At 51.7% G+C, this 57671-nt stretch carries 53 protein-coding genes, 1 tRNA gene and 1 pseudogene (2 of these 55 cut by a window edge); 23 read left to right on the forward strand and 32 right to left on the reverse strand.

All coding sequences use genetic code 11. The annotated features are described in order from the left end of the window. A protein-coding gene (gene lysP / locus K0778_RS04150) for a lysine-specific permease (protein WP_000253273.1) crosses the window boundary here: on the reverse strand, window positions 1-1359 show its 5' portion. Its footprint begins 111 nt before the window's first position; only the first 1359 of its 1470 coding nucleotides appear in the window; the start codon lies at window positions 1357-1359; its stop codon lies beyond the left edge, outside the window. A 204-nt stretch (window positions 1360-1563) separates the two neighbouring features. Further along, on the reverse strand, window positions 1564-2445 hold the full coding sequence (yieE, locus tag K0778_RS04155) for a DNA-binding transcriptional regulator YeiE (protein WP_000548294.1): 882 nt from the start codon (window positions 2443-2445) through the stop codon (window positions 1564-1566). A 98-nt stretch (window positions 2446-2543) separates the two neighbouring features. Between yieE and K0778_RS04160 the strand changes: the two genes are divergently transcribed. The 3 genes from K0778_RS04160 to K0778_RS04170 all read left to right on the forward strand — a co-directional run bounded on the left by K0778_RS04160 (window position 2544) and on the right by K0778_RS04170 (window position 5615). Then, the gene (locus tag K0778_RS04160; protein WP_000182053.1) at window positions 2544-3593 is read left to right on the forward strand and encodes a YeiH family protein; all 1050 of its coding nucleotides are present in this window, start codon (window positions 2544-2546) and stop codon (window positions 3591-3593) included. 73 nt (window positions 3594-3666) lie between these two features. Further along, entirely contained in the window at window positions 3667-4524 is an 858-nt protein-coding gene (nfo, locus tag K0778_RS04165; protein WP_000873890.1) for a deoxyribonuclease IV, read from the forward strand. Between the two features lie 2 nt (window positions 4525-4526). Beyond that, window positions 4527-5615 carry a sugar kinase gene (locus K0778_RS04170; protein ID WP_001064980.1) on the forward strand — a complete coding sequence of 363 codons (1089 nt, stop codon included), beginning with the start codon at window positions 4527-4529 and terminating at the stop codon, window positions 5613-5615. A 55-nt stretch (window positions 5616-5670) separates the two neighbouring features. On the opposite strand, the pseudogene K0778_RS04175 reads toward K0778_RS04170, so the two are convergent. Then, window positions 5671-6920: pseudogene (locus K0778_RS04175) on the reverse strand (NupC/NupG family nucleoside CNT transporter). Between the two features lie 99 nt (window positions 6921-7019). Next, window positions 7020-7961: a ribosylpyrimidine nucleosidase gene (gene rihB, locus K0778_RS04180; RefSeq protein ID WP_000415446.1), complete on the reverse strand. Its 942-nt coding sequence runs from the start codon at window positions 7959-7961 to the stop codon at window positions 7020-7022. A 129-nt stretch (window positions 7962-8090) separates the two neighbouring features. Between rihB and K0778_RS04185 the strand changes: the two genes are divergently transcribed. Then, window positions 8091-8789, forward strand: a complete 699-nt coding sequence (locus K0778_RS04185; protein ID WP_000658583.1) for a transcriptional regulator YeiL — start codon at window positions 8091-8093, stop codon at window positions 8787-8789. 70 nt (window positions 8790-8859) lie between these two features. Here K0778_RS04185 and K0778_RS04190 read toward each other — a convergent pair whose 3' ends face one another. From K0778_RS04190 to fruB, 6 genes are all read right to left on the reverse strand, one after another. Next, entirely contained in the window at window positions 8860-10110 is a 1251-nt protein-coding gene (locus K0778_RS04190) for a NupC/NupG family nucleoside CNT transporter (RefSeq protein WP_000353878.1), read from the reverse strand. 93 nt (window positions 10111-10203) lie between these two features. Continuing rightward, window positions 10204-11142: a pseudouridine-5'-phosphate glycosidase gene (gene psuG / locus K0778_RS04195; RefSeq protein ID WP_000040208.1), complete on the reverse strand. Its 939-nt coding sequence runs from the start codon at window positions 11140-11142 to the stop codon at window positions 10204-10206. Next, complete coding sequence (locus tag K0778_RS04200) at window positions 11130-12071, reverse strand: pseudouridine kinase (protein WP_001208147.1); 942 nt, start codon at window positions 12069-12071, stop codon at window positions 11130-11132. The genes psuG and K0778_RS04200 overlap by 13 nt, the downstream gene beginning before the upstream one ends. Before the next feature lie 423 nt (window positions 12072-12494). Next, complete coding sequence (gene fruA, locus K0778_RS04205; protein ID WP_000854467.1) at window positions 12495-14186, reverse strand: PTS fructose transporter subunit IIBC; 1692 nt, start codon at window positions 14184-14186, stop codon at window positions 12495-12497. Window positions 14187-14202: 16 nt separating this feature from the next. Continuing rightward, window positions 14203-15141 (reverse strand): 1-phosphofructokinase, encoded by a 939-nt coding sequence (fruK, locus tag K0778_RS04210; RefSeq protein ID WP_000091263.1) that lies wholly within the window; start codon window positions 15139-15141, stop codon window positions 14203-14205. Next, window positions 15141-16271 carry a fused PTS fructose transporter subunit IIA/HPr protein gene (fruB, locus tag K0778_RS04215; RefSeq protein ID WP_000487232.1) on the reverse strand — a complete coding sequence of 377 codons (1131 nt, stop codon included), beginning with the start codon at window positions 16269-16271 and terminating at the stop codon, window positions 15141-15143. The genes fruK and fruB overlap by 1 nt, the downstream gene beginning before the upstream one ends. A 367-nt stretch (window positions 16272-16638) precedes the next feature. On the opposite strand from fruB, the gene setB reads away from it, so the two are divergent. After that, the gene (gene setB / locus K0778_RS04220) at window positions 16639-17820 is read left to right on the forward strand and encodes a sugar efflux transporter SetB (protein WP_000551969.1); all 1182 of its coding nucleotides are present in this window, start codon (window positions 16639-16641) and stop codon (window positions 17818-17820) included. Here the strand turns inward: setB and K0778_RS04225 are convergent. Further along, on the reverse strand, window positions 17817-18071 hold the full coding sequence (locus K0778_RS04225; RefSeq protein ID WP_001446648.1) for a YkgJ family cysteine cluster protein: 255 nt from the start codon (window positions 18069-18071) through the stop codon (window positions 17817-17819). The two genes, setB and K0778_RS04225, sit on opposite strands and share 4 nt — an antisense overlap. Before the next feature lie 154 nt (window positions 18072-18225). Here K0778_RS04225 and yeiP point away from each other — a divergent pair, with 154 nt between their 5' ends. The 10 genes from yeiP to yejF all read left to right on the forward strand — a co-directional run bounded on the left by yeiP (window position 18226) and on the right by yejF (window position 30665). Next, window positions 18226-18798 (forward strand): elongation factor P-like protein YeiP, encoded by a 573-nt coding sequence (yeiP, locus tag K0778_RS04230; protein ID WP_001136827.1) that lies wholly within the window; start codon window positions 18226-18228, stop codon window positions 18796-18798. Between the two features lie 222 nt (window positions 18799-19020). Next, on the forward strand, window positions 19021-20487 hold the full coding sequence (locus K0778_RS04235) for a mannitol dehydrogenase family protein (RefSeq protein ID WP_000848223.1): 1467 nt from the start codon (window positions 19021-19023) through the stop codon (window positions 20485-20487). 117 nt (window positions 20488-20604) lie between these two features. Further along, window positions 20605-21591, forward strand: coding sequence for a zinc-binding GTPase YeiR (gene yeiR / locus K0778_RS04240; protein WP_000198822.1), 987 nt, complete (start codon window positions 20605-20607; stop codon window positions 21589-21591). A gap of 38 nt (window positions 21592-21629) precedes the next feature. Next, complete coding sequence (gene lpxT / locus K0778_RS04245) at window positions 21630-22343, forward strand: Kdo(2)-lipid A phosphotransferase (protein WP_001300998.1); 714 nt, start codon at window positions 21630-21632, stop codon at window positions 22341-22343. Between the two features lie 411 nt (window positions 22344-22754). Continuing rightward, the gene (gene mepS / locus K0778_RS04250) at window positions 22755-23321 is read left to right on the forward strand and encodes a bifunctional murein DD-endopeptidase/murein LD-carboxypeptidase (protein ID WP_000241011.1); all 567 of its coding nucleotides are present in this window, start codon (window positions 22755-22757) and stop codon (window positions 23319-23321) included. A 180-nt stretch (window positions 23322-23501) separates the two neighbouring features. Beyond that, window positions 23502-25058 carry a cyclic di-GMP phosphodiesterase gene (locus tag K0778_RS04255; protein ID WP_089541317.1) on the forward strand — a complete coding sequence of 519 codons (1557 nt, stop codon included), beginning with the start codon at window positions 23502-23504 and terminating at the stop codon, window positions 25056-25058. A gap of 81 nt (window positions 25059-25139) precedes the next feature. Further along, window positions 25140-26954 carry an extracellular solute-binding protein gene (locus K0778_RS04260; RefSeq protein ID WP_000637046.1) on the forward strand — a complete coding sequence of 605 codons (1815 nt, stop codon included), beginning with the start codon at window positions 25140-25142 and terminating at the stop codon, window positions 26952-26954. After that, the gene (locus K0778_RS04265) at window positions 26955-28049 is read left to right on the forward strand and encodes a microcin C ABC transporter permease YejB (protein ID WP_000501604.1); all 1095 of its coding nucleotides are present in this window, start codon (window positions 26955-26957) and stop codon (window positions 28047-28049) included. Then, window positions 28049-29074, forward strand: coding sequence for an ABC transporter permease (locus K0778_RS04270; RefSeq protein WP_000088916.1), 1026 nt, complete (start codon window positions 28049-28051; stop codon window positions 29072-29074). The genes K0778_RS04265 and K0778_RS04270 overlap by 1 nt, the downstream gene beginning before the upstream one ends. Before the next feature lies 1 nt (window position 29075). After that, the gene (yejF, locus tag K0778_RS04275; RefSeq protein WP_000194927.1) at window positions 29076-30665 is read left to right on the forward strand and encodes a microcin C ABC transporter ATP-binding protein YejF; all 1590 of its coding nucleotides are present in this window, start codon (window positions 29076-29078) and stop codon (window positions 30663-30665) included. Between the two features lie 3 nt (window positions 30666-30668). On the opposite strand, the gene K0778_RS04280 is transcribed toward yejF, so the two are convergent. The 3 genes from K0778_RS04280 to rsuA all read right to left on the reverse strand — a co-directional run bounded on the left by K0778_RS04280 (window position 30669) and on the right by rsuA (window position 33259). Further along, on the reverse strand, window positions 30669-31013 hold the full coding sequence (locus tag K0778_RS04280) for a YejG family protein (protein ID WP_000202798.1): 345 nt from the start codon (window positions 31011-31013) through the stop codon (window positions 30669-30671). 332 nt (window positions 31014-31345) lie between these two features. After that, complete coding sequence (gene bcr / locus K0778_RS04285) at window positions 31346-32536, reverse strand: multidrug efflux MFS transporter Bcr (protein WP_000213361.1); 1191 nt, start codon at window positions 32534-32536, stop codon at window positions 31346-31348. Between the two features lie 27 nt (window positions 32537-32563). Continuing rightward, a complete protein-coding gene (gene rsuA, locus K0778_RS04290; protein ID WP_001234850.1) occupies window positions 32564-33259 on the reverse strand; it encodes a 16S rRNA pseudouridine(516) synthase RsuA in 696 nt (231 codons plus the stop codon). Between the two features lie 148 nt (window positions 33260-33407). Here rsuA and K0778_RS04295 point away from each other — a divergent pair, with 148 nt between their 5' ends. Continuing rightward, window positions 33408-35168, forward strand: coding sequence for a DEAD/DEAH box helicase (locus tag K0778_RS04295; protein WP_153449056.1), 1761 nt, complete (start codon window positions 33408-33410; stop codon window positions 35166-35168). Window positions 35169-35292: 124 nt separating this feature from the next. Continuing rightward, window positions 35293-35577 carry a 50S ribosomal protein L25 gene (rplY, locus tag K0778_RS04300; protein ID WP_000494183.1) on the forward strand — a complete coding sequence of 95 codons (285 nt, stop codon included), beginning with the start codon at window positions 35293-35295 and terminating at the stop codon, window positions 35575-35577. A 138-nt stretch (window positions 35578-35715) separates the two neighbouring features. Here the strand turns inward: rplY and yejK are convergent, their stop codons facing one another. Continuing rightward, window positions 35716-36723 (reverse strand): nucleoid-associated protein YejK, encoded by a 1008-nt coding sequence (yejK, locus tag K0778_RS04305; RefSeq protein WP_000050793.1) that lies wholly within the window; start codon window positions 36721-36723, stop codon window positions 35716-35718. A 181-nt stretch (window positions 36724-36904) separates the two neighbouring features. On the opposite strand from yejK, the gene K0778_RS04310 reads away from it, so the two are divergent. From K0778_RS04310 to K0778_RS04320, 3 genes are all read left to right on the forward strand, one after another. Further along, window positions 36905-37132 (forward strand): YejL family protein, encoded by a 228-nt coding sequence (locus K0778_RS04310; protein WP_001135667.1) that lies wholly within the window; start codon window positions 36905-36907, stop codon window positions 37130-37132. 19 nt (window positions 37133-37151) lie between these two features. After that, window positions 37152-38912, forward strand: a complete 1761-nt coding sequence (yejM, locus tag K0778_RS04315; protein ID WP_000256203.1) for an LPS biosynthesis-modulating metalloenzyme YejM — start codon at window positions 37152-37154, stop codon at window positions 38910-38912. Window positions 38913-38986: 74 nt separating this feature from the next. Next, window positions 38987-39063 (forward strand) — tRNA-Pro (locus K0778_RS04320). 102 nt (window positions 39064-39165) lie between these two features. Here K0778_RS04320 and yejO read toward each other — a convergent pair. Continuing rightward, window positions 39166-41757 carry an autotransporter YejO gene (yejO, locus tag K0778_RS04325; RefSeq protein ID WP_153449057.1) on the reverse strand — a complete coding sequence of 864 codons (2592 nt, stop codon included), beginning with the start codon at window positions 41755-41757 and terminating at the stop codon, window positions 39166-39168. A 319-nt stretch (window positions 41758-42076) separates the two neighbouring features. Here yejO and narP point away from each other — a divergent pair, with 319 nt between their 5' ends. Then, complete coding sequence (gene narP, locus K0778_RS04330) at window positions 42077-42724, forward strand: nitrate/nitrite response regulator protein NarP (protein ID WP_001113637.1); 648 nt, start codon at window positions 42077-42079, stop codon at window positions 42722-42724. A 210-nt stretch (window positions 42725-42934) separates the two neighbouring features. Here narP and ccmH read toward each other — a convergent pair whose 3' ends face one another. The 15 genes from ccmH to napF are packed head-to-tail and all read right to left on the reverse strand — an operon-like array spanning window position 42935 to window position 55074. Then, complete coding sequence (ccmH, locus tag K0778_RS04335) at window positions 42935-43987, reverse strand: cytochrome c-type biogenesis thiol:disulfide oxidoreductase CcmH (RefSeq protein ID WP_001211575.1); 1053 nt, start codon at window positions 43985-43987, stop codon at window positions 42935-42937. Next, complete coding sequence (dsbE, locus tag K0778_RS04340; RefSeq protein ID WP_000824439.1) at window positions 43984-44541, reverse strand: thiol:disulfide interchange protein DsbE; 558 nt, start codon at window positions 44539-44541, stop codon at window positions 43984-43986. The genes ccmH and dsbE overlap by 4 nt, the downstream gene beginning before the upstream one ends. Continuing rightward, on the reverse strand, window positions 44538-46481 hold the full coding sequence (ccmF, locus tag K0778_RS04345) for a cytochrome c-type biogenesis heme lyase CcmF (RefSeq protein ID WP_000982447.1): 1944 nt from the start codon (window positions 46479-46481) through the stop codon (window positions 44538-44540). Before ccmF ends, dsbE begins: the two co-directional genes overlap by 4 nt. After that, window positions 46478-46957, reverse strand: a complete 480-nt coding sequence (gene ccmE / locus K0778_RS04350) for a cytochrome c maturation protein CcmE (RefSeq protein ID WP_001026418.1) — start codon at window positions 46955-46957, stop codon at window positions 46478-46480. The genes ccmF and ccmE overlap by 4 nt, the downstream gene beginning before the upstream one ends. Further along, on the reverse strand, window positions 46954-47163 hold the full coding sequence (gene ccmD, locus K0778_RS04355) for a heme exporter protein CcmD (RefSeq protein WP_000186540.1): 210 nt from the start codon (window positions 47161-47163) through the stop codon (window positions 46954-46956). Before ccmD ends, ccmE begins: the two co-directional genes overlap by 4 nt. Continuing rightward, window positions 47160-47897 (reverse strand): heme exporter protein CcmC, encoded by a 738-nt coding sequence (gene ccmC / locus K0778_RS04360; protein ID WP_001295447.1) that lies wholly within the window; start codon window positions 47895-47897, stop codon window positions 47160-47162. The genes ccmD and ccmC overlap by 4 nt, the downstream gene beginning before the upstream one ends. Window positions 47898-47938: 41 nt before the next feature. Then, window positions 47939-48601 (reverse strand): heme exporter protein CcmB, encoded by a 663-nt coding sequence (gene ccmB / locus K0778_RS04365; RefSeq protein ID WP_000971730.1) that lies wholly within the window; start codon window positions 48599-48601, stop codon window positions 47939-47941. Then, window positions 48598-49221 carry a cytochrome c biogenesis heme-transporting ATPase CcmA gene (ccmA, locus tag K0778_RS04370; protein ID WP_000525587.1) on the reverse strand — a complete coding sequence of 208 codons (624 nt, stop codon included), beginning with the start codon at window positions 49219-49221 and terminating at the stop codon, window positions 48598-48600. The genes ccmB and ccmA overlap by 4 nt, the downstream gene beginning before the upstream one ends. Before the next feature lie 12 nt (window positions 49222-49233). After that, window positions 49234-49836: a cytochrome c-type protein NapC gene (gene napC / locus K0778_RS04375; protein WP_000528376.1), complete on the reverse strand. Its 603-nt coding sequence runs from the start codon at window positions 49834-49836 to the stop codon at window positions 49234-49236. Between the two features lie 9 nt (window positions 49837-49845). Continuing rightward, window positions 49846-50295 carry a nitrate reductase cytochrome c-type subunit gene (napB, locus tag K0778_RS04380; protein WP_000835174.1) on the reverse strand — a complete coding sequence of 150 codons (450 nt, stop codon included), beginning with the start codon at window positions 50293-50295 and terminating at the stop codon, window positions 49846-49848. Beyond that, complete coding sequence (gene napH / locus K0778_RS04385; RefSeq protein ID WP_000013515.1) at window positions 50292-51155, reverse strand: quinol dehydrogenase ferredoxin subunit NapH; 864 nt, start codon at window positions 51153-51155, stop codon at window positions 50292-50294. The genes napB and napH overlap by 4 nt, the downstream gene beginning before the upstream one ends. Continuing rightward, window positions 51142-51837, reverse strand: a complete 696-nt coding sequence (napG, locus tag K0778_RS04390; protein ID WP_000091291.1) for a ferredoxin-type protein NapG — start codon at window positions 51835-51837, stop codon at window positions 51142-51144. Before napG ends, napH begins: the two co-directional genes overlap by 14 nt. A gap of 6 nt (window positions 51838-51843) precedes the next feature. Further along, a complete protein-coding gene (napA, locus tag K0778_RS04395; RefSeq protein ID WP_000778061.1) occupies window positions 51844-54330 on the reverse strand; it encodes a periplasmic nitrate reductase subunit alpha in 2487 nt (828 codons plus the stop codon). Then, entirely contained in the window at window positions 54327-54590 is a 264-nt protein-coding gene (gene napD, locus K0778_RS04400) for a chaperone NapD (RefSeq protein WP_000557378.1), read from the reverse strand. The genes napA and napD overlap by 4 nt, the downstream gene beginning before the upstream one ends. Next, entirely contained in the window at window positions 54580-55074 is a 495-nt protein-coding gene (napF, locus tag K0778_RS04405; RefSeq protein ID WP_000686735.1) for a ferredoxin-type protein NapF, read from the reverse strand. Before napF ends, napD begins: the two co-directional genes overlap by 11 nt. A 108-nt stretch (window positions 55075-55182) precedes the next feature. On the opposite strand from napF, the gene yojO reads away from it, so the two are divergent. Together yojO and eco are read left to right on the forward strand one after the other, a co-directional pair. Beyond that, window positions 55183-55347 (forward strand): protein YojO, encoded by a 165-nt coding sequence (yojO, locus tag K0778_RS04410; RefSeq protein WP_001298786.1) that lies wholly within the window; start codon window positions 55183-55185, stop codon window positions 55345-55347. A gap of 113 nt (window positions 55348-55460) precedes the next feature. Beyond that, window positions 55461-55970: a serine protease inhibitor ecotin gene (gene eco, locus K0778_RS04415; protein WP_000712249.1), complete on the forward strand. Its 510-nt coding sequence runs from the start codon at window positions 55461-55463 to the stop codon at window positions 55968-55970. Between the two features lie 603 nt (window positions 55971-56573). Here the strand turns inward: eco and mqo are convergent. Next, window positions 56574-57671, reverse strand: the 3' portion of a protein-coding gene (mqo, locus tag K0778_RS04420) for a malate dehydrogenase (quinone) (protein ID WP_000758073.1). It continues 549 nt past the right edge of the window; only the last 1098 of its 1647 coding nucleotides appear in the window; its start codon lies beyond the right edge, outside the window; the stop codon is at window positions 56574-56576.

The following is a 57671-nucleotide window of genomic DNA, read 5'->3' on the forward strand; positions in this document are numbered from 1 at the left end:
CGTTGCCGCTACGCCGCCCCAGTCAATAGTATCTTTCAGGAACGCTTCGTAGTTCTGGCCCAAAGTGATAATCAGACACAGAATGAATGCGAAGATCGGCCCCAGTGGGAAGAAACCTGAACGGTACGGCAGATCGTTAATGTCGTGTCCCTGCAATACGTAACCGCGACGGAAGCGATAGTGGCTAATGGCAATCCCCAGCCAGGCGATAAAACCCGTCATCCCGGAGGTGTTCAGCAGCCACAGGTATACCGTCTGGTTGCCAAACATGGAGGTCAGGAAGCACAGACCGGCAATCACCGTCGTCGCATACAGCGCATTACGCGGCACGCCACCACGCGACAGTTTAGCGAAAATGCGCGGCGCTTTACCGTCACACGCCAGGGTGTACAGCATACGAGTAGACGCATACATACCGGAGTTACCCGCTGACAGCACCGCCGTCAGAATAACTGCGTTCATCACCGCCGCCGCAGAGAGCAGACCCGCGTGCTGGAACACCAGGGTGAACGGACTAACGCTGATGTCTTTAACATCGTTACGCAGCAGGCTCGGATCGGTGTACGGAATAATCAGGCTGATAATCAGGATCGCGAACACATAGAACAACAGGATTCGCCAGAACACCTGACGTACCGCGCGTGGAATGTTTTTCGCCGGATCTTCGGACTCGCCTGCAGCAATACCGATCAGCTCGGTTCCCTGGAAAGAGAAGCCGACAATCATAGCTACGCCGATCATCGCCGCAAAACCACCAGCAAACGGCGCTTCGCCGATTGTCCAGTTGCTCCAGCCCGCAGGCTGCGCGCCTTTGAAGATACCGATAATCATCAGCACGCCAACGATGATAAAGACAATAACTGTCGTGACTTTGATCAGTGAGAACCAGTATTCCGCTTCACCAAAGCCACGAACTGAGATGTAGTTCAGCAGGAAGATAACGCCGAGGAACAACGCACTCCAGATCCAGCCCGGTGTATCCGGGAACCACCAGCTCATGACCAGCTGAGCTGCAACCAGGTCAACGGCGATAGTCACCGCCCAGTTGTACCAGTAGTTCCAGCCCAGCGCGAAGCCAAAGCCTTCTTCAACATAGTTCTGACCGTAAGTGGCAAACGAACCGGAAACCGGCATATATGCAGCCAGTTCACCGAGACTGGTCATCAGGAAGTAAACCATCAGGCCAATCAGCATATACGAGAGCAATGCCCCGCCCGGACCTGCCTGAGAAATCGTTGCGCCAGAGGCAACAAAAAGACCTGTACCGATGGAACCGCCAATGGCAATCATCGTCAGGTGACGCGCCTTTAATTCACGGCGTAAGCCCGGCGCTTCTGTGGTTTTAGTTTCGGAAACCATACAAAAATGCTATCCATCTTAAAAATGAGGCGCGATTGTAGCAGACGATTGGCAATCCTTCCGGCAGAAATACACGGTTATAAGACACCTTCATGATCGCCCAGGGATTATAAGTAAAGCAGCCAATCTCTTTTCTGGCGAATGCATGCTGAAGGCGCTGCGTCACGAAATCGACACAGCACCAGCATGTTCTTGTACAGCAACTTAACGCGGCACATTTGCGGGATCGCAATAGTCCAGAAAGCGCCGTAGCGCGTTGGAAAGGTGTTTTTGCCGATGATGTATACGCCACAACGTACGCATCAGGCGCGGCAGAGGGACCGCAACTTCACTTAATGTGCCTGCCTGCAATTGATCTTCAATCACACGTCGCGACAGGCAACTAATTCCCAACCCATGACGCACCGCATGTTTGATTGCCTCGGAGTTACCTAATTCCATCGCCATCTCAAACTTCGGTAAATGTGACAGCAACAGATAATCGACAATCTCCCGCGTGCCGGAACCGCGTTCACGCAGGATCCACGGCGCAGCGGCCAGCTGTTCTAAGGTGACCGGACCACGGGCCAACGGCGAAGTCGGCGCGGCGAAAACCACCAGCTCGTCTTCCAGCCACGGTTCAGAAATGATTTCAGTGCTGTGGCACGGTCCTTCAATAAAGCCAATATCAACGCGGAAATCCAGCACCGCTTGCATCACGTCCTGGCTATTCCCAACGCTAAGTTCAATCGGCAACTGCGGATAATCATGGCGATAACGGGCGATAACTGCAGGCAGAATGTAGTTACCGATGGTACTACTGGCATAGATACGAATCGCGCCGTTGTCTTCGCGAAACAGTTGTTCGATTTCAACCGCCTGTTCAAGCAATGCCAACGCACGCGGATAGAGCAGCCGCCCGTGTTCATTAACAACCAGTCTTTTCCCCACGCGATCAAACAGTTGCACGCCAAGCTGCCCTTCCAGGTCGGTCAAGGCTGCGCTCACTGCTGATTGCGACAACGCCAGCATCACCGACGCCTGGGTGGTTGATCCACTTTTCAATACTTCTGCAAAAACTTCCAACTGCCGGAGGGTGATGTGCATAGTCGCTTACCACTTATAAAGATTAATTATAAATATATAATCAATTTTATTTTTAAACCAGTTAGTCGTAACCTTATGCCCGGTTAAAGGAGAGGGTTATGACGAATATCACCTTACAGAAACAACATCGTACACTGTGGCATTTTATTCCGGGGTTAGCCCTGAGTGCAGTTATCACCGGGGTCGCCCTGTGGGGTGGTTCCATTCCCGCGGTTGCGGGTGCCGGGTTTAGTGCCCTCACCCTCGCAATCTTGTTGGGGATGGTTTTAGGCAACACCATCTATCCGCACATCTGGAAAAGCTGTGACGGTGGTGTGCTGTTTGCCAAGCAATATTTATTACGTCTGGGTATCATTCTTTATGGCTTCCGTCTGACGTTCTCGCAAATTGCCGATGTCGGTATCAGTGGGATCATCATTGACGTGTTGACGCTGTCCAGTACCTTCCTGCTGGCTTGCTTCCTGGGGCAGAAAGTGTTTGGTCTGGATAAGCACACCAGCTGGTTGATCGGTGCCGGTAGCAGTATCTGTGGTGCTGCCGCGGTACTGGCGACTGAGCCGGTAGTGAAAGCGGAAGCCAGTAAAGTAACCGTGGCTGTTGCAACCGTTGTTATCTTCGGGACCGTCGCGATTTTCCTCTACCCGGCGATATATCCGCTGATGTCTCAATGGTTTAGTCCGGAAACTTTCGGTATCTACATTGGTTCTACTGTGCACGAAGTGGCGCAGGTGGTGGCGGCAGGTCATGCTATCAGCCCGGATGCGGAAAACGCAGCAGTTATTTCCAAAATGCTGCGCGTGATGATGCTGGCTCCGTTCCTCATCCTGCTGGCGGCGCGTGTTAAACAGCTGTCTGGGGCGAACAGCGGCGAGAAAAGCAAAATCACTATTCCGTGGTTTGCCATCTTGTTCATCGTCGTTGCCATCTTTAACTCGTTCCACCTGTTACCGCAGAGCGTGGTGAACATGCTGGTAACGCTGGATACCTTCCTGCTGGCAATGGCGATGGCGGCGCTGGGTCTGACCACTCACGTCAGCGCGCTGAAAAAAGCCGGGGCGAAACCTCTGCTGATGGCACTGGTACTGTTTGCCTGGCTGATTGTTGGTGGTGGTGCGATTAACTATGTGATTCAAAGCGTCATCGCATAAACCACTACATCTTGCTCCTGTTAACCCGCTATCATTACCGTTTTCCTCCAGCGGGTTTAACAGGAGTCCTCGCATGAAATACATTGGAGCGCACGTTAGTGCTGCTGGCGGTCTGGCAAATGCCGCAATTCGCGCCGCCGAAATCGACGCAACCGCGTTTGCCTTGTTCACCAAAAACCAACGTCAGTGGCGTGCCGCACCGCTCACGACGCAAACCATCGATGAATTCAAAGCGGCCTGTGAAAAATATCACTACACATCGGCGCAAATTCTTCCCCACGACAGCTATCTGATTAACCTCGGACATCCGGTCACTGAAGCTCTGGAAAAATCGCGCGATGCCTTTATAGATGAAATGCAGCGTTGCGAACAACTGGGGCTTTCTTTGCTCAACTTCCACCCTGGCAGCCATCTGATGCAGATTTCAGAAGAGGATTGCCTTGCGCGTATTGCCGAATCCATCAACATTGCGCTGGATAAAACTCAAGGTGTAACAGCGGTGATTGAAAACACCGCCGGTCAGGGCAGTAACTTAGGGTTTAAATTCGAACATCTCGCGGCGATTATCGACGGCGTGGAAGATAAATCCCGTGTCGGCGTCTGCATTGATACCTGCCATGCTTTCGCTGCCGGGTATGATTTGCGTACTCCAGCCGAATGCGAGAAAACGTTCGCGGATTTTGCCCGTATTGTTGGCTTTAAGTATCTGCGCGGGATGCACCTTAACGATGCGAAAAGCACCTTTGGCAGCCGCGTTGACCGCCATCATAGCCTCGGTGAAGGCAATATCGGTCATGATGCGTTCCGCTGGATCATGCAGGACGACCGTTTCGACGGCATTCCGCTGATCCTTGAAACCATCAACCCGGATATCTGGGCAGAAGAGATCGCCTGGCTGAAAGCGCAACAAACTGAAAAAGCGGTAGCCTGAAGATGAATAACCGGGAAAAGGAGATCCTTGCAATTTTACGGCGTAACCCGCTGATTCAGCAGAACGAAATTGCGGACATGCTGCAAATCAGTCGTTCGCGCGTTGCGGCGCATATTATGGATTTAATGCGCAAAGGGCGGATTAAAGGCAAAGGTTACATTCTCACCGAGCAGGAATACTGCGTAGTGGTGGGGACAATCAATATGGATATTCGCGGGATGGCGGATATCCGTTACCCGCAAGCGGCTTCTCATCCCGGTACAATTCATTGCTCGGCGGGCGGCGTGGGACGCAACATCGCCCACAATCTGGCGCTGTTAGGCCGTGACGTCCATTTGCTTTCAGTGATTGGCGATGACTTTTATGGCGAAATGATCCTGGAAGAAACGCGCCGTGCCGGCGTGAATGTCTCCGGCTGCGTTCGTTTGCATGGTCAAAGCACATCGACGTATCTGGCAATTGCCAATCGAGACGATCAAACCGTGCTGGCGATTAACGATACCCATCTGCTGGAACAGTTGACACCGCAACTACTGAACGGGTCGCGCGATTTACTTCGTCATGCGGGCGTGGTACTGGCTGATTGCAACCTGACAGCCGAGGCGCTGGAATGGGTCTTTACCCTCGCTGATGAAATCCCGGTGTTTGTCGATACCGTTTCAGAATTCAAAGCGGGCAAAATCAAACACTGGCTGGCGCATATTCACACCCTGAAACCCACTTTACCGGAGCTGGAAATTTTATGGGGACAGGCGATCACCAGCGATGCTGACCGTAATGCCGCAGTGAATGCATTGCATCAGCAAGGTGTTCAGCAACTGTTTGTTTATTTGCCCGATGAGTCAGTTTATTGCAGCGAAAAGGATGGAGAACAATTTTTGCTGACCGCGCCAGCGCATACGACAGTAGACAGTTTTGGTGCTGACGATGGTTTTATGGCGGGCCTGGTATATAGCTTTCTTGAAGGATACAGTTTCCGCGACAGCGCCCGTTTTGCGGTAGCCTGCGCGGCAATTTCGCGCGCCAGCGGCAGCTTAAACAACCCTACCCTGTCTGCCGATAACGCGCTTTCATTAGTGCCAATGGTGTAACAATGTTGCCGGATTCGACGCTTGACCGCATCTTATCCGGCTCATAAATTGCGCACTACGCTAAACCAATAAAGAATCCTGCAATAGTAGCACTCATCAGGTTAGAAAGTGTCGCCGCCGCCAGCGCGCGTAAACCAAGTTGGGCGATTTCCGGCGCACGGTGTGGCGCAACCGCAGAAAACGCCCCCACCACCACCCGATAGAACCAAAGTTAGCGAAACCGCACAACGCGAAAGAAATAATCGCCACGGTTTTAGCATCCAGAGTGCCACCCGTTTGCAGATATGGCGAGAAATTGAGATAAGCGACAAATTCATTGATCGCCAGCTTCTGCCCAATCAAACTCCCGGCAAGATTTGCATCACTCCAGTCAACCCCCATCACCCACGCCAATGGGGCCAACAGGTAACCTAAAATGGACTCCAGCGAGGCATGTGCAAAACCAAACCAGCCGCCAACGCCGCCGATAATACCATTAATTAACGCAATGATGGCGACAAATGCCATAACAACTGTCGCTACACCGGCGGCGATTTTCAGCCCGGTCATTGCCCCTGTCGCAGCGGCTTCAATAATGCTTTTTGGCGGTGTTTCGGTGAAAGAGAGGTTATTAAAGGAAACCTGCGAAGATTCCGTAGCCGGGCTTAACAGGCGGGCAAACAAGATCCCGCCTGGGATCGCCATTAACGATGCCGCCAGCAAATATTCCACAGGTACGCCCAGGGCGGCGTAACCAATCATTGTCGAACCAGCAATCGAGGCCATGCCACTACAAATCGCTGTAAATAATTCATTGCGATTCAGACGATCGATAAAGGGTTTGACGATCGCCGGAATTTCGTTTTGCCCGAGGAAAATGGTGGTGACCGCGACGAATGACTCAATCTTGCTGATATTTAATGCTTTCTGGAATATACCGCCGAGAATGCGAATTAAAATCCCCATCACACCGATGTAGTAGAGAATACTCACCAGTGCAGTGACGAAGATAATTGCCGGTAATACCCTGAAACCAAAGATAAATCCTGCGCCATCAAACAGCGTGTCCATTTTCGGCCCGACCAGCGAACCGAAGATAAATGCGCTACCCGCGTCGCTGTACGCCATCACTTTATGCACGCCAAAAGCGACTTTTTCAGCGACCCAACGCCCTGGCGGTAACCAAAGCATAATCCCGCCAATCACGACCTGTAACACTAACGCCGCGCCAACGGTACGCAGGCTGATCTTCTTCTTGTTTACTGACAGCAAAAACGCAATCGTCAGCAATACCACCATTCCCAGAACACTTCTCATGACATCCATAGTTATTATCTCTTCATGTCATATTGGGCGACGGCTTTCTGCCCATCAGAAATAGCCGGGCTTGGATCTTGCGATACTGACCCGGCTTGTTATCAACACTTAATGGGTTTTGATGTAGCCGCGCACGCACTCTTCGACTAAGCCCCAGAACCAGTCGGTATCAATAGTGATGCCGACTTTGGTATTAGCGGGCTTGCCAAGAACGCCCAGCTCGTCGCAGACGGTACGCCCATAGCAAGGGCCACTGTTGACGTCCACTTCGACGTACATCTCCTGGGTTTTAATGCCATCAGGGTTAATCAGATAACCGATGCAGGTGGCGTCGTGCACCGGGCCGCCAGCCAGGCCGTAGTTTTCGAACTGCGTTTTGAGAGTGAAGTTCATGATGTCGCTGAACAGCTCTCCGGCAGGGCCGCCTGCCCTTTCCATCCGTGCAATCACGTCCGGGGTGCAAACGGTCTGGTTGGTGAGATCGAGGCCCATCATCACTAATGGAACGCCGGAGGTGAACACCACGCGGGCTGCTTCCGGATCAGCAAAGATGTTGAACTCGGCAGATGGCGTGAAGTTGCCTGTACCGTAAGCGCCGCCCATTAGCACAATTTCACGGATTTTGGGCAGGATCGCGGGTTGCATACGCATTGCCACCGCGATATTTGAAAGCGGACCAACCGGCACCAGAGTGATATCGCCATCGCTTGCCATCAGGGTATCAATGATGTATTTCACCGCGTGGGTACTTTCTGCCTGGCGGGTCAGCGGCTCGAATACCGGGCCATCCAGTCCGGTTTCACCGTGAATATTATCGGCAACGATTTGTTTACGCATAATGGGTTGCGGCATCCCCGCATAAACCGGAACATTAATCTCCAGTTTCTGGCAAACATTCAGGCCATTAATTAATGTTTTATCAAGCGTCTGATTACCCGCTACAATAGTGATGCCTAATAAATCTATTGCCGGATGTTTCGCTGCCATCATCATTGCAATAGCATCATCATGACCCGGATCACAATCCAGAATAATTTTTCTCTTTTCCATTGTTTATTTCCTCTGTTTCCAGTTGCGTTATTTTTTCTACAGCAAAGAAAATTCGACCGGGCCGATGATTGAATCTTACCAACCGCGTACGTATGCTAAATATGAGAAATCTCATAGCGGATAAACATCGTGAAAGAAATCCACAATAATGATCTTAAGCAGCAATTGATGAGTGAATCCGCGTTTAAGGATTGCTTTTTAACGGATGTTTCAGCCGATACGCGGCTGTTTCATTTTTTAGCGCGTGACTACATTGTGCAGGAAGGGCAACAGCCGTCCTGGCTGTTTTATCTGACGCGAGGCCGCGCCAGGCTTTACGCCACGCTTGCTAATGGTCGCGTGTCGCTGATCGATTTCTTTGCCGCCCCCTGTTTTATTGGTGAGATTGAGTTAATCGACAAAGACCATGAACCGCGTGCGGTGCAGGCTATTGAAGAGTGTTGGTGCCTTGCGCTCTCTATGAAACATTACCGCCCGCTGTTATTAAACGACACGCTATTTTTACGAAAACTCTGCGTCACCTTAAGTCATAAAAATTATCGTAATATTGTTTCTTTAACTCAGAATCAATCATTTCCGTTAGTTAATCGCCTGGCAGCTTTTATATTACTCTCGCAGGAAGGTGATCTTTATCACGAAAAGCATACGCAAGCGGCAGAGTATTTAGGCGTTTCTTATCGACATCTTTTATATGTTCTCGCGCAATTCATTCACGACGGTTTATTAACTAAAAGCAAGAAAGGGTATCTCATTAAAAACAGAAAGCAGTTGTCAGGACTGGCGCTGGAGATGGACCCGGAGAATAAATTCTCCGGGATGATGCAGTAAAAATTATTTGCAATAGCGCGATTGCCGGATGCAACGCTTAATACGTTTTATCCGGTCTACAAATCGAGCATTACGCCAGACCAATAAAGAACCCGGCAATAGTCGCACTCATCAGGTTGGAAAGCGTTGCTGCTGCCAGCGCCCGTAAACCAAGCTGGGCGATTTCTGGAGCACGTTTTGGCGAAATAGCCGAAAATGCGCCAACGACAACACCGATAGAACCAAAGTTAGCAAAACCACAAAGCGCAAAGGAGATAATCGCAATGGTTTTCACTTCCAGCGTGCCGCCCGTTTGCAGGTATGGGGAGAAACTCAGGTAAGCGACGAATTCGTTAATCGCCAGTTTCTGCCCAATCAGGCTACCCGCAAGATTGGCATCACTCCAGTCCACACCCATGATCCACGCCAGCGGTGCCAGCACATAGCCAAAAATACTTTCCAGAGAGGCATTGGCGAAACCAAACCAGCCACCAATTCCGCCGATAATGCCGTTGATCAGCGCAATAATTGCGACAAACGCCATTACCACCGTCGCTACACCAGCGGCGATTTTCAGCCCAGTCATCGCACCGCTCGCCGCCGCTTCGATAAAGCTTTTTGGCGGCGTTTCGCTGAACGACAGATTTTCAAATGTGACCTGCGAAGGCTCGGTGGCCGGGCTAAGAATACGTGCAAACAAAATACCACCTGGGATCGCCATCAGCGATGCCGCTAACAGGTAGTCAATTGGTACGCCCATTCCGGCATAACCAATCATCATCGAACCAGCAATGGACGCCATCCCGCTACAAATTGCGGTAAACAACTCGTTGCGATTCATGCGATCGATAAACGGTTTAACGATCGCCGGGATCTCATTTTGCCCGAGGAAAATAGTTGTGACTGCGACAAAAGATTCGATTTTGCTGATGTTAAGAGCTTTCTGGAAAATGCTGCCAAGGATGCGAATCAGCAGCCCCATCACGCCAATGTAGTACAGCAGACTGATGAGCGCAGTAACGAAAATAATCGCCGGAAGTACGCGAAAGGCGAAGATAAAACCCGCACCGTCAAACAGGACATCCATTTTCGGCCCAACCAGCGAACCAAAAATGAAGGCGCTACCGGCATCACTGTAAGACATCACTTTATGAACGCCTAATGCCGCCTGTTCTACTGCCCATTTTCCCGGTGGGAAGTAGAGCATGATGCCACCAATAGCGATTTGCAGCAGCAGTGCGGCTCCAACCGTACGCAAACTGATGCTCTTTTTATTCACTGACAACAGAAATGCTATTGCCAGTAACACCACCATCCCCACAACACTTCTCATTATGTCCATAATGATTTTCCCTTCATGCCAGTAAACCCGGCGTCAGCGCCAGGTTTTGGTATGTTTGATGAGTACGGGCGACGGCTTTCTGCCCGTCAGAAATTAACCCGCGAGACGCTGGTATTCTTTGGCAATTTCACTCGCCAGAATGGCGTTGTTGAACACCAGCTGGATATTGGATTTCAGGCTGTCACCGCCGGTCAGTTCAGCAACGCGCGCCAGCAGGAACGGTGTACTTTCTTTACCAATAACGCCCTGCTCTTCGGCTTCGGCGACGGCTTGATCTATGGCTGCATTGATAGATTCCTCCGGCATCGCAAACTGTTCCGGGATCGGGTTCGCTACCACGAGGCCACCGTTCAGCCCGCTTTGCCATTTCACCGCCATTGCACGGGCAATTTCACTGGCGCTGTCGAGACGAATGCTGACGTCAAACGAGCTGGTACGGCAGAAAAACGCAGGCAGCGCTTTAGTCTGATAGCCAATTAACGGCACACCGAAGGTTTCTAAATACTCAGTGGTTAATCCTAAATCGAGAATAGATTTCGCCCCGGCACAAACAACGGTGACATTAGTATTTGCCAGTTCTTGCAAATCGGCAGAAATATCGAAGGTATGTTCCGCCCCGCGATGCACACCACCAATTCCCCCGGTGGCAAATACTTTAATTCCGGCAAGCGCCGCAATAATCATCGTTGAAGCCACAGTGGTTGCGCCATTTTTTCCGGCGGCAACAACAAAAGGTAAATCGCGACGACTAACTTTGGTCACGTTATGCCCTTCACGACCCAGTAATTCAATTTCTTCTTTACTTAAACCCACTTTCATCACGCCGCCAATAATGGCGATAGTGGCAGGTACTGCGCCCTGTTTACGAATAGTTTCTTCTACTTCAATTGCGGTCTGGGCATTTTGTGGGAACGGCATCCCGTGAGAAATAATGGTCGATTCCAGCGCCACAACCGGTTTTTTGTTTTTTAAAGCTTCCTGCACTTCCGGGGAAATTTGTAATAATTCAGGGGAAATTTTTAATTTAGACATTCTGCGTTCTCCACTAACGATATAACGTTGGCAATCGATAAATCGGGGTTATTGGTGTATTCACAGGAGAGCGCCATTGACGAACATCCCTGTGCGAAACGAACAGATTCGGCAAACGGCATTCCGTCTACCCAACACGAAGCAAGTCCCGCCATCATGGCATCGCCCGCTCCGGTAACATTAATAACATTGGTTTTGATCGGCGCAGACCAGCCATTTTCACCTCTGATATCGCTGTAATAAACGCCGTCGCCGCCCATGCTCAATACCAGTCGGTTCAGGCCATGTTGATGGAACCAGGCAGCAACTTTTGCCACATCGTCACGCCCTGACAGCGCAATCCCACTCAGGGTTTCCGCTTCAAGGCGGTTTGGCTTCAGAGTGTGGATCTGATTTAGACGGTCGCGCACTTTGACACATTTCCATGCGGAAACCGGATCGACAAATACGGGTACGTTGGCGACATTATCCAGAATCCATGCCAGTGCCTCTTCACTGATATTACAGTCCGCAACAATGACCTTTGCCCTCTGAATAAATTCACGGTGCTGTGCGAGATATTCAGCTGTAATAGCGTTGCTAATATTCATGTCATTTATAGCAACCAGCATTTCACCGGTATTATCGAGTAATGATAAATAACTAGACGTATTTTCTCCCGGCACAATCAGGCATTTATCGACATAAACGCCAGATTGATTGGTTTGCGTTAGCAGCGATTGACCATAAAAATCACTGCCTACTGCGCTCAGTAGCCAGGCTTTGTTACCCAGCAACGCCAGGTTTTGTGCAATATTGCGCCCTACTCCACCAGGCGTAAATTTTATTTTACCTGGATTTGAATCCGCATAATTTAATGATTCATGTGAATATCCGGCGACATCAATATTCGCCGAACCTATAATTACGACATAATCCTTTTCGCGCATAGCACGTCCTCTGGTAAAAAATTACCAACCCTGTCAATCCACAAGAATATAGATACTGCAAAGACGGTTTAAACATGTGTTCATATTTAAACATGTGCTCATAGTATGCATGTTTTACGTAAAGTAAATTACCGCCAGAGAGGCTAAATGGGCAGATTTGAGCAGGCTCACAAAATGCGATTAAATGCCTGAATTACAAAAGCGAGGAATTTGTGACGGGATGCACAGAACAGGAACAATAAAAAAGGGCAGAAAATAATCTGCCCTTGAGGAAATAACCTTAGTGTTTGATGAACGTTTCAAGTTTCTACTGAAAGATAAAACCATTTAAATTCATAAAATTACATTCACAAGCTGGTCATTCCCTTTGCGCTCATCCAATGATACAGGGCAGGAAATTTCTGCCCTGTAACACACCTTTTATTACGCTGCTTTCGCTACTGCGTCCACTTCCGGACGTTTCAGGAAGGCATAGGCCAAACCCGCCACCAGCGTACCGGCAATAATTGCTACCAGGTAACCCAGTACCGGCGTAATAGCGCCAGGGATCAGCAGAACAAACAGACCACCGTGTGGTGCCATCAGTTTCGCACCAATCGCCATTGAGATTGCGCCAGTCAGCGCACCACCCACGATACAGCACGGCAGCACACGCATCGGATCACGAGCAGCAAACGGAATTGCACCTTCCGAAATGAAGCACAGTCCCAATACCAGAGCGGCTTTGCCACCTTCCTGCTGCGCTTTGTCGAATTTGCGACGCGCCACCATTGTTGCCAGACCCATTGCCAGCGGTGGCACCATACCTGCCGCCATAATCGCCGCCATCGGGCCATAGGTTTGAGTACTCAGCAGACCCACACCGAATGCGTACGCTGCTTTGTTTACCGGACCGCCCATGTCAGTACACATCATGCCACCGAGGATCGCCCCCAGCAGAACCGCATTCGCAGTCCCCATGGTCTGCAGCCAGTGAGTCAGCCCTTCGAGAATGCCAGCAACCGGTTTACCGATCAGGTAGATCATCGCCAGACCGACCACCAGACTGGAAATTAGCGGAATGATCAGGATTGGTTTCAGCGCCTCCATACTCTGTGGCAGTTTCAGTTGCGTACTGATTAACTTCGCAATGTAACCAGCCAGGAAGCCCGCAATAATACCGCCAATGAAGCCAGAACCGGTGCTGACCGCCAGCATACCGCCAATCAGACCCGGCGTGAGGCCCGGACGATCGGCAATGGAAAAGGCAATATAACCTGCCAGTACCGGCACCATCAGCGCAAAGGCTGAACCACCACCAATCTGCATCAGCGCCGCTGCCAACGTACCCGGCTCTTTAAACGCTTCGATACCAAAAGCAAAAGAAAGCGCGATACACAGACCACCAGCAACGACCATCGGCAGCATGTAAGAGACGCCCGTTAGCAAGTGACGATAAGCGCCTGCACTCTCTTTCTTACCTTCAGTGGTCGCCGTTTGAGCTTTGCCCGCCGGTTCATACGGCGTTGCTTCAGCAACCGCTTTATCCAGTTCCTGAGCGGTTTTCTTCAGCGCCAGACCGGTAGAGGTACGATACATCGGTTTACCAGCAAATTTCGCCAGATCCACTTCGATATCTGCCGCCACAATCACCAGATCCGCTGCGGCTACTTCCTCGGGAGTGATTGCATTACCCGCGCCAACAGAACCACGGGTTTCAACTTTCACCCACCAGCCACGTTTTTTCGCTTCGGTTTCAATGGCTTCAGCCGCCATAAAGGTGTGTGCTACGCCAGTCGGGCAAGCAGTCACCGCAACTACGCGTTTCGGACCGCTGGCGGCAACCGGTGCTGTCGCAGTGACCGGCGCAGTGTAAGGTTTCGCATGGCCTTTGGCTTCACTCAGGAACAGCTCAGGGTGCGCAACTGCCCGGGAAATATCACCCAGCCAGACATTTTTACCGTTCAGCGCGCTGTCATTCGGGATGGAATCACCGAGAACAATCGCCATTTCAGCGTCGTTCGGATTGTCGATGATTTCCAGTTTTGCTTTTCGCGCCGCCGCGCCCAGCAGGGTCTTCGCCATATAGGCGCGTGCCTGACCGAGATTAGCGTCAATAATCAGCAGCGTTTTCATTATGCCTCTCCTGCTGTCAGTTAAAAGGTTGTAAGTCGACGCGCGCCATCATTGCGGCCAACTGCGGACGATCGGTAATACCCACATTGCTTTGACTTACCGCCAGGGCTGCAACAGCTGTCGCCAGACGCAGTGTGTGTTCACTGGATTCACGCATCAGCAAGCCATAAATCAGGCCACCAACCATAGAATCCCCTGCGCCAACGGTGCTTACGACATCGACTGACGGTGGTTTGGCGATCCATTCGCCGGAGGCATTAACCCAAAGCGCGCCTTCGGCACCCAGTGAAATAACAACATGCGCGATACCTTGTTCACGCAGCGCATGCGCAGCTTCAATCACATCTTTCATTTCAGGCAGTTTACGGCCTGCCCAGATTTCCAGCTCGCGGCGGTTAGGTTTCACCAGCCACGGTGCCGCTTTCAAACCTGCTACTAACGCTTCACGGCTACTATCAAAGATAATGCAAGGACACTGACTACGCAGGCGAGTCATCCAGTCGGTGAACGCTTCCGGGCTGACGCCTGACGGTAAGCTTCCGCTGACACAGACCATATCGAACTGACCGAGCCAGCTCAGAGAATCAGTCACAAAGCGTTCCCAGTCGGCGGGGGTGACTTCAAAACCCGAGAAGTTGAAGTCGGTCACTTCGCCGTCTTTTTCCGTCAGCTTAACGTTAATTCGAGTGCGCCCCTGTACAACCTGGAAACGGTTGGCAATGCCCAGCTCGCTGAACAGTTGCTGAAAACCATCCTGATTGTCTTTACCGAGGAAGCCGCCAACGGTGACATCAATTCCCAGGTCTTTTAATACTTTGGCCACGTTGATGCCTTTACCCGCCGCATGCAGACCGGTGGTTTTCACCAGGTTCACTTCGCCGCGTTCAATTTCCGGGCAGAAACCAACAAGGTCATAAGCCGGATTAAGGGTGATAGTAGCAACACGTCTGCTCATTATGCGCCCTCCCCAAGACCAGCAGCGATAGCGTCGCCGATTGCTTTCAGCGCCTGTTCAGCATCTGCACCCTGGGCGGTAAAGCGTAGGCGATGACCTTTCTTAACGCCAAGTGCCACAACTTTCATCAGACTACGTCCGTTTGCCGGTTTGCCGGTGCCATCAAGGTTTGTCACGGTAATATCACTGTTAAATTGTTTAATGGTATTGACCAGCATGGTACCTGGACGAGCATGCAGGCCGTGTTCATTGCGCACCACAAACTCCGCGCTTAACACGTCGTCGGTCGGCGCATCATCGCTGGTCAGCAGCGCCAGCAACGTTGCCGCATCCGCTTTCAGCAAGCGGTCAGCTTTATTGTCGAGCAACAAATCAGCGAGACGCTTAAGAACCGCGAGGGGCTGATCGTCATTCATCGCCACACTCACCAGCATGGCTGCCGTTTCGCCGTCCACATCAAAAGCATTTGCCGCACGGCTTACCGCAATCGCGCTACGCAGATTGCCTTCGGCGCTATCGCTCAGCCAGATACCCTGTCCGAGGTTCAGCGGTTGTTCATTGATGGCTTTGGTGACGAAAGTGGCGTCAACTGCCCCCGCCTCTTTCAGACGCGCAGCGTTCAGCGCCTGAAGAGTCAGCAGATCGCTGGCGACGATATCCAGCGTCAGCATTTCGTTGTCGAGCTTCAGCTGCTCACTCTGCTTTTCGCCCATCAGCAATGCGCGAAGTTCTTCTGCTGTTGTTGCTGACTTCAGTTGTTCAGCAACGGAATCATCGCTCAGTACGTGGGTCAGCTGGCGTAGCAGGCCCAGATGTTCATCCGAGCTGGCAGCAATACCGATCGCCACGTACGCTACCTGACCGTCACCCCAGGTGACGCCTTCCGGGAACTGAAATACCTGAACGCCCGTTTTCAGCACCTGATCGCGGGTGTCGGTGGTGCCGTGTGGAATAGCAATACCATTGCCGAGGAACGTTGAGGTTTGCTGCTCGCGCGCCAGCATGCCATTGACGTAGCCTTCTGCTACATTACCGGCATGCACCAGCGCCGCAGCGACCTGGCGAATCGCCTCTTCTTTGTCTCCGGCCTTTTCGCCCGGATGGATGTCCTGTACGGATAACTGGAACATAGTTCTCCTCTCTTGCTGAATTGAAACGATTCAGCCTCTATGAGAAAAAAAGCGCCAACCTGGCTTAGGGTTAAAGACAAGATCGCGCTGAAACGTTTCAAGAAAGCATAATACTTCTGTTTCAGCACGCAAGGAAAGCCGTAAAGTTATGAGCAAAAGTTTGATGTGCTGCACAATTTTTTGCCATTTTTCCTAATTGCTGATGGAAAAATCCCTTATCAGCAATTTCATTTCAGCAGCGTCAGCAGCCAATCAGCAACAGTGAAATGGCATTTTGATTATTCGTGGCGCTTTTGATTTCGCTGTCTGTTTATTTTCTGACAAGCAGCGTAAACTCCGCGTCTTCCTCTTCCAGTGATCGACCAGCATGCATAACTCCCCCGCAGTCTCCAGCGCGAAATCGTTTGACCTGACCTCGACGGCGTTTTTAATCGTTGCCTTTCTCACCGGTATTGCGGGCGCTCTGCAAACCCCGACACTCAGTATTTTTCTTACCGATGAAGTACATGCCCGTCCGGCGATGGTGGGATTCTTCTTTACCGGCAGCGCTGTCATTGGGATTCTGGTAAGTCAGTTTCTCGCCGGGCGCTCTGATAAGCGCGGCGATCGCAAATCGCTGATTGTCTTTTGCTGCCTGTTAGGCGTGCTGGCCTGCACCCTTTTTGCCTGGAATCGCAACTACTTTGTTTTGCTATTCGTTGGCGTCTTTCTTAGCAGCTTTGGCTCGACCGCTAACCCGCAAATGTTTGCCCTTGCCCGTGAACATGCCGACAAAACCGGACGTGAGGCGGTGATGTTCAGTTCTTTTTTACGCGCTCAGGTTTCACTGGCATGGGTCATTGGCCCACCGCTGGCTTATGCCTTAGCGATGGGTTTCAGCTTTACGGTAATGTATCTGAGCGCAGCGGTAGCGTTTATTGTTTGCGGCGTGATGGTGTGGCTGTTTTTACCGTCGATGCAAAAAGAGCTTCCGCTGGCGACCGGCACGATTGAAGCGCCGCGCCGTAACCGTCGCGATACGCTGCTGCTGTTTGTCATTTGTACATTGATGTGGGGCTCGAACAGCCTGTACATCATCAACATGCCGCTATTTATTATCAACGAACTGCATCTTCCCGAGAAACTGGCCGGTGTGATGATGGGGACCGCCGCCGGGCTGGAAATCCCGACCATGTTGATTGCCGGATATTTCGCCAAACGTCTGGGTAAGCGTTTCTTAATGCGCGTTGCTGCCGTGGGTGGCGTCTGTTTTTACGCAGGAATGCTGATGGCGCATTCACCTGTCATTCTGTTGGGCTTGCAGCTGCTAAATGCTATTTTTATTGGCATTCTGGGTGGCATCGGGATGCTCTATTTTCAGGATTTGATGCCCGGTCAGGCAGGTTCAGCCACCACGCTCTATACCAACACGTCGCGCGTGGGCTGGATCATCGCAGGATCAGTGGCGGGCATCGTCGCCGAGATCTGGAATTATCACGCTGTGTTCTGGTTTGCGATGGTGATGATTATCGCCACTCTGTTTTGCTTACTGCGGATTAAAGATGTTTAAGGCGCGGTCAGGATTTCCAGATCGATAAGCCAGGTCATGGCCTGCTGACGCGAGTTACCGCACATTTCAGCACTGGCTTGTAAGCCTGCACAGACTTTCGGTCGCAGTGGCGAGGTGAAAATTTTACAGCGTTGCTGTTCATCAAGCTGAATGCAGGGCGTATTGGCGGGCTTGCCATCTGGCATACCGGGAATAGGGCTGGAAATTGAAGGGGCAGTGCAACACGCCCCGCAACCCGGACGGCATTCCATACGTTGTTCTCTTAAGGTTAACCACCGGATTGATGAGCGCGCACAGTACCACCTTTTTTGCACCAGCAAAAGTGCGAATACCACTTGCCCGAAAGGCCCGTCGCGAGTACTTTGTCGCGATATTTTTGACATTTTCGACTACAGGAATTTTTCGATGCCAAGAGCGAACGAAATTAAAAAAGGTATGGTACTGAATTACAACGGCAAACTGCTGCTGGTTAAGGATATTGATATTCAGTCGCCCACTGCCCGCGGTGCCGCTACGCTGTACAAAATGCGTTTTTCTGATGTCCGTACCGGGCTGAAAGTAGAAGAGCGTTTCAAAGGTGATGATATCGTTGACACCGTGACGCTGACCCGCCGTTACGTTGACTTCTCCTATGTCGATGGCAACGAATATGTCTTTATGGATAAAGAAGACTATACCCCGTATACCTTCACCAAAGATCAGATTGAAGAAGAGTTGCTGTTTATGCCAGAGGGCGGCATGCCGGACATGCAGGTGCTGACCTGGGACGGTCAACTGCTGGCGCTTGAGCTGCCGCAGACCGTTGATCTGGAAATCGTTGAAACCGCACCAGGCATCAAAGGGGCATCTGCCAGCGCCCGTAACAAACCGGCGACATTGAGCACTGGTCTGGTGATTCAGGTACCAGAATACTTAAGCCCGGGCGAAAAAATTCGTATCCATATCGAAGAACGCCGTTATATGGGGCGTGCTGACTAACTTCAGCCGCATGCAGAAAAGGGATAGCTCAGGCTGTCCCTTTTTTAATTTATTATACCAATCTTCTATTTTGCGCTTCCTGAACACCTTACGCCCTCAATTTTCACTCGTTGATTGATCGCCCTCACACTTCATCGCATTAACAATCCAGACCAATTTCAATTGCTGTCATATAACTTTACACTGTCATTGTTAATTTATCGTTACTAAGACGTGACTCCTATGAAGACAATTGCCTCCGTTACGCTCCCGCATCATGTACACGCTCCACGCTACGATCGCCAGCAGTTGCAATCACGTATCGTTCATTTTGGCTTTGGCGCCTTTCACCGCGCTCATCAGGCGTTACTGACCGATCGTGTGCTGAATGCCCAGGGCGGCGACTGGGGGATCTGTGAAATCAGCTTGTTCAGCGGTGATCAACTGATGAGCCAGCTCCGCGCACAGAACCATTTATATACCGTGCTGGAGAAAGGTGCGGACGGCAATCAGGTGATAATTGTCGGTGCCGTTCACGAATGCCTTAATGCAAAACTGGATTCCTTAGCGGCAATTATTGAGAAATTTTGCGAGCCACAGGTGGCAATTGTTTCCCTGACGATTACCGAAAAAGGCTATTGTATTGACCCGGCCACCGGTGCACTCGACACCAGTAATCCGCGGATTATTCACGATCTACAAACCCCTGAAGAACCTCACTCCGCACCGGGTATTCTCGTCGAAGCACTGAAACGCCGCCGTGAGCGCGGCCTTACACCGTTTACCGTGCTCTCCTGCGACAATATTCCCGACAATGGTCATGTGGTGAAAAACGCGGTGCTGGGAATGGCAGAAAAACGTTCGCCAGAACTCGCCGGGTGGATAAAAGAGCACGTCAGTTTTCCGGGAACCATGGTCGACCGCATTGTTCCGGCTGCAACCGACGAATCACTGGTGGAAATCAGCCAGCATCTGGGGGTGAATGATCCCTGCGCGATTAGCTGCGAACCGTTTATCCAGTGGGTGGTGGAAGATAACTTCGTCGCTGGGCGTCCTGCCTGGGAAGTCGCAGGTGTACAAATGGTGAATGATGTCCTGCCATGGGAAGAGATGAAACTGCGGATGCTTAATGGCAGCCACTCTTTTCTCGCTTATCTGGGTTACCTCTCAGGATTCGCCCATATCAGTGATTGCATGCAGGATCGCGCATTTCGCCATGCCGCCAGAACATTAATGCTGGATGAGCAAGCGCCGACACTGCAAATTAAAGATGTCGATTTAACACAATATGCGGATAAGTTAATTGCACGTTTTGCTAATCCGGCGCTGAAACATAAGACCTGGCAAATCGCGATGGATGGCAGCCAGAAATTACCGCAACGCATGCTGGCAGGTATTCGCATACATCAGGGGCGCGAAACGGACTGGTCGTTGCTGGCATTAGGCGTTGCAGGCTGGATGCGTTACGTCAGCGGCGTTGATGATGCCGGAAATGCCATTGATGTTCGCGATCCGCTTAGCGATAAAATTCGCGAACTTGTTGCGGGCAGCAGCAGTGAACAACGCGTAACCGCCCTGCTTTCCCTGCGTGAAGTTTTCGGTGATGATCTGCCAGATAACCCGCATTTTGTGCAGGCCATCGAACAAGCCTGGCAACAAATCGTACAATTCGGCGCACATCAGGCGCTATTAAACACCCTCAAAATTTAACGATTTCTGCGGTTAAAGCGGATGAAGCTCACCTTCGTCCGCTCTCCCCTTCTCTTTTCTGCCTTTTTTAGCCAGGATTAACGCTCAGTTAACTTACCAGAGTATTGCGGAGCCGTTGTGACCAGGACCAACCTCATCACCGGTTTTCTCGGCAGCGGGAAAACCACGTCGATTCTTCATCTGTTAGCCCATAAAGATCCCAACGAAAAATGGGCGGTACTGGTTAATGAATTTGGGGAAGTCGGAATTGATGGTGCTTTGCTCGCCGATAGCGGCGCATTGCTGAAAGAGATCCCCGGCGGCTGCATGTGCTGCGTTAATGGTTTACCCATGCAGGTAGGGTTGAATACCTTACTGCGTCAGGGAAAACCAGACCGCTTGTTGATAGAGCCGACCGGGCTGGGCCATCCGAAACAGATCCTCGATCTGTTAACCGCACCAGTCTATGAACCGTGGATAGATCTGCGCGCCACCTTGTGCATTCTCGATCCACGCCTGCTGCTGGACGAAAAAAGCGCCAGCAATGAAAACTTCCGTGACCAGCTGGCTGCCGCAGACATCATTGTCGCCAATAAATCCGACCGTGCGACGCCCGAAAGTGAGCAAGCGCTACAGCGTTGGTGGCAGCAAAATGGTGGCGATCGACAATTAATTCACAGTGAGCATGGGAAAGTTGACGGTCATCTTCTGGATTTGCCGCGTCGCAATTTAGCCGAGTTGCCCGCCAGCGCCGCGCATTCTCATCAGCATGTCGTGAAAAAAGGGTTAGCAGCGTTAAGCCTGCCAGAGCATCAACGCTGGCGTCGCAGTCTGAACAGCGGGCAAGGATATCAGGCCTGCGGCTGGATATTCGACGCTGATACGGTATTCGACACCATTGGCATTCTGGAATGGGCGCGACTTGCACCGGTGGAACGCGTCAAAGGCGTGCTGCGTATTCCCGAAGGGCTGGTACGAATCAACCGTCAGGGCGATGACCTGCACATTGAAACGCAAAACGTTGCGCCACCGGACAGCCGTATTGAGCTGATTTCCAGCAGCGAAGCTGACTGGAATGCCTTACAGAGCGCGCTGTTGAAGCTTCGTTTAGCGACTACCGCGTAAGGTTGCCTGCGTTTTTCAGTAAGATAATTAGAGAAAATATGATTAAAAATTTGCCGCAAATAGTGTTGTTGAATATTGTCGGCCTCGCGCTGTTTCTTTCCTGGTATATTCCCGTTAATCATGGATTCTGGTTGCCGATTGATGCGGATATTTTTTATTTCTTTAATCAGAAACTGGTCGAAAGTAAGGCCTTTTTGTGGCTGGTTGCATTGACCAACAATCGCGCTTTCGACGGTTGTTCTCTGCTGGCGATGGGAATGTTGATGCTGGGTTTCTGGCTGAAAGAAAACGCCCCTGGCAGACGACGTATCGTGATTATGGGTCTGGTCATGCTATTAACTGCAGTGGTATTAAACCAGCTGGGTCAGGCATTAATTCCTGTAAAACGGGCCAGCCCAACATTGACTTTTACCGATATTAACCGCGTCAGCGAACTGCTCTCTGTTCCCACGAAAGATGCCTCACGAGATAGCTTTCCCGGCGATCACGGCATGATGCTGCTTATTTTTTCGGCATTCATGTGGCGTTATTTCGGCAAAGTTGCAGGCCTTATCGCCCTTATTATTTTTGTGGTTTTTGCATTTCCCAGAGTAATGATTGGCGCACACTGGTTTACTGACATCATTGTCGGTTCGATGACCGTGATATTGATCGGTTTGCCCTGGGTGTTGCTGACGCCATTAAGTGATCGATTAATCACCTTTTTTGACAAATCACTACCGGGAAAAAACAAACATTTCCAAAACAAATAACTCACAGTAATTAACATCATCAGGCTTATTTTTATAGTGAGGATAATCCTGATGATGCGCACCGTGCTTTCATCCATCGCGCGCAAAAATCATTCTCTAAGTAAATGAATGGATTGCATGCGTTTCACTCAATCGTACTTTAATTGACCAATCCCGCTTATTAACTTTCTGTATCACTTTTTCTTATAAAAAATCATGCAAAACCGCTCGCCAAGACCGCATCAATCGGGTAATCTCGAACTCGTTTTGCCTCGGCGGTAGATTATCCTCACAGCATATAATTTTGTGCGTTAGTCCACAGATTTGGCCTTAAGGAATTGTTTCAACATGCCCAGGTAATTAGTCTCGTGTCGCTTGGCATTTTTTTATAACGATATTTGTCGTTAAGGACTTCAAGGGAAAACAAACAACATGGTCAAATCTCAACCGATTTTGAGATATATCTTGCGCGGGATTCCCGCGATTGCAGTAGCGGTTCTGCTTTCTGCATGTAGTGCAAATAACACCGCAAAGAATATGCATCCTGAGACACGTGCAGTGGGTAGTGAAACATCATCACTGCAAGCTTCTCAGGATGAATTTGAAAACCTGGTTCGTAATGTCGACGTAAAATCGCGAATTATGGATCAGTATGCTGACTGGAAAGGCGTACGTTATCGTCTGGGCGGCAGCACTAAAAAAGGTATCGATTGTTCTGGTTTCGTACAGCGTACATTCCGTGAGCAATTTGGCTTAGAACTTCCGCGTTCGACTTACGAACAGCAGGAAATGGGTAAATCTGTTTCCCGCAGTAATTTGCGTACGGGTGATTTAGTTCTGTTCCGTGCCGGTTCAACGGGACGCCATGTCGGTATTTATATCGGCAACAATCAGTTTGTCCATGCTTCCACCAGCAGTGGTGTTATTATTTCCAGCATGAATGAACCGTACTGGAAGAAGCGTTACAACGAAGCACGCCGGGTTCTCAGCCGCAGCTAATAAACCGTTTGGATGCAATCCCTTGGCTATCCTGACGAGTTAACTGAAAGCACTGCTTAGGCAGTGCTTTTTTGTTTTCATTCATCAGAGAAAATGATGTTTCCGCGTCTTGATCCAGGCTATAGTCCGGTCATTGTTATCTTTTAAATGTTGTCGTAATTTCAGGAAATTAACGGAATCATGTTCATACGCGCTCCCAATTTTGGACGTAAGCTCCTGCTTACCTGCATTGTTGCAGGCGTAATGATTGCGATACTGGTGAGTTGCCTTCAGTTTTTAGTGGCCTGGCATAAGCACGAAGTCAAATACGACACACTGATTACCGACGTACAAAAGTATCTCGATACCTATTTTGCCGACCTGAAATCCACTACTGACCGGCTCCAGCCGCTGACCTTAGATACCTGCCAGCAAGCTAACCCCGAACTGACCGCCCGCGCAGCGTTTAGCATGAATGTCCGAACGTTTGTGCTGGTGAAAGATAAAAAAACATTCTGTTCATCTGCGACCGGTGAGATGGACATTCCACTCAATGAATTGATTCCGGCGCTCGACATTAATAAAAACGTCGATATGGCGATCTTACCCGGCACGCCGATGGTGCCGAACAAACCCGCAATCGTCATCTGGTATCGCAACCCTTTGCTGAAAAATAGCGGCGTCTTTGCCGCTCTGAATCTCAACCTGACGCCTTCACTCTTTTATAGTTCACGGCAGGAAGATTACGATGGCGTCGCCCTCATTATTGGCAATACTGCGCTATCTACCTTTTCTTCACGTTTGATGAACGTTAACGAATTAACCGACATGCCAGTCCGTGAAACTAAAATTGCGGGCATTCCTCTGACCGTTCGGCTTTATGCAGATGACTGGACATGGAACGATGTGTGGTACGCATTTTTACTGGGCGGCATGAGTGGAACTGTCGTTGGCCTGCTCTGCTATTACCTGATGAGCGTACGTATGCGCCCCGGCAGAGAAATCATGACCACCATCAAGCGCGAACAATTTTACGTGGCGTATCAACCGGTGGTGGATACACAAGCTTTGCGAGTAACGGGCCTGGAAGTACTGCTACGCTGGCGGCATCCTGTCGCGGGAGAAATTCCCCCGGATGCCTTCATTAACTTTGCCGAATCGCAAAAGATGATTGTGCCGCTGACTCAGCACCTGTTTGAGTTAATTGCCCGCGATGCCGCAGAATTAGAAAAAGTGCTGCCGGTAGGCGTCAAATTTGGTATTAACATTGCGCCGGACCATCTGCACAGCGAAAGCTTTAAAGCAGATATCCAGAAACTGCTCACTTCCCTGCCCGCACACCATTTCCAGATTGTGCTGGAAATTACCGAGCGCGATATGTTGAAAGAGCAAGAAGCCACACAACTCTTCGCCTGGCTGCACTCGGTCGGCGTAGAAATTGCTATTGATGACTTCGGCACCGGGCACAGCGCGCTTATCTATCTTGAGCGTTTTACGCTCGATTATCTGAAAATTGACCGTGGATTTATCAACGCCATCGGTACGGAAACGATCACTTCCCCCGTACTTGACGCGGTGCTGACGCTGGCGAAACGCCTCAATATGCTGACGGTTGCTGAAGGGGTCGAAACGCCGGAACAGGCGCGATGGCTAAGCGAACGCGGCGTTAATTTCATGCAAGGCTACTGGATTAGCCGCCCGTTACCGCTGGACGATTTTGTTCGCTGGCTAAAGAAACCGTATACGCCGCAGTGGTAAGGTGTGCTTACGTCCCTTATTATTCATAGTGAAAGCATGCCGGATTGCGGCTAATGATGAGTAAAAGGAAATCCGTTGCAGATGATTGTGCGCATACTGCTGCTGTTTATCGCTCTGTTCACCTTTGGTGTGCAGGCGCAGGCTATCAAGGAAAGCTATGCCTTTGCCGTGCTGGGCGAACCCCGGTACGCGTTTAATTTCAACCATTTTGATTATGTGAACCCCGCCGCGCCAAAAGGTGGGCAGATAACGTTGTCAGCCCTCGGCACCTTCGATAATTTCAACCGCTATGCACTGCGCGGCAACCCGGGCGCACGCACCGAGCAGCTGTACGACACGCTATTTACGACTTCCGATGACGAACCAGGCAGTTATTACCCGCTGATTGCTGAAAGCGCACGCTATGCTGACGATTATTCCTGGGTGGAGGTCGCTATTAATCCGCGCGCCCGTTTTCATGATGGTTCGCCCATTACTGCCCGCGATGTAGAGTTTACTTTTCAAAAATTTATGACCGAAGGCGTGCCGCAATTTCGTCTGGTCTACAAAGGCACCACCGTCAAAGCCATTGCACCGTTAACCGTGCGCATTGAGTTAGCTAAACCCGGCAAAGAAGATATGCTGAGTCTGTTTTCGCTGCCGGTATTTCCAGAAAAGTACTGGAAGGATCACAAACTTAGCGACCCGCTCGCCACGCCTCCGCTTGCCAGTGGTCCGTACCGCGTTACGTCCTGGAAAATGGGGCAAAATATTGTCTATTCCCGTGTGAAAGATTACTGGGCAGCAAACTTACCGGTAAACCGTGGACGCTGGAATTTCGACACCATTCGCTACGATTATTACCTCGATGATAATGTCGCCTTTGAAGCGTTTAAAGCAGGTGCCTTTGATTTGCGTATGGAAAACGACGCCAAAAACTGGGCCACGCGTTATACCGGTAAAAATTTCGATAAAAAATACATCATCAAAGATGAGCAAAAGAACGAATCAGCCCAGGATACGCGTTGGCTGGCGTTTAATATCCAACGTCCGGTATTCAGCGATCGCCGGGTCCGGGAAGCTATCACTCTCGCCTTTGACTTTGAATGGATGAACAAGGCGTTGTTTTACAATGCCTGGAGTCGCACGAACAGTTATTTTCAGAATACCGAATACGCGGCCAGAAATTACCCCGACGCCGCGGAGCTGGTGCTTCTGGCACCAATGAAAAAAGATCTACCGTCAGAAGTCTTCACACAAATCTACCAGCCGCCGGTATCCAAAGGCGATGGCTACGATCGTGACAACCTGTTAAAAGCCGACAAACTTCTCAACGAAGCGGGCTGGGTGCTGAAGGGTCAGCAACGCGTTAATGCCACAACGGGTCAGCCACTCAGCTTTGAATTATTGCTTCCCGCAAGCAGCAATAGTCAGTGGGTATTGCCGTTCCAGCACAGCCTGCAACGGCTGGGTATCAACATGGACATTCGCAAGGTGGATAACTCGCAAATCACTAACCGCATGCGCAGTCGCGACTATGACATGATGCCGCGCGTATGGCGGGCGATGCCGTGGCCCAGTTCCGATTTACAGATTTCCTGGTCATCGGAATATATCAATTCCACTTATAATGCCCCCGGCGTGCAAAGCCCGGTTATCGACTCGCTGATCAACCAAATTATTGCCGCGCAGGGAAATAAAGAAAAATTACTGCCGTTGGGGCGAGCACTGGATCGCGTATTAACGTGGAATTATTACATGCTGCCAATGTGGTACATGGCGGAAGACCGTCTCGCCTGGTGGGATAAATTCTCCCAGCCGGCCGTGCGCCCCATCTATAGCCTCGGTATCGATACCTGGTGGTATGACGTCAATAAAGCGGCCAAACTGCCGTCCGCCAGCAAACAGGGAGAGTAGATGGGCGCTTACCTGATTCGCCGTCTGTTGCTGGTGATCCCAACATTATGGGCGATTATCACCATCAACTTTTTCATCGTGCAAATTGCGCCTGGCGGTCCGGTCGACCAGGCCATCGCCGCCATTGAGTTTGGTAATGCCGGAGTATTACCCGGCGCAGGCGGTGAAGGTGTTCGTGCCAGCCATGCGCAAACGGGTGTCGGCAATATCAGCGACAGTAATTACCGTGGCGGACGCGGATTAGATCCAGAAGTGATCGCTGAGATCACTCATCGCTACGGTTTTGATAAGCCGATCCACGAACGTTACTTCAAAATGCTCTGGGACTACATCCGCTTTGATTTTGGCGATAGCCTGTTTCGCAGCGCCTCGGTGCTGACGCTGATTAAAGACAGTCTGCCGGTTTCCATCACCCTCGGATTGTGGAGCACGCTGATTATCTATCTGGTGTCGATTCCGTTAGGCATTCGCAAAGCTGTTTATAATGGGAGCCGCTTTGACGTCTGGAGTAGCGCATTTATCATCATCGGCTACGCCATTCCGGCCTTTTTGTTTGCCATCCTGCTGATTGTCTTCTTCGCGGGCGGCAGCTATTTCGACCTGTTCCCTCTACGCGGCCTGGTTTCCGCTAACTTTGATTCGCTGCCGTGGTATCAGAAAATCACCGATTATCTGTGGCATATCACGCTGCCGGTGCTGGCGACAGTGATTGGTGGCTTTGCGGCGCTGACCATGCTGACAAAAAACTCATTCCTTGATGAAGTGCGCAAGCAATACGTGGTGACCGCGCGTGCGAAAGGGGTAAGTGAAAAAAATATTCTCTGGAAACATGTGTTCCGCAACGCCATGCTGCTGGTGATTGCCGGTTTTCCGGCGACGTTTATCAGCATGTTTTTTACCGGCTCGCTGCTGATTGAGGTGATGTTTTCACTCAATGGTCTGGGCTTACTGGGCTACGAAGCGACCGTCTCGCGCGATTATCCTGTAATGTTTGGTACCTTGTATATTTTCACCCTGATTGGCCTGCTGCTGAATATTGTCAGTGATATCAGCTATACGCTGGTTGATCCGCGTATTGATTTTGAGGGACGTTAATGTCGCGACTCAGCCCCGTCAATCAGGCCCGTTGGGCGCGTTTTCGTCATAACCGTCGCGGCTACTGGTCGTTATGGATTTTCCTCGTCTTGTTTGGTTTGAGTTTGTGTTCTGAACTTATCGCCAACGATAAACCGTTGCTGGTGCGTTATGACGGCAGTTGGTATTTCCCGTTATTGAAAAACTACAGCGAAAGCGATTTTGGCGGCCCGCTGGCAAGTCAGGCTGATTATCAGGACCCGTGGCTGAAACAACGGCTGGAAAATAACGGCTGGGTACTGTGGGCACCGATTCGCTTTGGTGCTACCAGTATCAACTTTGCTACCGATAAGCCCTTCCCTTCTCCACCCTCCCGGCAAAACTGGCTGGGAACGGATGCCAACGGCGGCGATGTGCTGGCACGCATTCTCTATGGCACGCGGATCTCGGTTCTGTTTGGCCTGATGCTGACTCTCTGTTCCAGCGTGATGGGCGTGCTGGCGGGGGCGCTACAAGGCTATTACGGCGGTAAAGTCGATCTCTGGGGACAACGCTTTATTGAAGTATGGTCGGGGATGCCGACGCTGTTTTTGATTATTTTACTTTCCAGCGTCGTACAGCCTAACTTCTGGTGGCTGCTGGCAATTACTGTCTTGTTTGGCTGGATGAGTCTGGTCGGCGTGGTGCGGGCGGAGTTTTTACGTACTCGTAATTTCGACTACATTCGTGCGGCACAGGCGCTTGGCGTCAGCGATCGCAGTATCATCCTGCGTCATATGTTGCCTAATGCCATGGTCGCGACCCTCACCTTTTTACCGTTTATTTTATGTAGTTCGATAACCACCCTGACCTCGCTCGATTTCCTCGGCTTCGGTCTACCGCTCGGTTCACCGTCACTCGGTGAACTGCTGTTACAAGGGAAAAATAACCTTCAGGCCCCGTGGCTTGGGATCACCGCCTTCTTGTCGGTGGCGATATTATTGTCTTTGCTGATCTTTATTGGTGAAGCCGTCCGCGACGCATTTGATCCTAATAAGGCGGTGTAGCATGACGCAAACTCTGTTAGCGATTGAAAATTTGTCGGTGGGTTTTCGCCATCAGCAAACCGTACGTACAGTAGTCAATGATGTTTCACTACAGATTGAGGCTGGCGAAACGCTGGCGCTGGTGGGTGAGTCAGGTTCAGGCAAAAGCGTTACCGCGCTGTCAATTTTACGCCTGCTCCCTTCCCCGCCGGTTGAATATCTCTCCGGCGATATTCGTTTTCATGGCGAATCGCTGCTTCACGCCAGCGATCAAACGTTGCGCGGTGTACGCGGTAATAAGATCGCCATGATTTTTCAGGAACCGATGGTGTCGTTAAATCCATTGCATACCCTGGAAAAACAGCTTTATGAAGTGCTTTCACTCCACCGCGGGATGCGTCGGGAAGCGGCTCGTGGCGAAATTCTTAACTGCCTTGATCGCGTTGGTATCCGCCAGGCGGCAAAACGGCTGACAGATTATCCGCATCAGCTCTCCGGCGGCGAACGGCAGCGGGTGATGATTGCGATGGCGCTGTTAACGCGACCGGAATTATTAATTGCCGATGAACCGACCACCGCACTGGACGTCTCTGTCCAGGCGCAGATTTTACAGCTGTTGCGCGAACTGCAAGGCGAGCTGAATATGGGCATGCTGTTTATTACTCATAACCTCAGCATTGTCAGAAAACTGGCCCACCGCGTGGCGGTAATGCAAAACGGTCGCTGTGTCGAGCAAAATTACGCCGCTACGCTATTTGCATCACCCACTCATCCTTACACACAAAAGCTACTCAACAGTGAACCGTCAGGCGATCCAGTGCCGTTGCCAGAACCTGCCTCAACGTTGCTGGATGTTGAACAGCTTCAGGTTGCCTTCCCCATTCGCAAAGGGATTTTGAAGCGCATTGTGGATCATAATGTGGTGGTGAAAAACATCAGTTTTACGCTACGAGCGGGTGAAACACTGGGTTTAGTGGGCGAGTCCGGTTCCGGGAAAAGTACGACGGGACTGGCGCTGCTGCGACTGATTAATTCTCAGGGCAGCATCATCTTTGACGGTCAGCCACTGCAAAATTTAAATCGCCGCCAGCTGTTACCTATTCGTCATCGCATTCAGGTGGTATTTCAGGATCCAAACTCCTCGCTCAACCCACGACTCAACGTTTTGCAGATTATTGAGGAAGGCTTACGGGTTCACCAGCCGACGCTTTCTGCCGCACAACGCGAACAACAAGTGATAGCCGTGATGCATGAAGTGGGATTAGATCCTGAAACACGCCACCGTTATCCGGCGGAGTTCTCTGGTGGTCAGCGACAACGTATTGCGATTGCCAGGGCATTAATTCTTAAGCCCTCGCTGATCATACTTGATGAACCGACATCATCACTCGACAAAACGGTACAGGCGCAAATATTGACGCTATTGAAATCATTGCAACAAAAGCATCAACTGGCCTATTTGTTTATCAGCCACGATTTGCACGTTGTCCGCGCGTTATGTCATCAGGTTATCATACTGCGACAAGGGGAAGTAGTGGAACAAGGACCGTGCGCGCGCGTGTTTGCCACACCGCAGCAGGAGTATACGCGTCAGCTACTGGCGTTGAGCTGACGCTTAAAAAGGATTGTAGTTTGAAAAGGGTTCGGCAATTGCCACACCAAAATTTTTCAATCGGCATGTTGCAGCAAACTCGTCCTGGCGATTTACAAACAGGCACGGCTCACCTTCACACTCCAGCACCGAACATGGAACTTCGATGTCGCTTAACGCCTGGCTTAGTTTATACATCACCGACCATGCATTATCACCATCCGGGCTAAGCAATTTAAGCGCCACCAGGCTGTTGTCACCGCACGGTCCATTTTGCGGAATCGGTTCAACCTTCGAACCTGCGAAACCAGCAGACCAGCGATAGTTCTGCGGCAGTCGATGGACGATTGAGAGTTGTAATGAAGTCACTTATTTTCCCCGGAAGCACATTCACTTCACAATTTGTTTACATCAATTTTAACACATCATCAACAATCCGTCTTTATACAGATCGTAAAGATTGATGCCTCGCCTGCGTGGCCTCTATGGCTCTGATTTAAGTAATATCTGCGGGCGTGGTCACGTTTGCGGGGCTATATGTACCCGTTTCTGCGATCTAACTCAACCTTTTTAACTACAATGATGTGACTTTTTACATAAATTGATTTTACATAAAATAAACATATATCGGGGGAATGATAGATTTGTGGTTGACATGCATCAACAAAGGAAGCCTTTTAGCTTCCTCGTTGTGCAATAGATCACCGTTTTTTCGGCCGACTGGCGTACAGACAGAAGAGAATGGAGCTGGTTGCGCAGAATGCAATTGACCAAATCATCGGCCATGCAGAGTTAAAGGTCGCAAGAGAAAGCAATGCGCCAACAATTGCCCCTATGCCAAAACGGAAGGTTCCTGCCAGCGAAGATGCCGTTCCCGCCATATGGGGAAACTCATCAAGAATGACCGCCATCGCATTGGATGACACCATCGACACGCAGCCCACAAACGCCGCAACGCCAACCACCAGCGACCAAAATCCCAGCCCCAGCAGCGCACTGATGACCATCCACGCTGCCATAATAAATTGTATCCACAACCCCGAGCGGAACATATTTAACGCGCCAATGCGGCGGACGAAGCGGCTGTTAAAGATGGTCATCACGAACAGAAAAACAATGTTTAGCGCAAAGTAATAACCAAAGTTTTCCGGCGCGACGTGGTTAATTTCAATATAAACAAACGGTCCGGCGCTTAAGAATGAGAACATCCCGGCAAAGCTGAAACCACTGGCAAGCATGTAGCTCAGAACACGTTTATGGCGGAACAGCGCCGCAAAGTTACCAATAGTGGTACGAATGTGAAATGGCTGACGACGCTCCGGTGGTAAGGTTTCTTTAATCAGGAAGAAAATCATTGCCGAAGCCAGAATCGCCGCTAATGCCAGGATCCAGAAGATGTAATGCCAGCTCAGCCACACCAGCACCCAGCCGCCAACTATCGGTGCCATCAGCGGTGCAATGGTTGTCACCAGCATGACAAACGACATCATCCGCGAGAACTCTTCTTTCGGGTAAATATCGCGCATCAGGGCGTTAATGACCACGCTGGCCGCAGCCGCAGCCAGCCCGTGGAAGAAACGCATCACAATCAGCTGATCGATGGTGTTTGCCAACGCACACGCCACCGCGGCGGCGGCAAACACCAGCGTACCGCCGAGCACCACCGGCTTACGCCCGAAGCTGTCTGCCATCGGCCCGTAGATTAACTGCCCCAACGCAAAGCCCAGAATATAAGTACTGAGGGTCATCTGCGTACTGCCCGCCGGTACGCCAAACTGCGCTGAAATTACCGGTAGCGCGGGCAGATACATATCAATCGACAGCGGCATCAACATGGCCAGCAGGCCAAGGATAAAAACAATAGCAAACGACGAATGCTGTCGGGTGGTCACAACGGGCTCCTGAAAGTCATTGAAAAGTTAGACGACGCTGGCAATTTCTTCTTCAGTTAACGGACGATATTCACCGGGGGCTAAATCAGCATCCAGCGTAATACCGCCAATACGTTCACGATGCAGCTCAACCACGTGGTTACCCACGGCGGCGAACATGCGTTTCACCTGATGATAACGCCCTTCGCTGATGGTCAGACGAACCTGCGTTGGGGTAATCACTTCCAGCACCGCAGGCTTAGTGAGATCTTTTTCGTTATGCAGCTGCACGCCTTTAGCAAATTGCTCTGCCGTATCGTCAGCTACAGGTGATTCCAGTGTCACCAGATAGGTCTTCTCGCAATGATGGCGCGGAGAAGTAATGCGGTGCGACCACTGACCATCATCAGTCATCAGCACCAGACCGGTGGTATCAATATCCAACCGCCCCGCCGCATGCAGTTTCCACGCTACCGGTTCATCAAGAAAATAGAGCACCGTTGGGTGATCAGGGTCGTCCGTGGAGCAAACATAGCCCTGAGGCTTATTGAGCATGAAGTAACGTGGACCGTGTTGCTGCGCCAGCGGGTTGCCATCGTAAGCGACATCATGTTCAGGAAGCAGTTTGAACGCTGCATTACGGACGATTTCGCCATCGACGGTGACACGATTGCCGCGGATTTCACGCCCGGCAATAGCACGGCTAACGCCGAGTTGCTGTGCGATAAATTTATCAAGTCGCATGTGTGTGATTTTGCCTGTAAAAACGGAGGTCGGGCATTGACCCGAAAATCTGAACTGTTGTCTGCCCAGTATAGCGGTCTAATAACATCCCTCAAGGGAAAAAGATCCATGGCATACTATTAGCAGAATAATCTACCTACGCGAGACCATGATTTTTACACTTCGCCCATATCAGCAAGAAGCCGTGGATGCCACGCTCAACCATTTTCGTCGTCATAAAACCCCTGCCGTTATCGTGCTGCCCACCGGCGCAGGTAAAAGCCTGGTGATAGCGGAACTGGCACGGCTGGCTCGTGGTCGCGTGCTGGTGCTGGCACACGTTAAAGAACTGGTGGCGCAAAACCATGCAAAGTATCAGGCGCTGGGGCTGGAAGCCGATATTTTTGCCGCCGGGCTAAAGCGCAAAGAGAGCCACGGTAAAGTGGTATTTGGCAGCGTGCAGTCTGTCGCCCGTAATCTTGATGCCTTTCAGGGTGAATTTTCGCTGTTGATTGTCGATGAATGTCACCGTATTGGTGACGATGAAGAGAGCCAGTATCAGCAAATCCTCACTCACCTGACAAAAGTGAATCCCCACTTACGCCTGCTGGGGCTGACTGCCACGCCTTTTCGATTGGGCAAAGGCTGGATCTACCAGTTTCATTATCACGGCATGGTACGCGGCGATGAGAAAGCCCTTTTCCGTGACTGCATTTATGAGCTGCCGCTGCGTTATATGATTAAACACGGCTATCTGACGCCGCCAGAACGACTGGATATGCCAGTAGTGCAATACGATTTCAGCCGCTTGCAGGCACAGAGTAACGGGCTGTTCAGCGAAGCCGATCTCAACCGTGAGCTGAAAAAACAACAACGTATTACCCCGCACATCATCAGCCAGATTATGGAGTTTGCTGCAACGCGCAAAGGGGTGATGATTTTTGCCGCGACGGTTGAACACGCAAAAGAGATTGTGGGATTACTGCCTGCCGAAGATGCAGCACTGATTACTGGCGACATCCCCGGCGCTGAGCGCGATGTGTTAATTGAAAATTTTAAAGCCCAGCGTTTTCGCTATCTGGTCAACGTCGCGGTACTGACCACCGGATTTGACGCCCCGCACGTCGATCTTATCGCCATTCTGCGCCCTACCGAATCAGTGAGTCTTTACCAACAAATTGTCGGGCGCGGTCTGCGTCTCGCTCCGGGCAAGACTGATTGCTTAATTCTTGATTATGCGGGTAATCCTCACGATCTCTACGCGCCGGAAGTTGGTACACCAAAAGGCAAAAGTGACAACGTTCCGGTACAGGTTTTCTGCCCTGCCTGCGGTTTTGCCAACACCTTTTGGGGGAAAACGACCGCCGACGGGACATTGATTGAACACTTTGGTCGTCGCTGTCAGGGATGGTTTGAAGATGACGACGGTCATCGCGAACAATGTGACTTCCGTTTCCGTTTTAAAAATTGCCCGCAATGTAACGCGGAAAACGATATTGCCGCCCGCCGCTGCCGCGAATGTGACACCGTACTGGTTGATCCGGACGATATGTTAAAAGCGGCGCTACGACTGAAAGACGCGCTGGTATTACGCTGTAGCGGCATGTCTTTGCAACATGGGCACGACGAGAAAGGCGAATGGTTGAAAATCACCTATTACGATGAAGACGGCGCGGATGTGAGTGAGCGTTTCCGTCTGCAAACACCTGCCCAGCGTACCGCCTTCGAGCAGCTTTTTATCCGCCCGCATACGCGCACACCGGGCATCCCGCTGCGCTGGATCACCGCCGCCGATATCCTCGCCCAGCAAGCCTTATTGCGACACCCGGATTTTGTCGTCGCCCGCATGAAAGGCCAGTACTGGCAGGTGCGTGAAAAAGTGTTCGATTACGAAGGTCGTTTTCGTCTGGCGCACGAATTACGCGGTTAATGGTAGTTTTGATTGATGTATAAGGCGATTGAGTATAGAATCTCGCCCGCTTTTGCATACGCAAAGCAGATCACTTACCTGTTGCTGGGTCGCCTGTAGCAGGATTAATTTAAGAGAGAAAGAAATGTTTACTATCAACGCAGAAGTACGTAAAGAGCAGGGTAAGGGTGCGAGCCGCCGCCTGCGTGCCGCTAACAAGTTCCCGGCAATCATCTACGGTGGCAAAGAAGCGCCGCTGGCTATCGAGCTGGATCACGACAAAGTCATGAACATGCAAGCTAAAGCTGAATTCTACAGCGAAGTTCTGACCATCGTTGTTGACGGTAAAGAAATCAAAGTTAAAGCTCAGGACGTACAGCGTCACCCGTACAAACCGAAGCTGCAGCACATCGACTTCGTTCGCGCTTAATTGCTGAATAAGTTGTAAAAAACCCCGCTCCGGCGGGGTTTTTTGTATCTGCAGATTATGCCTGATTACGGTATTGCTATTTTTTGCAGGCCAGATAAGGCGTTCACGCCGCATCTGGCATTCAGAACACAAAACCGATTAATTGCCGCCAGACGTCCGGCGCTGCAATTGGTCGCGCAAATTCGGCGGCGTGCCTTTAATGGTCAAGGTATCGGTTGCTGGATCCCAGAAGATGCGTTCACCTAACAGCATCGCATCAAAGTTAATAGTCAAGCCACCGCCGCTACCGGCAAACTTCGTCAACTGACGCAGTGTGCTACGGTCTGCCGGGAAGCTCTCTTCCAGTTCGTAGCCTTTTTCAGCCGCAAACTCCGTGAAGCTCACTTCGCTTACGCCTGCCAGCTCTTTCGACAGCGATTTCAGTTCGATCTCTTCGCCTGCCTGCAGCTGCTCATTACAGTAGCTATAAACCTGCTGGCGCACGTTCTGTCGCTCTGCTTTATCCAGTTGTGCTTCGGCAGTGAAATCATCAACCGCTTGCAACAGCCCACGGTTTTGCGCTTTCGCGTTTAACCCTTCGCTGGCCCCGAGGAAATCCATAAAGAAATCCGCCACTTTGCGCCCTACTCGCCCTTTCAGGAAAGTGAGATAGCGGGTGGACTCTGGATTGGTTTCCCATTCGGTTAAATCGATACGCGCAACAATATCCGCATGATTGATATCAAGATAATGGGTTGGGTTGATGTCGAGATTTTCGTTAACGCGCATACTGCTCAGGTTGCTCAGAACTGCCACCAGCAAATACTCCACCGCCAGATAGCGATAGTGGCAAAACAGCACGAATCCACCGTCAGCAAAAGGATATTTCGCTAATTCGTCACGCAGGCGGCCGGTTGCCGCGCGGCTAAATGCCAGGAAGTCCTCTTCGCCCTGACGCTGTAAGCGCAGCGTCTGCGCCAGTTCACTCTCTTCGCTAAACAAGCCGTAAGCTTTATTTTTGGCGCTATAGACCCGATGCAGTTCTGCCACCATCTCAACGACGGTTTCTGTCGGTTCCAGCAATGAATCGCGCAACACCAGCTCAAGGTTCTGCTCATCACGCTTGATAAGCTGGTGCAGAGCAATCTGGTTGATATCCAGACTCATGATAAACTCTCCTTTAAGACCGGGCGGTATTCAACCACCGCCGGTTAAGCGACGCAATAAAAGATGGCGGTCATTTTACAGAAGGCAGCGTAACGAGAATGATTTAACGCATAAAAAAGCAGAAAAAAAACCGTTGCTACGGTAATATGTTGCCCTTTCATCAACTAACTGATTTCGATTTATGCCACAAATTTCCCGCTACAGTGATGAACAGGTTGAACAATTGCTCGCAGAGCTGCTCAACGTACTGGAAAAACATAAGGCTCCGACCGACCTTTCCCTGATGGTGTTAGGCAACATGGTCACTAACCTTATCAACACCAGCATTGCCCCGGCCCAACGCCAGGCAATTGCCAACTCTTTTGCCCGCGCCTTACAGTCCTCTATCAACGAAGACAAAGCGCACTAAGGGAAACAGATAACAGGTTATGGTAACTCATCGTCAGCGCTACCGTGAAAAAGTCTCCCAGATGGTCAGTTGGGGGCACTGGTTTGCACTGTTCAATATTCTGCTTTCGCTCGTCATTGGCAGCCGTTACCTGTTTATCGCCGACTGGCCGACAACGCTTGCTGGTCGCATTTATTCCTACGTAAGCATTATCGGCCATTTCAGCTTCCTGGTGTTCGCCACCTACTTGCTGATCCTCTTCCCGCTGACCTTTATCGTCGGCTCCCAGAGGCTGATGAGGTTTTTGTCCGTCATTCTGGCAACGGCGGGAATGACGCTATTACTGATCGATAGCGAAGTCTTTACTCGTTTCCATCTCCATCTTAATCCCATCGTCTGGCAACTGGTTATCAACCCAGACGAAAATGAGATGGCGCGCGACTGGCAGCTGATGTTCATCAGCGTGCCGGTTATTTTATTGCTTGAACTGGTGTTTGCGACGTGGAGCTGGCAAAAGCTGCGCAGCCTGACGCGTCGTCGACGCTTCGCGCGCCCGCTGGCCGCATTCTTATTTATCGCCTTTATCGCCTCGCATGTGGTGTATATCTGGGCCGATGCCAACTTCTATCGCCCGATCACCATGCAGCGCGCTAACCTGCCGCTTTCGTACCCGATGACGGCGCGACGTTTTCTTGAGAAGCATGGTCTGCTTGATGCGCAGGAGTATCAACGCCGTCTTATTGAGCAAGGTAATCCAGACGCCGTTTCCGTTCAGTATCCGTTAAGCGAACTGCGCTATCGCGATATGGGCACCGGGCAGAATGTGCTGTTGATTACTGTCGATGGCCTGAACTACTCACGCTTCGAGAAGCAGATGCCTGCGCTGGCAGGTTTTGCTGAGCAAAATATTTCGTTCACGCGCCATATGAGCTCCGGCAACACTACAGACAACGGCATCTTTGGCCTGTTCTATGGCATCTCGCCGAGCTATATGGACGGCATTCTGTCGACCCGTACGCCTGCGGCATTAATTACTGCGCTTAATCAGCAAGGCTATCAGCTGGGGTTATTCTCATCAGATGGCTTTACCAGCCCGCTGTATCGCCAGGCATTGTTGTCAGATTTCTCGATGCCGAGCGTACGCACCCAATCCGACGAGCAGACCGCCACGCAGTGGATCAACTGGCTGGGACGCTACGCACAAGAAGATAACCGCTGGTTCTCGTGGGTTTCTTTCAATGGTACTAACATTGACGACAGCAATCAGCAGGCATTTGCACGGAAATATAGCCGGGCGGCAGGCAATGTCGATGACCAGATCAACCGCGTGCTCAATGCACTGCGTGATTCTGGCAAACTGGACAATACGGTGGTGATTATCACTGCCGGTCGGGGTATTCCACTGAGCGAAGAGGAAGAAACCTTTGACTGGTCCCACGGTCATCTGCAGGTGCCATTAGTGATTCACTGGCCAGGCACGCCGGCGCAGCGTATTAATGCTCTGACTGATCATACCGATCTGATGACGACGCTGATGCAACGCCTGCTACATGTCAGCACACCTGCCAGCGAATATTCGCAAGGTCAGGATTTGTTCAACCCTCAACGCCGTCATTACTGGGTTACCGCAGCGGATAACGATACGCTGGCAATTACCACCCCGAAAAAGACGCTGGTACTGAACAATAACGGTAAATACCGCACTTACAACTTACGTGGTGAAAGAGTGAAAGATGAAAAACCACAGTTAAGTTTGTTATTGCAAGTGCTGACAGACGAGAAGCGTTTTATCGCTAACTGATTAATTATAAATCAGTTAGCGAAATATCTTACTTGCAATCGGTGTGGAAAACGGTAGTATTAGCAGCCACGAGTCGGCACGTAGCGCAGCCTGGTAGCGCACCGTCATGGGGTGTCGGGGGTCGGAGGTTCAAATCCTCTCGTGCCGACCAAAAATCCCAAGAAAAAACCAACCCTTACGGTTGGTTTTTTTATATCTGCAATTAATTCGATAAACAGACCGTGACACATCACAGCCTGTTTATTTTCTGTTATCAGAACGTCCAGACCACACCCGCCTGAGTATTCCACGGCGATTCTACCCCTGCGCCATTGCCATAGCTGACTGACAAATGACCGCTTAACGTCGGGGTAAACGATGACCTTATACCAGCCTGATAAACGCCACTGGTTCCAGCCACATCATTATTAAATTTGCCATCGTCATTAACTTTCACCTGGTTAGAATCGGCGTATTCCTGACGCACGGCCGCTTTCAGCCAGGGTTCCAGCGTCGTACCGTTTTGCAGGTCCATGTGATAGCTTACCGCCGTTCCCGCTTCAGCGCGTAATATCCGGGTATTTCCCACATCCGCGCGCATGCCGTTTGATAACGTGTAGTCCTGACCATCTGTGGTAAAGCCGGTAAAGGCCAGATAGGGTCTAACACTCCACAATCCGTCAACCCAACGGAACCCGCTCTCAACATGAGCACCCGCGCCGTTACTATTGTAATCGCCAAACGCTGTTGCCCCATTACTCATCTTGCCATGGATGGTGTTGGCAAAACGGTCAACTTTCACCACCCCATCAACATAGGCACCGTTCTGATGCTCCCAACCGGCATAAGCCCCCAGGGTATAGCTATCGATATTACCTTTGCCGCCGCGATCAAAACCAATATCAGAATGAGAGTAACCAAAGATCAAGCCGCGAATTGTACTGCTTTCTTCACGGGAGAAACGGCTATCGATACCGAGCGTCAGGCCCGTCAATGTTTGCTCAAAACCAGCTCCCGCATCAGTGGTCACGTTGTTGCGGGTGTTAATTGCCGAACTCCACATCGCCGTATCGTAACTAACGCCTTTTACGCTACCAAGACGCTCACGCACGGTGTCCAGTTCTGCATCAAATACCAGCGGTTGTGCGGCCGCCATATTCAGCACATCAGTGGTTGAAGGGGTAATTTGCGCGCGATTCTCTGCCAGACTCCAGCTATGGTTGCCATTATCCAGCAAGGTATATTCATACGTACCGATATCAACAACGCCTCCGGCATTGCCCAACGTAAATGCAGCATCACCGCCGCCCGTTGTTACCAGTGTAAGGCTATCTCCTGCTGCCGGGCTGGCACCGGTGTCCGTCACGAATATTTTGAAATCACCTGTTGCCTGACCGGTGACGTTGAGCTGATCGCTCTGATGATTAGCCATATCGGTACGCATATAAAAATTGCCGTTTCCCGACAGGGTATTGGTGGTCAACGTAATGAAATTTTCCGCACTTGCCGTCACTGATGAACGAGTCACTGGCTCATCCATCATAATCACATTTGCGTCAGACATCGCAAGGTTGGCTAAGTTGAGGAGGGTGTTTTGGTTCGTCGTAGTGATATCGGCAATGATGGTCCATACGCTATTTTCGAGCGAAACGTCCGCTTTGCTGGTATCCACGGCACCATGCGTTCTAAAAGAAGCGCCCTCAGAAACCACTACCTTACCCACCAACATTGCGGGTGCATAATTTATTTGCGGCTTCATGACCTCAAGAATGCCATCATTCCCTCTGACTGAAACGTTAACCATTGTGCCAGCCCAGACGTTAGCGCGGCCATTGTTGATAACCATATTTTCAGAGATGGCTTTTGAGGAATACGTGATACTTCCATTCTGATATGATCGACCGAGATCATATACCGCATTTGCCTGCACTTTCGTACCAGTATCCTTTCCCAGCGATTGCATAGTGGCATGCTTATCAAGGATAGTATCAATGGCCTGCGTGTCCTCCATAACAATGAGCCCGGAACCATCATCCAGTTCATAATTTTTTGACACACCATCTTTTATACTAAATTGGCCTTTACTGTTTGGACCACTCACTTCCAGCGCATTCGTTGAGACAATTAATTTTCCGCCTGCTTTTTTATCAACGCCAGTTACAGTCCCGCCATCCATAACCTCCAGTAAGCCGCCACTATCTACAGTGGTATTATAAGCGAAGTCATTTTCTTCAACTCGCAAACTTCCGCCGTTTTCCAACAACATATTATTAGCAATACCATTCTTGATATCGAACTGACCGAGACGGTTTGTTCCGAATACCTCCATGGCCCGCGTGGTTGTTTTAATAGCACCGCCTGCTTTCTGATCTACCGCAAATGCAAATCCCCCCTCTTTAACCTCCAGTAGTCCTCCCTTTTCGATAGCGACAAAGACGGCCCCCCCATCTTTTTCAACGATTAAGCGCCCGCCTTTAATCGTGGTATCATTCGCTGCGCCATAAACCTGTAGCACACCATTATTGAGCGTAGTCTGGTTTGCCGCGCCACCCATTTGAACAATTTGATAACCGTCATTTAATACTGAGTATTCTGCGGCGCCATTCATTTCAATGTACTGATACCCTCCGTTAATTTCAGTATTATTACTTACACCAAATTCTTTTATATGGTGTTCTCCGCCAGGATTGATTTTCGTATTATTGGCGGTCCCATAAACCAGCTGGATATCTTTTTCCAGGACAACACCATCAACTGTCTCACCATACTCAACAGTTGATGCCAATGCTATGGGTGAATATAACGCTGTAGCCACCAGAACAGATATTGCGGAACGACAAAGAGAAACAGAACCAGATTGATGCATTGAGCTTTCATCCTATGAAATTAATTGCTGTTAAAAGCATTGGGTACAGAAAATACCCATAGCTCCATACCCGGAGTCAGTTTTTAAAAACTGTTTAAAGAAATGCACAAGTATTGTGATTGATTTTTTAGTTGTTTTTCTTGATGAGAAGCTGATGCAAAATTCCGTCTTTATAATGAAAATGATGCCAAAGCGAACGACAAGGTTGTAGTTTTCACTACATGTCCATACATAAAATGGGGTAACATTCACGCGCCTGGTAGCGTTACCAACGCTACGCTCAAACATAATGATTCTAATAAAACCTCAGGAGACTACTATGCCTGAAGCAACGCCTTTTCAGGTGATGATTGTGGATGATCATCCACTTATGCGACGCGGTGTTCGTCAGTTACTGGAGCTTGATCCTGGCTTTGAAGTGGTCGCCGAAGCGGGCGACGGCGCGAGCGCTATCGATCTGGCGAATAGACTGGATATCGACGTGATCTTGCTGGATCTCAATATGAAAGGTATGAGTGGCCTGGATACTCTCAATGCCTTGCGCAGGGATGGCGTTACCGCGCAAATTATTATCCTGACCGTATCCGATGCCTCCAGCGATGTCTTTGCGCTGATAGACGCAGGCGCAGACGGTTATCTGTTGAAAGACAGCGACCCGGAAGTATTGCTGGAAGCGATTCGTGCCGGAGCGAAAGGCAGCAAAGTCTTTAGCGAACGCGTCAATCAGTACTTACGTGAACGTGAAATGTTTGGCGCGGAAGAAGATCCCTTCAGCGTGCTGACGGAGCGCGAGCTGGATGTTCTGCACGAGCTGGCACAGGGGCTGTCAAATAAACAGATTGCCTCGGTGTTGAATATTTCCGAGCAGACAGTAAAAGTACATATTCGCAATCTGCTGCGTAAACTCAATGTCCGCTCACGCGTGGCGGCCACCATTCTGTTCCTGCAACAACGCGGGGCACAATAAAAATAGCCCGATGGATTTATCATCGGGCTGAGATTTATGACAAACGCAAAACTGCCTGATGCGCTACGCTTATCAGGCCTACGTGGATCGATCAATTTATTGAATTTACACAATTTTGTAGGCCGGATAAGGCGTTCACGCCGCATCCGGCATAAACTAAGCGCACTTTGTCAACAGTCTAGCCCGATGGCATCACCATCGGGCCTCTTTTTATTTACTCTCCTGCGGCGACAAATGTTGCATCGCCTGCGCGATACTACGTTCAATCACCGCACGGCGAGTATCGTTGGCAGGTAAGAGTTTCAACATCATCTCCCACGCGGCAACGGCTTCGCCAAATCGCTGCTGCTCAAAGGCATTAAACGCATACATGCTTAGCACACGGATATTGCTATGGTCCGTTCTCACCAGCTGACGTAGCAGTTCACCGCCGAGGCGGTTGTCGTTGGGATCAGATGAACGAGTCAACGCTTCAGCGTATCCCAGTGCAGCATCACTGTTTTTCGGATCGAGGCGATACGCAGTGGCGTATGCATCGGTGGCGATACTGGCGTTACCCAGCGCCATGCCAACGCGGCCCAACATAATCCAGCCTTCTATATCTCCCGGATTTTTTTGCAGTTGAGTACGCATCCCCAGCGCAAGACGCGACATCTCTTCTTCGTTGAGCGGATCGGCTTTCGGATCCAGCGCCCTGTCCAGCAACGCCGGAGCCTGTGCCGTGGCCTGCTGCCAGATTTTCACCTGCTGATAATTGCCAGTCTGGTAGTAGCTGACGCCAGCCACAATTAACGCCACCACAATACCCGGCAGATAAACAACATATCCGGCACGCTTACCTTCCGGCACGCTTTGTTCAGGAAACGCTTCCGGCACCACGCGTACCCGACGCCGCGAGCGGGCGTATATGACCCAACCGCCAATGCCAATAGCCACTACTGGCAGCACCCACAGCAGCACGGTCAGCGGCGTTAACGGCGGATCGTAAGTGACGAAGTTGCCGTAACGCGCCACCATATAATCGACAATCTCTTTTTTACTTTTACCTTCCTGCATCAGTTCATACACTTTCTGACGCAGGTCGGTGGCAATCATCGAGTTGGAATCGGCAATGCTGTTGTTCTGGCATTTCGGGCAGCGCAGTTCTTCAGTGAGCTGACGGAACTGTTGTTCCTGTGCTTCATCTTTAAACTGCAACACATCGATGGTCGCCAGCGCTGAGCCGGAGATCATCAGCATCAGCACGCCCAATAAAAACCTCATTGTGCGGCCTCCTTACTGTATTTCTCCCACAGCGGCTTGATCTCTTCTTCCCAGACGCGAGGATTCAGATCGCCCGCATGGCGATAGCGAATGATGCCGTTGCCGTCAATAAGAAACGTTTCTGGCGCGCCATAGACACCGAGATCCAGCCCTAACATGCCATCGCCATCAAACAGGCTTAGCGCGTAAGGATTGCCCAGCTCTTTCAGCCAGCTGATTGCCTTCTGGCGATCGTCTTTATAGTTCATGCCGACCACGCGGATGCCCTGCGCAGAAAGCTGATTCAGATATTGATGTTCCGCACGGCAGGTCGGACACCAGGTCGCCCAGACGTTAAGCAGTACTGGTTTGCCCTGAGTCAGCACATCCGCCTGATAAAACTGCCCCGGATTGTCCAGTGATTCGAGACGAAACTTCGGCACAGGCTTGCCAATGAGCGCCGATTCCAGATTGGTCGGATCATCCCCTTCGGCATTACGCGCCAGCTGCCACAGCAGCGCCGCGGCAATCGCCAGGAAGATAATCAACGGAATTAACAATACTTTGCGCTTCATACGGCCTCCGGCGCAGTTTTTTGCGGACTCACGCGCTTACGATAGCGAGGATCAAACAGACACAGCAGTCCGCCCAACGCCATCATCAGCCCGCCCGCCCAAATCCAGCGAACAAATGGTTTGTAGTAAAGACGCACGGCCCACGCGCCGTTTTCCAGCTCTTCACCGAGGGCCGCGTACAGGTCACGCGTGATGCCGCCGTCAATTGCCGCTTCGGTCATCATCGACCCGGCAGTGTTGTAATAACGTTTTTCCGCATACAGCACCGTTTCCGGCTTGCCATCGCGCGTTACGCCGATAGTCGCCACACCGCCACGCCAGTTCGGGCCAGTCACCTCTTTGACATCACGGAAGGTGAAGCGATATTCATGAATATCGACGCTATCGCCGGACTTCATGCGCACATCACGCTCAACGCTATAGTTCTGGCTAAAGGCAATGCCAACAATTGTCACTGCCAGCCCAAGGTGAGCCGCCACCATCCCCCAATAACTGAAGGTGGTTTTCGTGCCGCGTGAAATACGTAGCGCAGCTTCCGCAATTGCCAGCACCGCAATCCAGCAGGCCATTGCCAGGCCGAGCACCGTCATCGCCACAACTTTGCTTTCGAACAGCCACGGCAACAGCAGCGACAGCACCAGCGTAGAGATGAAGGCGATAATCAATAAATTGCGGATCTTACGCGGGCGATCCCGCCCCCAGCGCACCAGAGGACCGACACCAAGCAGTAGCGCAAACGGCACCATCAGCCAGGTAAACATGGTGTTGAAGAACGGTTCGCCAATCGAAATACTGCCCAGTCCCAGTTGCTTATGCACCAACGGCAGCAGCGTCCCCAGCAACACCACCAGCATCGCAGCGACCAGCAAAACATTGTTCGCTAACAGCAAAGATTCCCGCGACCACAGCGCATTGTTTACGCGTGAGCGAACTTTGTGTCCACGCGCGGCAAACAGCAGCAGCGAACCGCCAATCACCAGCACCATAAAGGCGAGGATAAACATACCGCGCGCCGGATCAGACGCAAACGCGTGTACCGATACCAGCACGCCGGAACGCACGAGGAAAGTCCCCAACAGACACAACGAGAAGGCACTGATTGCCAGCAGTAATGTCCACGCTTTGAAGCTGGCGCGTTGTTCAGTGACCGCCAGTGAGTGCATCAGCGCAGTCCCCACCAGCCACGGCATAAACGAGGCGTTTTCTACCGGATCCCAGAACCACCAGCCACCCCAGCCGAGTTCGTAATAGGCCCATGCGGAACCGAGCACGATGCCGAGCGTCAGGAAGATCCACGCTGCCAGCGTCCACGGACGAGTAAAACGCGCATAAGTGCTGTCCAGACGCCCGCTCAGCAAAGAAGCAATGGCAAAAGCAAACGCCACCGAGAAACCCACGTACCCCATATAAAGCAGAGGCGGATGGAAGATCAGCCCCGGATCCTGCAATAGCGGGTTAAGATCGCGACCTTCAATCGGGAAGTTCGGCAACGTGCGAGAGAACGGGTTAGAGGTAAAGAGAATGAACAGCAAAAAGCCGACACTGACCATCCCCATTATCGCCAGTACACGGGCCACAATATCCAGCGGAATACGCTGACTAAAAATCGCCACCGCAAAGGTCCAGCCGCTCATCAGCAGCACCCACAGCAGTAGCGAGCCTTCATGCGCGCCCCAGGTAGCCGCCACGCGATACCACACCGGAAGCTGGGTATTGGAGTTGCTGGCAACATAGGTGACGGTGAAGTCGTTGACCACGAAAGCATTGACCAGCACCAGAAATGCGCCAGCCACAGACATAAACAGCAGCCAGGCAAACAAGCGGGAAGACGCCATCATGCGCGCATCTCCGCGCGCCACGCCCCATAGCGGATACACGGACAGCAGCAGCGCAATTCCCAGCGCCAGGCACAGCAGTCCGTTACCAATTTCTGGCATCATGATGCTGGGTCCTTATAAACACTCGCCGGGCGACGGTGGTTAGCTTCCATCGCTTTCTCAACTTCTGGCGGCGTATAGTTTTCATCGTGTTTCGCCAGCACTTCTTTCGCGAGGATATGATTGCCTTTTTCCAGTTCGCCCTGCACCACAACGCCCTGCCCTTCACGGAACAGATCCGGCAAAATGCCTTCGTAAGAGACATCCACTGAGCCTTCAGCATCGTAAATGGTGAAGGTCACTTTCAGCGAATTGGGATCGCGCTGCACACTACCCGGCATCACCATCCCGCCAACGCGCAGACGCTGACCGACTTCCGGCATTTGCTGAGTTTCACGCTTGCCGTAGAGAATTTCCCCCGGCGTATAAAAGAGATCGATATTCGAGCGCAGCGCATATAGCACCAGACCGATAGTCAGCGCCAGCCCTGCCAACACGGCACAGGCAATCCACAAGCGGTTTTTACGGCGAATATTCATGCAGCCTCCTGCTGTTGCGCAGCACGTAAACGCGCCTCACGCGCCCGCTGTTGCGCCACGCCACGCAGAATTGCGCGATGTTGCATCACCGAGTGCACGACCAAAACCACCAGCGGAATAACGGTCATCACCACCGCCAGCCAGACAAAAAAGGCGTAACCGCCCATTGCGAAAAATTCATTCCAGGAAGCAAATGCAGGGGTCATTTACGGCCTCTTTTCAGTATCAGTTCACTCACCCACGGACGGCGTTTTTCCATCAGCAAAATCAAATTACGCATCCGCATCAGCGTCAGCGTGGCAGACAGGAGCAGGAAGCCAAAAATCGACCAGCGCAGCGGCGAACGCATCGCCGGATCGATACTTTGCTGCATCCGCGTTGATCCCTGATGCAGGGTGTTCCACCACTCCACGGAGTAATGAATAATCGGCAGATTCACCACGCCAATCAGCACCAGGATACCTGCCGCACGGCCCGCCAGACGGCGGTCGTCGAAGGCGTGCCACAGGGCAATCACACCCACATACAAAAACAGCAGCACCAGTTCAGAAGTCAGACGTGCATCCCATACCCACCAGGTGCCCCACATCGGTTTTCCCCATGCAGAGCCGGTAACCAGGGCAATAAAGGTAAACACGGCACCAATGGGGGCCATCGCCGCCACCGCCAGGTTGGCCATTTTCATCTGCCAGACAAGGCCAATAAACGCTGCCACTGCCATTGATGCATAAATGCCCATCGACCAGATCGCCGCAGGCACATGCAGGTAGATAATGCGGTAGCTATTTCCCTGCTGATAATCAGCCGGAGCAAAGCCGAATCCCCAGATCCAGCCGACGGTAAGCACGACCACACTGGCAATTGCCAGCCACGGTATAAACCAGCCACAGATTTGATACAGCCGTGGTGGGATCGCCAGTTGATGCAGTGTTTTCCACATAGTTTCGATACCAGACTCGAACAAAAATCAGTAATCCAGCGTTATTGAATGCTGATTCGTAACGCTGCCGCCGTCGCAAAAGGACTTAATGTCGCGGTGCCTGCCAGCAACGCGCCTAAAATTGCCAGATACCCGTCAACGGGCAAATGCATAGAAGCCGCGTCCATCGCGGCGGTGGCAAAGATGAGTAATGGGATAGTCAGCGGTAACACCAGTATGCTGAGCAGCACACCACCGCGCTTAAGTCCCACTGTCAGCGCCACGCCCGGTGCACCGAGAAAGCCAAGCGTAGGCGTTCCCAGCAGCAGCGTCAGCGCCATCACTTGCCAGCCATAAACATCCATTCCCAGTAGCATTGCTACCAGTGGCGAAAGGATGAGTAACGGCAGACCGGTTACCATCCAGTGCGCCATCACCTTCGCCAGCACAACGGCGGGCAAGGGTAACGGCAACAACATCAATTGTTCAAGACTGCCGTCCTGCAAATCGTCACGGAACAGTCGTTCCAGCGCCAGCAAGGATGAAAGCAGCGCAGCAACCCAGATAATGCCCGGTGCAATACGCGCCAGCAGTTGCGGCTCCGGACCGATACTGAGCGGAAAAAGGGTAATTACAATCAGGAAGAACCACAGCGGGTTGGCGATTTCGGCGCTATGGCGAAACGCTACACGCAGCTCAAGACGGAAAATGCGCCAGAACATCATGCGGCCCTCGTTTGCGTCAGTGAAATGCGGCGAATTTTACTTTCAGCAACGTTGAGCGGCTGGTGGGTAGTCAGAATCACAATCCCCCCCTGCTCCGTATGCTGCGCCATACGCTGGGTCAGACGATCGACACCGTTAACGTCAATCGCGGTAAAAGGCTCGTCGAGGATCCATAACGTGGCACGGGTCAGCCACAGACGCGCTAAAGCGACGCGGCGTTGTTGCCCGGCCGAGAGCTGATTTACAGGAATATCTTCGAATCCGGCAAGCCCGGCCTGCGCCAGGGCTTCCAGACATTGTGCGGTATCGCCATCGCGATGATAAAAGTGCAGATTTTCTAACGCCGTCAGCCGGGTTTTGATCCCCGGCTGATGGCCTATCCATAACAGGTTTTGATGGTAGCTGTCGCGTACCTGATGCAAGGGCTGCCCTTGCCAGAGAACCTCGCCTGCGTCAGGGCGAGACAACCCCGTCAGCAAACGGAGAAGCGTTGTCTTCCCCGCGCCGTTGCTACCGGTGATTTGTACCCACTCTCCTGCGTTCAGCGTAAATGACAAGCCACTAAATAAGGTTCGTTCATCCCGCTCACAAAGTAACTCTCTGGCTTCAAGCATACCCACGCAATAACCCTGTTAAAAACCTGGCTCGACTTCACGCATATCGGGCAGCTTGTGCGCTATCCCTTTATGGCAATCAATACAGGTTTGCCCATCTTTCACCGCCTGGTCATGCATCTTCGCGGCAACCGATTTCTGGGCGGTTGTATCCATATACTCGAAGTTGTGACAGTTACGGCACTCCTGCGAGTTATTGTCCTTCATGCGCCGCCACTCATTCTGTGCCATCGTCAGACGATGAGCTTCAAATTTCTGCGGCGTGTCAATAACGCCAAAAATTTTACCATACAGCTCTTTACTTGCTTTGAGCTTGCGTATCATCTTCGGCACAAACTCGTGCGGAACGTGACAATCCGGACAGGTCGCACGGACGCCGCTACGGTTGTTGTAGTGCACGGAATCCATGTATTCCTGATACACCGTGTTGCGCATTTCGTGGCAGCTAATGCAGAACTCTTCGGTATTGGCTTTTTCCATCCCGGTGTTAAAGCCACCCCAGAAGACGATGCCGCCAACAAAACCGATCAACAGCAGCGTCCCTAGCGCCAGACGGCTGGGGGTACGCCACCATTTCCACAGGCGCTTAATCAGACCAGGCTTACGGTCAGAATTTCCCATAATAACCTCTTATTTCCCGTAACCTTTTGATGGGGTAAAGGTATTCCCCACGATTGGCGCGGTATCGGCCTGCGGTACGTGACATTGCAGACAGAAATAACGACGCGGAGCCACTTCCGCGCCCACTTTGCCGTCGCTGTCCATAAAGTGAGTAGGACTGATACGCGGCGCGCCAGTGGTGCGATAGCTTTCGACACCGTGGCACTGCAAGCAGCGATTGGTATTGGTCGTTACCTGATAACCTTCAACGCTATGCGGGATCATTGGCGGCTGATTCACATAGTTCAGCGGCATCCGATCCTGCTCTTTTGGCATCCGAATGGCCCCTTCCTGTGTCCCGGATACTTCCGGCGACTGGCTAAAATCGACGCCATTAGCCGCCCAAACCGCGCCGCTTACCACCAGGGCCAGCATCGCCGTCCATTGACACAGCGCTTTCTTCAGGTCATGGCTTTTCATGATTTCGCTCCCGAACTCCATCGTGTAGTTATTGTAAATACATCCTCAGAACAGACATCCACGCAGCGACCGCACGTCATGCAATCGCGGCTGGTGACCTGCACCGGGCTTTGTTCATCCAGCACCGGGGCACGTAGCACATGCGGTTCCGGGCAAACATGAAAACAATCCATACAGCGGTTACATTTCTGCCGATCGGTGGCCGCAACGGTAATCACACCTTTGCTACCCAGCACGCCATACAGCGCGCCAACCGGACAAATGTGCCCGCACCAGCCGTGTTCAACGACCAGTAGATCAAATAAAAACAGCGCGAGAATAAGCAGCGCGCCGCTGCCGAAGCCCATTACCAGGCTACGCCCCATCAGAGAAACGGGGTTGATCCATTCCCAAATGAGCGTGCCAGTTAAGGCTGATCCCACCAGAATGACCACCAACAGCACGTAGCGAATGTGGCGAGGGATCGTCGCAGACTGATTGAGGTCAAAGCGCCTGCGTAACCAGTTCGCTAAGTCGGTAATCGGGTTCAGCGGGCAGACCCAGCTGCAAAATAATCGCTTTCCCGCCAGGGCGTAGAGCACGGTGATAATCACCGCACCGGTCAACGCCACCGTGGCAGGCAGATGACCACTGGCAAGACTTTGCAGCGTCATCAGCGGATCGGTCAGCGGAACGGTGTCGAATAACAGGCTACTGCTGTAGTTGCCGTGCAAGATCCACACACCAAACCATGGACCGCTCAAAAACATCCCCAGCACGAAGAACTGACAAAGGCGACGTAACACCAGCCAACGGTGACTGCGCCACCAGCCTTTTTTCTCCAGCGCCTCGCGCCCGGCGTCACGTTTACGATTTGCCATTGTTCCCCTCCAGCCAGCCGAAGCGGTAATGGTGACCTAACTCCCCTTTCGCCAGTGACAGCGGTAACACCTTGATTGCCGGTTGTTCCAGCACGCATACTTTTTCGCACTTACCGCAACCGGTACAGGCGTCGCTGTGAACCGTCGGCAGAAAGCGGGCGTGCTTACCGGTACGCGTGTTGCGCTCCAGCTCCAGGGTGATGGCCTCATCAATTTTCGGGCATTCGCGATAACAAACATCGCAGCGCAGCCCCTGAAAGTTGAGACAGTTTTCCTGGTCCACCAGTACCGCCAGCCCCATCCGCGCGTCGTCGATCGATTCAATCTCACGATCCAGCGCACCGCTTGGGCACACTTTGGCGCACGGAATGTCCTCACACATTTCGCAAGGAATATCCCGTGCGACAAAATATGGCGTGCCCGCCGACAGACCAGAGGCCAGCGTCGCCAGTTTTAAGGTGTCGTAAGGGCAAGCCTGAACACACTGACCGCAACGCACACAGGCACTGGCAAAGGCGTTCTCGTTTATGGCTCCGGGCGGGCGCAACCGCACGCCAGATGCGCGTGCGGTTTGCTGTTGTAACCCCAGCGCCACACCCACGGCAGCCAGCCCGCCTGCTGTGCGAACGACATCGCGCAGAAAGCGGCGGCGACCATTTTGAGGTTTCGCTGACCGGGACATAATGGCTTACACCTTCTCCAGTTTGACCGCGCACTTCTTGAAGTCCGTCTCTTTCGAGAGCGGATCGGTCGCATCCAGCGTCAGTTTGTTAACCAACTGTGCGGCGTCGAAGAACGGCATGTACACCAGGCCCTGTGGCGGACGGTTACGACCGCGCGTTTCAACAATCGAGATCACTTCGCCACGGCGAGAAACCACTTTCACTTTGTCGCCACGGCGCAGATCGCGCGCTTTCGCATCCAGCGGGTGAATAAACAGGACCGCTTCCGGGAAGGCGCGGTGCAGTTCTGGTACACGGCGAGTCATACTGCCGGTGTGCCAGTGCTCCAGAACGCGTCCGGTAGAGAGCCACAGGTCGTACTCTTCATCCGGTGCTTCCGCCGCCGGTTCGAATGGCAGTGCGAAGATCACCGCTTTGCCATCCGGTTTACCGTAGAACTTATAGCCTTCGCCCGCTTTCACGTACGGGTCGTTACCTTCGCTGTAACGCCACTGCGTTTCTTTACCGTTCACCACCGGCCAGCGCAGACCGCGCGCTTTGTGGTAGTCATCGAACGGTGCCAGATCGTGACCGTGACCGCGACCAAACCATGCGTACTCTTCGAACAGCCCTTTTTGCAGATAGAAGCCCAGCTCGCGGGATTCATCGTTCAGCTGATCTTCCGCCAGTTCGGATACCGGGAATTTGCTCACTTCCGGTGTGGCATACAGCACTTCGTACAGCGTTTTGCCACGCAGTTCCGGTTTCTTCGCCAGCAGATCTTCCGGCCATACTTCTTCAGTTTTGAAGCGGCGGGAGAACTGGACTAACTGCCAGAGATCCGATTTCGCTTCGCCCGGTGCCTGTACCTGTTGACGCCAGAACTGAGTACGGCGTTCGGCGTTACCGTAAGCGCCCTCTTTCTCTACCCACATTGCGGTCGGCAGGATCAAGTCGGCGGCCAGCGCACTGACTGTCGGATACGGATCGGAGACGATGATGAAGTTGCGCGGATCGCGCCAGCCCGGCATACGCTCTTCATTGATGTTCGGCCCGGCCTGCATGTTGTTGGTACACATGGTCCAGTAAACATTCAGTTTGCCGTCTTTCAGCGCACGGTCTTGTGCCACCGCGTGCAGACCGATTTTCGCCGGAATGGTGCCGCTCGGGATATTCCACTTCTTCTCGCAGATATCACGGTGTTTCTCGTTGGTCACCACCATGTCCGCAGGCAGACGGTGAGCAAAGGTGCCCACTTCACGCGCAGTACCACACGCAGAAGGTTGCCCGGTCAGGGAGAACGGACCGCAACCCGGCTGGGAAATTTTGCCGGTCAGCAGGTGCAGGTTGTAGACCAGGTTGTTAGCCCACACGCCACGAGTATGCTGGTTGAAGCCCATCGTCCAGTAGGAGATGACTTTCTTGTTCGGATCGGCATACAGCTGCGCCAGTTGTTCTAACTGGTCTTTCGGCACGCCGGTCATTTCGGCAGTTTTTTCCAGCGTATACTCGGCAACGAAGGCTTTGTAATCTTCAAAGCTCATCGGTTCGGAGGCGTCAGAACCCGGATTCTTCGCTGCTTTTTCCAGCGGATGGGTCGGACGTAAACCGTAGCCGATGTCCGTCGCCCCTTTGCGCAGGTTAACGTGCTTGCTGAAGAAGTCCTGATTTATCGCATTGTTTTGAATGATATAGTTGGCGATGTAGTTCAGGATCACCAGGTCAGATTGCGGCGTAAAGATGATGCCGTTATCCGCCAGCTCGAAGCTACGATGCTGGTAGGTAGAAAGCACCGCCACGGTGACGTTCTGGTTAGAGAGACGACGGTTAGTGATGCGCGACCAGAGGATCGGGTGCATTTCCGCCATGTTTGCGCCCCACAGCACAAACGCGTCAGCCTGCTCGATGTCGTCATAGCAGCCCATCGGCTCATCCATACCAAAGGTACGCATAAAGCCAACTACTGCCGACGCCATACAGTGACGCGCGTTCGGGTCGATGTTGTTCGAACGGAAGCCCGCTTTAAACAGCTTGGACGCGGCATAACCTTCCCAGATAGTCCACTGACCAGAACCGAACATACCGATCGATTCCGGCCCTTTTTCTTTCAGGGCGGTTTTGAATTTCTCTTCCATCACATCGAAGGCCTGATCCCAGGTGATTGGGGTAAATTCGCCTTCTTTGTCATATTTACCGTTTTTCATACGCAGCAGCGGCTGCGTCAAACGGTCTTTACCGTACATGATTTTGGGCAGGAAATAGCCCTTAATGCAGTTCAGGCCACGGTTAACCGGTGCGTCCGGGTCGCCCTGACAGGCCACCACACGTCCCTGCTGCGTTCCGACCAGAACGCCGCAACCAGTACCGCAGAAACGGCACGGCGCTTTATCCCATTTGATGGCTTCCTGCTGACCAACAACGGCGCGGGCAACGCCCGGCACGCTGAGACCGGCAGCCGCCGCAGCGGCCGCAACGGCGTTAGCTTTCATAAAGCTACGACGACTGAGTTTCATGGTGTTTCCTCACCTTGCTCTTCCTGCTGGTGATAAACCAGCGACACCGCCAGCACGCCCTCTACGTTGCGTACTGACTCAATGGTTTGGATCAGCGTTTCGCTGTCTTCTGCTTCCACCACCACAATCAACTGACCGCTCGGCGCGTCGCTGACAGCAACTTCACAGCCGGGAAAGGCGTTCAGTTGGGTGCTGATGTCTGAAATTCGTTCGCTTTTGGCCTGCACGACCAGGCTGCAAACTTGCCAGTTAGTGTGCATGGAGATACTCCGCAGTTATGGCTGATACCGGACAGCTGGCTGCACATGCTCCACATCCGTTGCAAAGTTGGCTATTAAGTTGCGGCTGGTAGATCCCGGAGAGCGTCGGGCGAAAGATAATTGCCATTGGCTCACAGCTATCCTGACAGCGGCGGCATTCAACTGACTGATACGCCAGGCACGCGTCCCCGATGGTGAACTGCAAATCCCAGGCCCTGGTGTGGCGCGGAGAAAATAGCGATTCGGGGCAAGCCTGCGCGCAGTCGTAACAGAAGCTGCACTCGTTATTTTTGAAATTAACGCTCGGATAGCCGCCCGCGCCGCGTTGCAGAATGTTGTTTTCACAAGCATTAATACAGGCGTCGCAGCGGGTGCAATGGGTCAGAAAATGAGATTCATCACCGGACCAGGGCGGACGGATACCGTTACTGGCTTTGCGCCAGCGACCAGTGAGTATGCCCCGACGGGATGCATCAATCTTCACATTGACCTTCCATCATTAACGCGCTCTGAAAATTGAGAGCGACCAAATAAACCGCATAATTAATAAGCCATTTTTATAGCCGCTAAGATATTAAAGGATGTGTCAAAGATGCATACCCCGATCGGGGTAAAACCTGTAGCAGGATCAAAAGAGTGGCGGGAAGCGTGGCAAAAACGGGCTTTTGCTCACATTTCAAATGGTTATAAATATATTTATATAGCGATTAATTCACCAGAGATATTTCTGCTGGTTTGCTCTCTCATTAGAATTTAACACTAAAAGAGCAGGTAAAATTGTCTGAATGTTCTTTAAGTTATTCATAAAGCAAATTAATAAATCTGATGAATATGTTAACCTTCAGCGACATCATCGGTGAAAACCTATAAATGAAGAAGGAAAGCAAAAAAATGAAGACCATTCTACCTGCAGTATTGTTTGCCGCTTTCGCTACCACTTCCGCCTGGGCGGCAGAAAGCGTCCAGCCACTGGAAAAAATCGCGCCTTATCCACAAGCTGAAAAAGGGATGAAGCGTCAGGTGATTCAGTTAACCCCGCAAGAAGATGAATCTACCCTGAAAGTAGAACTGTTAATCGGTCAGACGCTGGAAGTCGATTGCAATTTGCATCGTCTCGGCGGGAAGCTGGAAAACAAAACGCTGGAAGGCTGGGGCTATGATTATTATGTCTTTGATAAAGTCAGTTCCCCGGTTTCGACGATGATGGCCTGCCCAGATGGCAAGAAAGAGAAGAAATTTGTCACCGCGTATCTGGGCGATGCTGGAATGCTGCGTTACAACAGCAAGCTGCCGATCGTGGTGTATACGCCAGACAATGTAGATGTGAAGTACCGCGTCTGGAAGGCGGAAGAGAAAATTGACAACGCGGTAGTTCGCTAAACTGCCGTGAAGTGCGGCACCCCGTAGGTCAGACAAGGCGGTCACGCCGCATCCGACATCCAACGCCCGAGCCGGTTGCCTGATGCGACGCTGGCGCGTCTTATCAGGCCTACACCGCTGTGAAGTGCTCCACCCCGTAGGTTGGATAAGGCGGTTACGCCGCATCCGACATCCAACGTCCGAGCCGGTTGCCTGATGCGACGCTGGCGCGTCTTATCAGGCCTACACCGCTGTGAAGTGCTCCACCCCGTAGGTCGGATAAGGCGGTTACGCCGCATCCGACATCTAACGCCCAAGCCGGTTGCCTGATGCGACGCTGGCGCGTCTTATCAGGCCTACACCGCTGTGAAGTGCTCCACCCCGTAGGTTGGATAAGGCGGTTACGCCGCATCCGACATCTAACGCCCAAGCCGGTTGCCTGATGCGACGCTGGCGCGTCTTATCAGGCCTACACCGCTGTGAAGTGCTCCACCCCGTAGATTGGATAAGGCGGTTACGCCGCATCCGACATCTAACGCCCGAGCCGGTTGCCTGATAAGACGCTGGCGCGTCTTATCAGCATACGCCACATCCCCGGCATACCATGCCGGATGTGGCACATCATTACAACGCAATATCCGCCACTTCTTTTTGAACGGGTTTCGGTTTCAACTGCGGTTTCGGCGTACTATCTGCTGCCTGCGGCTTGTCGTATTTCAGCCCCAGCACTTCGCTGGTGTACTGCAACTCGCGTTCTGTTGCCGCTACATCACCGTTCAGCTTGCGTCCATAAGACGGAACGATCGCTTTCAACGTAGCCTGCCATTGCGGGCTGGAAACGCGATCGCCAAATACTTTTTCCAGCAGATCCAACATAATCGGCGCGGCGGTTGACGCCCCTGGCGATGCCCCCAGGAGCGCGGCAATGGTCCCTTGCTGGTCACTGACGACTTCAGTACCCAGACGCAGTACGCCACCTTTCTCGGCATCACGCTTGATAATCTGCACGCGCTGCCCCGCTTGCCACAAACGCCAGTCCTCTTTTTTCGCCTGCGGATAGTACTCTTTCAACGCTTCAAAACGATCCTCTTCACTCAACATCACCTGACTCACCAGATATTTCACCAGATCGAAATTATCCAGCCCGACGTGCATCATCGGCATCACGTTAGAGGTGGTGGTGGAACTCATCAGATCCCACAATGAACCGTTTTTGAGGAATTTGGTTGAGAAGGTGGCAAATGGCCCAAACAGCACTACGCGTTTACCGTCCAGAACACGGGTATCGATATGCGGAACCGACATCGGTGGTGCGCCAACGGATGCTTTACCGTAAACTTTCGCCAGATGGTGATTAACCACGTCTGGATTTTCCGAAACAAGGAACTGTCCGCCCACCGGGAAACCGGCGTAGTCTTTCGCTTCCGGAATCCCCGATTCCTGTAACAGCTTCAGCGCCGCACCACCCGCGCCGATAAAGACAAATTTGGCGCGGATGTTCTGTGCAGTGCCGTTTTTCAGATCGGCAACGGTAACGGTCCAGGTGTTATCGTCATTACGCTTTAGGGCGCGGACTTCGCTGCTAAGTTGCAGCGAGAAGTTAGATTTCTTCTGTAAGGAAGCAATTAACTGGCGGGTGATCTCGCCATAGTTCACATCAGTGCCAATTTCTGTGCGTGTTGCCGCTACTTTCTGTTGCGGATCGCGCCCTTCCATCACTAA

This window comes from Escherichia sp. XD33 (genome assembly GCF_019375075.1).
GTDB classification, from domain to species: domain Bacteria; phylum Pseudomonadota; class Gammaproteobacteria; order Enterobacterales; family Enterobacteriaceae; genus Enterobacter; species Enterobacter flexneri_A.

Bases quoted from the DNA above. Each gene is read 5' to 3' on its own strand.
- lpxT (WP_001300998.1), top strand. From the start codon at position 21,630: ATGATTAAAAATTTGCCGCAAATAGTGTTGTTGAATATTGTCGGCCTC.
- K0778_RS04225 (WP_001446648.1), bottom strand. From the start codon at position 18,071: ATGGAATGCCGTCCGGGTTGCGGGGCGTGTTGCACTGCCCCTTCAATT.
- psuG (WP_000040208.1), bottom strand. From the start codon at position 11,142: ATGTCTAAATTAAAAATTTCCCCTGAATTATTACAAATTTCCCCGGAA.
- napA (WP_000778061.1), bottom strand. From the start codon at position 54,330: ATGAAACTCAGTCGTCGTAGCTTTATGAAAGCTAACGCCGTTGCGGCC.
- K0778_RS04260 (WP_000637046.1), top strand. From the start codon at position 25,140: ATGATTGTGCGCATACTGCTGCTGTTTATCGCTCTGTTCACCTTTGGT.
- ccmE (WP_001026418.1), bottom strand. From the start codon at position 46,957: ATGAATATTCGCCGTAAAAACCGCTTGTGGATTGCCTGTGCCGTGTTG.
- fruK (WP_000091263.1), bottom strand. From the start codon at position 15,141: ATGAGCAGACGTGTTGCTACTATCACCCTTAATCCGGCTTATGACCTT.
- K0778_RS04170 (WP_001064980.1), top strand. From the start codon at position 4,527: ATGAATAACCGGGAAAAGGAGATCCTTGCAATTTTACGGCGTAACCCG.
- fruB (WP_000487232.1), bottom strand. From the start codon at position 16,271: ATGTTCCAGTTATCCGTACAGGACATCCATCCGGGCGAAAAGGCCGGA.
- fruA (WP_000854467.1), bottom strand. From the start codon at position 14,186: ATGAAAACGCTGCTGATTATTGACGCTAATCTCGGTCAGGCACGCGCC.
- K0778_RS04200 (WP_001208147.1), bottom strand. From the start codon at position 12,071: ATGCGCGAAAAGGATTATGTCGTAATTATAGGTTCGGCGAATATTGAT.
- yejF (WP_000194927.1), top strand. From the start codon at position 29,076: ATGACGCAAACTCTGTTAGCGATTGAAAATTTGTCGGTGGGTTTTCGC.
- narP (WP_001113637.1), top strand. From the start codon at position 42,077: ATGCCTGAAGCAACGCCTTTTCAGGTGATGATTGTGGATGATCATCCA.
- yejM (WP_000256203.1), top strand. From the start codon at position 37,152: ATGGTAACTCATCGTCAGCGCTACCGTGAAAAAGTCTCCCAGATGGTC.
- rihB (WP_000415446.1), bottom strand. From the start codon at position 7,961: ATGGAAAAGAGAAAAATTATTCTGGATTGTGATCCGGGTCATGATGAT.
- K0778_RS04235 (WP_000848223.1), top strand. From the start codon at position 19,021: ATGAAGACAATTGCCTCCGTTACGCTCCCGCATCATGTACACGCTCCA.
- K0778_RS04160 (WP_000182053.1), top strand. From the start codon at position 2,544: ATGACGAATATCACCTTACAGAAACAACATCGTACACTGTGGCATTTT.
- napD (WP_000557378.1), bottom strand. From the start codon at position 54,590: ATGCACACTAACTGGCAAGTTTGCAGCCTGGTCGTGCAGGCCAAAAGC.
- yeiP (WP_001136827.1), top strand. From the start codon at position 18,226: ATGCCAAGAGCGAACGAAATTAAAAAAGGTATGGTACTGAATTACAAC.
- napG (WP_000091291.1), bottom strand. From the start codon at position 51,837: ATGTCCCGGTCAGCGAAACCTCAAAATGGTCGCCGCCGCTTTCTGCGC.
- nfo (WP_000873890.1), top strand. From the start codon at position 3,667: ATGAAATACATTGGAGCGCACGTTAGTGCTGCTGGCGGTCTGGCAAAT.
- K0778_RS04270 (WP_000088916.1), top strand. From the start codon at position 28,049: ATGTCGCGACTCAGCCCCGTCAATCAGGCCCGTTGGGCGCGTTTTCGT.
- napC (WP_000528376.1), bottom strand. From the start codon at position 49,836: ATGGGAAATTCTGACCGTAAGCCTGGTCTGATTAAGCGCCTGTGGAAA.
- K0778_RS04255 (WP_089541317.1), top strand. From the start codon at position 23,502: ATGTTCATACGCGCTCCCAATTTTGGACGTAAGCTCCTGCTTACCTGC.
- ccmF (WP_000982447.1), bottom strand. From the start codon at position 46,481: ATGATGCCAGAAATTGGTAACGGACTGCTGTGCCTGGCGCTGGGAATT.
- yejO (WP_153449057.1), bottom strand. From the start codon at position 41,757: ATGCATCAATCTGGTTCTGTTTCTCTTTGTCGTTCCGCAATATCTGTT.
- rsuA (WP_001234850.1), bottom strand. From the start codon at position 33,259: ATGCGACTTGATAAATTTATCGCACAGCAACTCGGCGTTAGCCGTGCT.
- ccmH (WP_001211575.1), bottom strand. From the start codon at position 43,987: ATGAGGTTTTTATTGGGCGTGCTGATGCTGATGATCTCCGGCTCAGCG.
- napH (WP_000013515.1), bottom strand. From the start codon at position 51,155: ATGGCAAATCGTAAACGTGACGCCGGGCGCGAGGCGCTGGAGAAAAAA.
- ccmB (WP_000971730.1), bottom strand. From the start codon at position 48,601: ATGATGTTCTGGCGCATTTTCCGTCTTGAGCTGCGTGTAGCGTTTCGC.
- K0778_RS04295 (WP_153449056.1), top strand. From the start codon at position 33,408: ATGATTTTTACACTTCGCCCATATCAGCAAGAAGCCGTGGATGCCACG.
- eco (WP_000712249.1), top strand. From the start codon at position 55,461: ATGAAGAAGGAAAGCAAAAAAATGAAGACCATTCTACCTGCAGTATTG.
- ccmC (WP_001295447.1), bottom strand. From the start codon at position 47,897: ATGTGGAAAACACTGCATCAACTGGCGATCCCACCACGGCTGTATCAA.
- yojO (WP_001298786.1), top strand. From the start codon at position 55,183: ATGCATACCCCGATCGGGGTAAAACCTGTAGCAGGATCAAAAGAGTGG.
- K0778_RS04310 (WP_001135667.1), top strand. From the start codon at position 36,905: ATGCCACAAATTTCCCGCTACAGTGATGAACAGGTTGAACAATTGCTC.
- setB (WP_000551969.1), top strand. From the start codon at position 16,639: ATGCATAACTCCCCCGCAGTCTCCAGCGCGAAATCGTTTGACCTGACC.
- mepS (WP_000241011.1), top strand. From the start codon at position 22,755: ATGGTCAAATCTCAACCGATTTTGAGATATATCTTGCGCGGGATTCCC.
- rplY (WP_000494183.1), top strand. From the start codon at position 35,293: ATGTTTACTATCAACGCAGAAGTACGTAAAGAGCAGGGTAAGGGTGCG.
- napB (WP_000835174.1), bottom strand. From the start codon at position 50,295: ATGAAAAGCCATGACCTGAAGAAAGCGCTGTGTCAATGGACGGCGATG.
- K0778_RS04190 (WP_000353878.1), bottom strand. From the start codon at position 10,110: ATGGACATAATGAGAAGTGTTGTGGGGATGGTGGTGTTACTGGCAATA.
- ccmD (WP_000186540.1), bottom strand. From the start codon at position 47,163: ATGACCCCTGCATTTGCTTCCTGGAATGAATTTTTCGCAATGGGCGGT.
- yejK (WP_000050793.1), bottom strand. From the start codon at position 36,723: ATGAGTCTGGATATCAACCAGATTGCTCTGCACCAGCTTATCAAGCGT.
- dsbE (WP_000824439.1), bottom strand. From the start codon at position 44,541: ATGAAGCGCAAAGTATTGTTAATTCCGTTGATTATCTTCCTGGCGATT.
- K0778_RS04265 (WP_000501604.1), top strand. From the start codon at position 26,955: ATGGGCGCTTACCTGATTCGCCGTCTGTTGCTGGTGATCCCAACATTA.
- yieE (WP_000548294.1), bottom strand. From the start codon at position 2,445: ATGCACATCACCCTCCGGCAGTTGGAAGTTTTTGCAGAAGTATTGAAA.